This window comes from Achromobacter sp. UBA5777 (assembly GCF_002418565.1).
Classification (GTDB): domain Bacteria; phylum Pseudomonadota; class Gammaproteobacteria; order Burkholderiales; family Burkholderiaceae_B; genus Achromobacter; species Achromobacter animicus.
Map to the genome: position 1 here is coordinate 1 of NZ_DIEJ01000034.1, position 55,434 is coordinate 55,434.

General features: G+C 65.4%; 48 protein-coding genes and 6 pseudogenes (1 of these 54 only partly in view). 31 read left to right on the forward strand and 23 right to left on the reverse strand.

Annotation, left to right across the window (positions count from 1 at the left end; genetic code table 11):
- Positions 1–215 precede the first annotated feature (215 nt).
- Both B3446_RS01950 and B3446_RS01955 read right to left on the reverse strand, forming a co-directional pair.
- Positions 216–1,589, reverse strand: a complete 1,374-nt coding sequence (locus tag B3446_RS01950) for an MmgE/PrpD family protein (protein ID WP_291377060.1) — start codon at positions 1,587–1,589, stop codon at positions 216–218.
- Positions 1,590–1,605: 16 nt separating this feature from the next.
- Positions 1,606–2,766, reverse strand: coding sequence for an acyl-CoA dehydrogenase family protein (locus B3446_RS01955; RefSeq protein ID WP_105238791.1), 1,161 nt, complete (start codon positions 2,764–2,766; stop codon positions 1,606–1,608).
- Between the two features lie 232 nt (positions 2,767–2,998).
- Between B3446_RS01955 and B3446_RS01960 the strand changes: the two are divergent.
- A pseudogene (locus tag B3446_RS01960) lies at positions 2,999–4,432 on the forward strand (methyl-accepting chemotaxis protein); the annotation flags it as partial.
- Between the two features lie 150 nt (positions 4,433–4,582).
- On the opposite strand, the gene B3446_RS01965 reads toward B3446_RS01960, so the two are convergent.
- Positions 4,583–6,436 carry an EAL domain-containing protein gene (locus tag B3446_RS01965; protein ID WP_224776937.1) on the reverse strand — a complete coding sequence of 618 codons (1,854 nt, stop codon included), beginning with the start codon at positions 6,434–6,436 and terminating at the stop codon, positions 4,583–4,585.
- 202 nt (positions 6,437–6,638) lie between these two features.
- Here B3446_RS01965 and rdgB point away from each other — a divergent pair, with 202 nt between their 5' ends.
- The 5 genes from rdgB (at position 6,639) to ntrC (ending at position 12,870) form a co-directional block, all read left to right on the forward strand.
- Positions 6,639–7,262 carry an RdgB/HAM1 family non-canonical purine NTP pyrophosphatase gene (gene rdgB, locus B3446_RS01970; RefSeq protein ID WP_291377064.1) on the forward strand — a complete coding sequence of 208 codons (624 nt, stop codon included), beginning with the start codon at positions 6,639–6,641 and terminating at the stop codon, positions 7,260–7,262.
- Positions 7,263–7,297: 35 nt separating this feature from the next.
- Positions 7,298–8,518 (forward strand): radical SAM family heme chaperone HemW, encoded by a 1,221-nt coding sequence (gene hemW / locus B3446_RS01975; RefSeq protein WP_291377066.1) that lies wholly within the window; start codon positions 7,298–7,300, stop codon positions 8,516–8,518.
- A 183-nt stretch (positions 8,519–8,701) separates the two neighbouring features.
- Positions 8,702–10,114, forward strand: a complete 1,413-nt coding sequence (gene glnA / locus B3446_RS01980) for a type I glutamate--ammonia ligase (protein ID WP_056560974.1) — start codon at positions 8,702–8,704, stop codon at positions 10,112–10,114.
- Between the two features lie 186 nt (positions 10,115–10,300).
- The gene (gene glnL, locus B3446_RS01985; RefSeq protein WP_056560977.1) at positions 10,301–11,365 is read left to right on the forward strand and encodes a nitrogen regulation protein NR(II); all 1,065 of its coding nucleotides are present in this window, start codon (positions 10,301–10,303) and stop codon (positions 11,363–11,365) included.
- Entirely contained in the window at positions 11,365–12,870 is a 1,506-nt protein-coding gene (ntrC, locus tag B3446_RS01990) for a nitrogen regulation protein NR(I) (protein ID WP_291377071.1), read from the forward strand. The genes glnL and ntrC overlap by 1 nt, the downstream gene beginning before the upstream one ends.
- Positions 12,871–12,935: 65 nt before the next feature.
- Here the strand turns inward: ntrC and B3446_RS01995 are convergent, their stop codons facing one another.
- On the reverse strand, positions 12,936–13,847 hold the full coding sequence (locus tag B3446_RS01995) for a LysR family transcriptional regulator (protein ID WP_056560983.1): 912 nt from the start codon (positions 13,845–13,847) through the stop codon (positions 12,936–12,938).
- 182 nt (positions 13,848–14,029) lie between these two features.
- On the opposite strand from B3446_RS01995, the gene B3446_RS02000 reads away from it, so the two are divergent.
- The 5 genes from B3446_RS02000 (at position 14,030) to B3446_RS02020 (ending at position 18,490) form a co-directional block, all read left to right on the forward strand.
- Complete coding sequence (locus tag B3446_RS02000; protein WP_175121664.1) at positions 14,030–14,728, forward strand: pirin family protein; 699 nt, start codon at positions 14,030–14,032, stop codon at positions 14,726–14,728.
- A gap of 103 nt (positions 14,729–14,831) precedes the next feature.
- Complete coding sequence (locus tag B3446_RS02005; protein ID WP_291377074.1) at positions 14,832–15,737, forward strand: pirin family protein; 906 nt, start codon at positions 14,832–14,834, stop codon at positions 15,735–15,737.
- A gap of 99 nt (positions 15,738–15,836) precedes the next feature.
- Positions 15,837–16,433, forward strand: a complete 597-nt coding sequence (locus tag B3446_RS02010; RefSeq protein ID WP_291377076.1) for a CGNR zinc finger domain-containing protein — start codon at positions 15,837–15,839, stop codon at positions 16,431–16,433.
- A gap of 224 nt (positions 16,434–16,657) precedes the next feature.
- Positions 16,658–17,530 (forward strand): alpha/beta fold hydrolase, encoded by an 873-nt coding sequence (locus B3446_RS02015; protein ID WP_291377077.1) that lies wholly within the window; start codon positions 16,658–16,660, stop codon positions 17,528–17,530.
- 54 nt (positions 17,531–17,584) lie between these two features.
- Entirely contained in the window at positions 17,585–18,490 is a 906-nt protein-coding gene (locus B3446_RS02020; RefSeq protein WP_291377078.1) for a LysR family transcriptional regulator, read from the forward strand.
- 6 nt (positions 18,491–18,496) lie between these two features.
- Here B3446_RS02020 and B3446_RS02025 read toward each other — a convergent pair whose 3' ends face one another.
- Positions 18,497–18,961, reverse strand: coding sequence for a RidA family protein (locus B3446_RS02025; RefSeq protein ID WP_291377080.1), 465 nt, complete (start codon positions 18,959–18,961; stop codon positions 18,497–18,499).
- Between the two features lie 54 nt (positions 18,962–19,015).
- The gene (locus tag B3446_RS02030; RefSeq protein ID WP_175121658.1) at positions 19,016–19,762 is read right to left on the reverse strand and encodes an SDR family NAD(P)-dependent oxidoreductase; all 747 of its coding nucleotides are present in this window, start codon (positions 19,760–19,762) and stop codon (positions 19,016–19,018) included.
- Between the two features lie 207 nt (positions 19,763–19,969).
- Between B3446_RS02030 and B3446_RS02035 the strand changes: the two genes are divergently transcribed.
- Positions 19,970–20,947, forward strand: coding sequence for a Bug family tripartite tricarboxylate transporter substrate binding protein (locus B3446_RS02035; protein ID WP_191578685.1), 978 nt, complete (start codon positions 19,970–19,972; stop codon positions 20,945–20,947).
- 63 nt (positions 20,948–21,010) lie between these two features.
- Here B3446_RS02035 and B3446_RS02040 read toward each other — a convergent pair whose 3' ends face one another.
- The 3 genes from B3446_RS02040 to B3446_RS02050 all read right to left on the reverse strand — a co-directional run bounded on the left by B3446_RS02040 (position 21,011) and on the right by B3446_RS02050 (position 24,653).
- Complete coding sequence (locus B3446_RS02040) at positions 21,011–21,787, reverse strand: ABC transporter ATP-binding protein (RefSeq protein WP_191578686.1); 777 nt, start codon at positions 21,785–21,787, stop codon at positions 21,011–21,013.
- Positions 21,788–21,792: 5 nt separating this feature from the next.
- On the reverse strand, positions 21,793–23,463 hold the full coding sequence (locus B3446_RS02045) for an ABC transporter permease (RefSeq protein WP_291377084.1): 1,671 nt from the start codon (positions 23,461–23,463) through the stop codon (positions 21,793–21,795).
- 146 nt (positions 23,464–23,609) lie between these two features.
- A complete protein-coding gene (locus tag B3446_RS02050) occupies positions 23,610–24,653 on the reverse strand; it encodes a Fe(3+) ABC transporter substrate-binding protein (protein WP_105238804.1) in 1,044 nt (347 codons plus the stop codon).
- 348 nt (positions 24,654–25,001) lie between these two features.
- On the opposite strand from B3446_RS02050, the gene B3446_RS02055 reads away from it, so the two are divergent.
- Positions 25,002–25,778: a ferredoxin--NADP reductase gene (locus B3446_RS02055; RefSeq protein ID WP_175121654.1), complete on the forward strand. Its 777-nt coding sequence runs from the start codon at positions 25,002–25,004 to the stop codon at positions 25,776–25,778.
- A gap of 81 nt (positions 25,779–25,859) precedes the next feature.
- On the opposite strand, the gene B3446_RS02060 is transcribed toward B3446_RS02055, so the two are convergent.
- The 3 genes from B3446_RS02060 to B3446_RS02070 are packed head-to-tail and all read right to left on the reverse strand — an operon-like array spanning position 25,860 to position 28,599.
- Positions 25,860–26,822, reverse strand: a complete 963-nt coding sequence (locus tag B3446_RS02060) for a Bug family tripartite tricarboxylate transporter substrate binding protein (protein WP_279973965.1) — start codon at positions 26,820–26,822, stop codon at positions 25,860–25,862.
- A gap of 38 nt (positions 26,823–26,860) precedes the next feature.
- On the reverse strand, positions 26,861–27,244 hold the full coding sequence (locus B3446_RS02065) for an AtuA-related protein (RefSeq protein ID WP_291377086.1): 384 nt from the start codon (positions 27,242–27,244) through the stop codon (positions 26,861–26,863).
- Complete coding sequence (locus tag B3446_RS02070) at positions 27,241–28,599, reverse strand: acyclic terpene utilization AtuA family protein (RefSeq protein WP_291377087.1); 1,359 nt, start codon at positions 28,597–28,599, stop codon at positions 27,241–27,243. The genes B3446_RS02065 and B3446_RS02070 overlap by 4 nt, the downstream gene beginning before the upstream one ends.
- A gap of 96 nt (positions 28,600–28,695) precedes the next feature.
- Between B3446_RS02070 and B3446_RS02075 the strand changes: the two genes are divergently transcribed.
- From B3446_RS02075 to B3446_RS02095, 5 genes are all read left to right on the forward strand, one after another.
- Positions 28,696–29,622, forward strand: coding sequence for a LysR family transcriptional regulator (locus B3446_RS02075; RefSeq protein WP_291377089.1), 927 nt, complete (start codon positions 28,696–28,698; stop codon positions 29,620–29,622).
- A 96-nt stretch (positions 29,623–29,718) separates the two neighbouring features.
- On the forward strand, positions 29,719–30,105 hold the full coding sequence (locus B3446_RS02080; protein ID WP_056561027.1) for a Rid family detoxifying hydrolase: 387 nt from the start codon (positions 29,719–29,721) through the stop codon (positions 30,103–30,105).
- A gap of 39 nt (positions 30,106–30,144) precedes the next feature.
- A complete protein-coding gene (gene recG, locus B3446_RS02085; RefSeq protein ID WP_291377093.1) occupies positions 30,145–32,235 on the forward strand; it encodes an ATP-dependent DNA helicase RecG in 2,091 nt (696 codons plus the stop codon).
- A 79-nt stretch (positions 32,236–32,314) separates the two neighbouring features.
- Positions 32,315–33,265, forward strand: coding sequence for a LysR substrate-binding domain-containing protein (locus B3446_RS02090; protein ID WP_175121648.1), 951 nt, complete (start codon positions 32,315–32,317; stop codon positions 33,263–33,265).
- Positions 33,266–33,442: 177 nt separating this feature from the next.
- Complete coding sequence (locus tag B3446_RS02095) at positions 33,443–33,943, forward strand: Dps family protein (protein ID WP_175121647.1); 501 nt, start codon at positions 33,443–33,445, stop codon at positions 33,941–33,943.
- 102 nt (positions 33,944–34,045) lie between these two features.
- Here B3446_RS02095 and B3446_RS02100 read toward each other — a convergent pair whose 3' ends face one another.
- Positions 34,046–34,639, reverse strand: coding sequence for an RBBP9/YdeN family alpha/beta hydrolase (locus B3446_RS02100; RefSeq protein WP_191578693.1), 594 nt, complete (start codon positions 34,637–34,639; stop codon positions 34,046–34,048).
- A gap of 267 nt (positions 34,640–34,906) precedes the next feature.
- On the opposite strand from B3446_RS02100, the gene B3446_RS02105 reads away from it, so the two are divergent.
- On the forward strand, positions 34,907–36,034 hold the full coding sequence (locus tag B3446_RS02105; RefSeq protein WP_291377096.1) for a branched-chain amino acid ABC transporter substrate-binding protein: 1,128 nt from the start codon (positions 34,907–34,909) through the stop codon (positions 36,032–36,034).
- Positions 36,035–36,217: 183 nt separating this feature from the next.
- Here the strand turns inward: B3446_RS02105 and B3446_RS02110 are convergent, their stop codons facing one another.
- The 4 genes from B3446_RS02110 to ugpB form a co-directional block, all read right to left on the reverse strand.
- Complete coding sequence (locus tag B3446_RS02110; protein ID WP_175121632.1) at positions 36,218–37,306, reverse strand: sn-glycerol-3-phosphate import ATP-binding protein UgpC; 1,089 nt, start codon at positions 37,304–37,306, stop codon at positions 36,218–36,220.
- Between the two features lie 49 nt (positions 37,307–37,355).
- The gene (gene ugpE, locus B3446_RS02115) at positions 37,356–38,207 is read right to left on the reverse strand and encodes a sn-glycerol-3-phosphate ABC transporter permease UgpE (protein WP_175121631.1); all 852 of its coding nucleotides are present in this window, start codon (positions 38,205–38,207) and stop codon (positions 37,356–37,358) included.
- Positions 38,208–38,228: 21 nt separating this feature from the next.
- The gene (gene ugpA / locus B3446_RS02120) at positions 38,229–39,110 is read right to left on the reverse strand and encodes a sn-glycerol-3-phosphate ABC transporter permease UgpA (RefSeq protein WP_175185333.1); all 882 of its coding nucleotides are present in this window, start codon (positions 39,108–39,110) and stop codon (positions 38,229–38,231) included.
- Between the two features lie 225 nt (positions 39,111–39,335).
- Positions 39,336–40,649: a sn-glycerol-3-phosphate ABC transporter substrate-binding protein UgpB gene (ugpB, locus tag B3446_RS02125; RefSeq protein ID WP_175121629.1), complete on the reverse strand. Its 1,314-nt coding sequence runs from the start codon at positions 40,647–40,649 to the stop codon at positions 39,336–39,338.
- 192 nt (positions 40,650–40,841) lie between these two features.
- Between ugpB and B3446_RS02130 the strand changes: the two genes are divergently transcribed.
- From B3446_RS02130 to B3446_RS02160, 7 genes are all read left to right on the forward strand, one after another.
- Entirely contained in the window at positions 40,842–41,174 is a 333-nt protein-coding gene (locus B3446_RS02130; protein WP_291377102.1) for a hypothetical protein, read from the forward strand.
- Entirely contained in the window at positions 41,171–41,725 is a 555-nt protein-coding gene (locus tag B3446_RS02135; RefSeq protein ID WP_191578695.1) for a queuosine precursor transporter, read from the forward strand. The genes B3446_RS02130 and B3446_RS02135 overlap by 4 nt, the downstream gene beginning before the upstream one ends.
- A 471-nt stretch (positions 41,726–42,196) precedes the next feature.
- Positions 42,197–43,312, forward strand: a complete 1,116-nt coding sequence (locus B3446_RS02140) for a high-affinity branched-chain amino acid ABC transporter substrate-binding protein (protein WP_105238831.1) — start codon at positions 42,197–42,199, stop codon at positions 43,310–43,312.
- Positions 43,313–43,503: 191 nt separating this feature from the next.
- A complete protein-coding gene (gene livH / locus B3446_RS02145) occupies positions 43,504–44,430 on the forward strand; it encodes a high-affinity branched-chain amino acid ABC transporter permease LivH (RefSeq protein WP_175121627.1) in 927 nt (308 codons plus the stop codon).
- Positions 44,430–45,665 (forward strand): high-affinity branched-chain amino acid ABC transporter permease LivM, encoded by a 1,236-nt coding sequence (locus tag B3446_RS02150; protein ID WP_175185331.1) that lies wholly within the window; start codon positions 44,430–44,432, stop codon positions 45,663–45,665. Before livH ends, B3446_RS02150 begins: the two co-directional genes overlap by 1 nt.
- Positions 45,662–46,429 carry a high-affinity branched-chain amino acid ABC transporter ATP-binding protein LivG gene (gene livG / locus B3446_RS02155; RefSeq protein ID WP_175121625.1) on the forward strand — a complete coding sequence of 256 codons (768 nt, stop codon included), beginning with the start codon at positions 45,662–45,664 and terminating at the stop codon, positions 46,427–46,429. The genes B3446_RS02150 and livG overlap by 4 nt, the downstream gene beginning before the upstream one ends.
- Positions 46,429–47,130: an ABC transporter ATP-binding protein gene (locus B3446_RS02160; protein ID WP_175122001.1), complete on the forward strand. Its 702-nt coding sequence runs from the start codon at positions 46,429–46,431 to the stop codon at positions 47,128–47,130. The genes livG and B3446_RS02160 overlap by 1 nt, the downstream gene beginning before the upstream one ends.
- A 49-nt stretch (positions 47,131–47,179) precedes the next feature.
- Here B3446_RS02160 and B3446_RS02165 read toward each other — a convergent pair.
- The 3 genes and pseudogenes from B3446_RS02165 to B3446_RS02175 form a co-directional block, all read right to left on the reverse strand.
- Positions 47,180–47,870, reverse strand: a pseudogene (locus B3446_RS02165) (aspartate/glutamate racemase family protein).
- A gap of 70 nt (positions 47,871–47,940) precedes the next feature.
- The gene (locus B3446_RS02170; RefSeq protein WP_291377106.1) at positions 47,941–49,392 is read right to left on the reverse strand and encodes an N-acyl-D-amino-acid deacylase family protein; all 1,452 of its coding nucleotides are present in this window, start codon (positions 49,390–49,392) and stop codon (positions 47,941–47,943) included.
- Between the two features lie 9 nt (positions 49,393–49,401).
- A pseudogene (locus tag B3446_RS02175) lies at positions 49,402–50,239 on the reverse strand (Bug family tripartite tricarboxylate transporter substrate binding protein).
- 155 nt (positions 50,240–50,394) lie between these two features.
- Between B3446_RS02175 and B3446_RS28530 the strand changes: the two are divergent.
- Both B3446_RS28530 and B3446_RS28535 read left to right on the forward strand, forming a co-directional pair.
- Positions 50,395–50,790: pseudogene (locus B3446_RS28530) on the forward strand (LysR family transcriptional regulator); the annotation flags it as partial.
- Positions 50,791–50,872: 82 nt separating this feature from the next.
- On the forward strand, positions 50,873–51,262 hold the full coding sequence (locus B3446_RS28535; protein WP_414632399.1) for a LysR substrate-binding domain-containing protein: 390 nt from the start codon (positions 50,873–50,875) through the stop codon (positions 51,260–51,262).
- 33 nt (positions 51,263–51,295) lie between these two features.
- On the opposite strand, the pseudogene B3446_RS02185 reads toward B3446_RS28535, so the two are convergent.
- A pseudogene (locus B3446_RS02185) lies at positions 51,296–51,836 on the reverse strand (glutathione binding-like protein).
- 150 nt (positions 51,837–51,986) lie between these two features.
- Here B3446_RS02185 and B3446_RS02190 point away from each other — a divergent pair.
- Both B3446_RS02190 and B3446_RS02195 read left to right on the forward strand, forming a co-directional pair.
- Positions 51,987–53,150, forward strand: coding sequence for a PQQ-dependent sugar dehydrogenase (locus B3446_RS02190; protein WP_291377108.1), 1,164 nt, complete (start codon positions 51,987–51,989; stop codon positions 53,148–53,150).
- A gap of 5 nt (positions 53,151–53,155) precedes the next feature.
- The gene (locus B3446_RS02195) at positions 53,156–53,794 is read left to right on the forward strand and encodes a glutathione S-transferase family protein (protein WP_175121618.1); all 639 of its coding nucleotides are present in this window, start codon (positions 53,156–53,158) and stop codon (positions 53,792–53,794) included.
- A gap of 11 nt (positions 53,795–53,805) precedes the next feature.
- Here the strand turns inward: B3446_RS02195 and B3446_RS02200 are convergent.
- Positions 53,806–54,679: pseudogene (locus tag B3446_RS02200) on the reverse strand (DMT family transporter).
- Between the two features lie 73 nt (positions 54,680–54,752).
- A complete protein-coding gene (locus B3446_RS02205) occupies positions 54,753–55,130 on the reverse strand; it encodes a DUF423 domain-containing protein (protein ID WP_175121616.1) in 378 nt (125 codons plus the stop codon).
- Between the two features lie 242 nt (positions 55,131–55,372).
- On the opposite strand from B3446_RS02205, the gene parS reads away from it, so the two are divergent.
- Positions 55,373–55,434 carry the beginning of a type II toxin-antitoxin system Xre/ParS family antitoxin gene (gene parS, locus B3446_RS02210; protein ID WP_191578705.1) on the forward strand. The gene runs 409 nt beyond the window's last position, so the window shows 62 of its 471 coding nt (coding positions 1–62); the start codon lies at positions 55,373–55,375; its stop codon lies off the right edge, out of view.

Consider the following 55,434-nt stretch of genomic DNA (forward strand, 5'->3'; position numbering starts at 1 on the left):
TAACGAGCGACCATAATGTCTTGTGAGATAACCGCCAGCTGACGGATTTGCCTGTAGGGTGTCAGACACCTGCAGAGGGTGAGACACCTGCAGCAACTGACAGATGTGCCCGCAGGGTGTCAGACACCTGCCGCGGACACTTGCAGCGTAGCCACAACGCAAAAAAAGCCGCAGATGCGGCTTTTTTTTGTGCCCGAGTTTCAGGCATTCGCGCGTTACTTCGGCAGCAGCGCCTCCACCTTGCCCACTTTTTCAAGCCCCCAGATCGTCGCGATCAAGCCGCGCAGCTCTTGTTCCGACGCCGCATCGGCGTACCTGCCCAGGCTGAGCGTCTTGTCCTCGATCTCGGGGCGGCTGAGCGTGTTGCCCGGGTCGCCCTTTGGTTCGTCCACACGACCATGCAGCACGCGGCCGTCCCGGGTGTACACCGTGACCTTGCCGATCCAGCGTTGCGGATAGGCGCCGTCGACTTCCGCATCGAGCGCCATTTCCACCTTGCCGCGGAAGGCGGCGACGCCCGGGTCGTCGAGGCCCGCGTCAAATTCCGCCAGACCGGCGCGGCCCTGTCGCGCGATCAGCGCCAGCACCGTGCCCATCGAAAACTTGGACTGGTGCACGGTCTGCGGATTCACAACCGGGCCAAGCACGTCGATGGCGCCCTGATGGACGTGTGCCACGACGCGCTCGACGTCGTCTTCGGTCAGGTGGTTGTCGCGCAGCGCCTGCTGCAGCGCGTCGGCGGCCGGATGCGTGTGGCGGCACGAGGCATGGAACTTGAACGAGGTTTCGGCCAGCGCCCAGCGCTGTCCCAGGCGGTCGCACAGGCGGCTGGGGTCGGCGTCGGTGGACATGCCGGCCGCCATGCCCTGCGGGCCTTCCAGGATGTGGCGCGCGCCGGTGAACCCTTCGCGCGCCAGGTAGGCCGCGGTGATGCCGTCGGCGGCCGCCTTGGCGGTGTGCAACTGCTTGGAGTCGGCGGCGTCGCGCAGGAATTCCCACAGCCCCGCCGCTTGCGTGCCGGCCGAACCCAGCGCGTGCAGCATCTGTTCAGGCGACAGGCCCAACAGCCGGCCGGTGGTGACCGCGGCGGCCAGCGTGCCCGCCGTGCCGGTCGTGTGAAAGATCTTGTAGTGCGAGCGGCCCAGGAACTCGCCAACGCGAATGCCGACCTCGTAGCCGGCCACGGCGGCGGTGAGCAGATCGCGGCCCGAGGAACCCAGCGCCTGCGCCACGGCCAGGGCAGGGGGAAATACCACGGCCGCCGGGTGAAAGACGGAGCCGTTGTGCACGTCGTCCTGTTCCACCACGTGCGCGGCGGCCGCATTGACCATGGCGGCAAAGAGCGGCGTCGTGCGGCGGCGGGTGATGAGGACTTCACTGGGACCATCCGCCGGCCCCATCGCGGCGGCATAGCGGTCGATCGCCTGGACCGCGCGGGCCGATGCGCCGGCCAGGATGGAGGCCAGGCAGTCGAGCAGCAGGTCTTCGGCGCGGCGCAGCACCGGGGCGGGAATGTCTTCGTAGCGCAGGTTGGCGGCAAAGGCCGCGAGTTCGGCGCTCAGGTGCGGGGTGTCTTTGTCTGCGGTCATGTCGGAAGATGGCGTGTCAGAAGGAGCGGGGCAGGCCCAGGATGTGTTCGGCGACGTACGACAGGATCAGGTTGGTGGAAATGGGCGCCACTTGATAAAGGCGCGTCTCGCGGAACTTGCGTTCGACGTCGTATTCATTGGCAAAGCCAAAGCCGCCATGGAACTGCAGGCAGGCGTTGGCGGCTTCCCAGGATGCGTCCGCCGCCAGCAGCTTGGCCATGTTGGCCTGGGCCCCGCAGGGCTCGTGGGCATCGAAGAGCCGGCAGGCCTCGTAGCGCATCAGGCTGGCCGCTTCGACGTTGATGTGCGCGCGCGCAATGGGGAACTGCACGCCCTGGTTCTGGCCGATGGGGCGGCCGAACACCACGCGTTCCTTGGCGTAGGCGGTGACCTTGTCGACAAACCAGTAGCCGTCGCCGATGCACTCGGCGGCAATCAGCGTGCGCTCGGCGTTCAGGCCATCCAGGATGTACTTGAAACCCTTGCCTTCTTCGCCGATCAGGTTTTCTTCAGGGATTTCCAGGTTGTCGAAGAAGAGCTCGTTGGTCTCGTGGTTGACCATGTTGGGGATCGGGCGGATCGACATGCCGTGCTTGACCGCGTGGTGCAGGTCGACCAGGAAGATCGACATGCCCTCGGACTTGCGCGTGACCTGATCGAGCGGCGTGGTGCGCGCCAGCAGAATCATCAGGTCCGAATGCTGCACACGAGAGATCCAGACTTTCTGCCCATTGATGACATAGCGGTCGCCGCGCTTGACGGCGGTGGTCTTGATCTTGGTGGTGTCGGTGCCGGTGGTGGGTTCGGTGACGCCCATCGACTGCAGGCGGAGTTCACCGGCGGCGATGCGGGGCAGGTATTCGCGCTTCTGGGCTTCGGAGCCGTGGCGCAGCAGCGTGCCCATGTTGTACATCTGGCCGTGGCAGGCGCCGGAGTTGCCGCCGCTGCGGTTGATTTCTTCCATGATGACCGAGGCTTCGGTCAGCCCCAGGCCCGAGCCGCCGTATTCCTGCGGGATCAGCGCCGCCAGCCAGCCGGCTTCGGTGAGGGCGCGGACGAAGTCCTCGGGGTAGCCGCGCTCTTCGTCGACCTTGCGGAAATATTCGGAGGGGAATTGCGCGCAGAGGTCGCGCACGGCTTCGCGGATGTCCTGGTAGGCGTGGGAGGCTTGGTGCATGTGGCTGACTGTTCTATGTGAAGGAATGGTTCGGTACAGGATCGAATGTGCCGCAAGGGCGGGCAGGTGCCAATTCACAAATCATTAATACGGGGTTCCTGAACGCAAAAGCGCGCGTTCATGACCGCTGTGCGTCATGTTTCCGCCAAGGTTGTGTCAAGAAATTGCCAAACTGCATCTCCATAATCCGTGGCACTGCCGCGATGGCGGCCAAGGCTATACACGGATGGATATGCGGAAAAATCTGAGAGTCACGACGGCGCTATCGGCCATTCTTGCGTTGTTCGTCGTGCTGTTCGCTGTCGCTGCGGCGGCGGGTATCACGGTCTTGCGCGACAACCGCGCCGATATCGAGGCCCTGGGCCGGGGCAGCATCGAAAGGGCGAGTGATCTGGCGGATATGACCAGCCGGCTGTTTCAGGCGCGCGCGGCGCTGACGGATGCCAAGACGGCGATGGAAGGCGGGCTGGAAGACGCGCGCAACGCGTCGCTGGCCCAGGCCGATGGGCTGCTCAAGCAGGCCGCCGCCAGTCTGGCGCGCCTGCGTGCCAACCCCGACGACAGCGCCCAGGGCGCGCCGCTGTTCGGCCAGGTGCTGACGGCCTATGCCGCCTTTGCGGACCAGACGCTTGCGCCGATGAGCAAGGCGATCCAGGGCTGGAACGGCATCGAGGTCAACCGGCTGACGGACAAGGCGCTGCCCGCCAGTGGCGCGGGCTATGTGAAGCAGGTCGAGGCCTACCAAGCCTACGCCCGCGAACACGGGCAGGAGGCGGTGGCCGGCGCAAGCCGCACCCTGGAGCGCGTGATCGTGGTGGCGGCCGCCGTGCTGGGTTTCGTCCTGGTGCTGGCGATCCTGATCCGGCTGGGATTCCGCCGCAGCATCGTGCGGCCCCTGAACGAGGCGGGGGCGCACTTTGACCGCATCGCGGACGGCGATCTGACTGGCGCGATCACGCAGCGCGGCGACAACGAGATCGGCGTGTTGTATTCGGCGATGCGCCGCATGCAGACGGGCCTGTCGACCGCGGTCGCGTCGGTGCGCCTGGGCGTCGAAGAGATCCATACCGGCGCCGGCGAAATCGCGGCCGGCGGCGCGGACATGTCGGACCGTGCGGCCCGGCAGGCCGGTTCGCTGCAGGAAGCGTCGGCCAACATGACGCAGCTGGCGCACACCGTGCAAATGACCGCAGGCAACGCGGACCTGGCCAGCCGGCAAGCGGTCAGCGCTACGCAGTTGGCGCAGCGCGGGGGGCAGGCCGTCGACGAAGTGGTGCACAGCATGCAAGGCATCGCCGACAGCGCGCGGCGCATCGGCGAGATCGTGGGCGTGGTGGACAGCATTGCGTTCCAGACCAACATCCTGGCGCTCAACGCGGCCGTGGAAGCGGCGCGCGCGGGCGAGCAGGGCAAGGGCTTTGCCGTGGTGGCGGGGGAAGTGCGGTCGCTCGCGCAGCGCAGCGCCCAGGCGGCGCGCGAGATCAAGGGCCTGATCGAAGACTCGGCCGCGCGCGTGGATGCCGGCGTACGTCATGTGAACCTGGCGGGCGACACCATGCGCGATGTGGTCGCTTCCGTGGACCGTGTGACGCAGATCGTGGCCGAGATTTCCAGCGCCACCGCCGAGCAGGCGTCCGGTATTGCGTCGGTCAACGATGCGGTGGCCGATATCGAGCGGTCCACGCAGGAAACGGCCGCCATGGTCGAAGAGACGGCGGCGGCTGCGGCCGCGCTGGAAGCCCAGGCGCAGGGGCTGCGCCGGGCGGTGGCCAAATTTCAGATTGCAGAGGGCGCGCAGGCGGCGGCGCGCGAAGCCTCAGCCGGTGAGCTGCGGCAGGTCGGCGCCGGTGTAGCGCTCGGCCACGAGCGACAGATTGCCGTGCTTGACCTTGTGCTTGACATGGGCAGCCGCCGAGGCGATGTCCTCAGGGCGGATGCGCTCGCATAACGAGGGCGTGACGGTCAGGGCGCCCACGCCCAGCGTCACGAACGGAAAGAAGCGCGGCACGCCGTAACGGTCCTCGGCCTCGATGCCACCGTTGCGGCGGCCCTGTTCGTCGTACAGGGCCATGGCGCCCTCGTTGAATTCGGCAATGATGCGCTCGATACGCGTCATCCAGTCCGGACTACGCAGCAGCACCACGAAGTCGTCGCCGCCCACATGCCCCACGAAATCGCGCTGCGGGTCGCAATGGCGCTTGATGACGTCGGCGGTCAGCATGATCATGTCGTCGCCGCGCCAGTAGCCGTAGACGTCGTTGAAGGGCTTGAAGTTGTTCAGGTCGCCGTAGCAGATCGTGAAGTCCGCGGCGTCTTCCAGCAGCGTGGCAATGTGCCGGCTGATGGGGATATTGCCGGGCAGGGACGTCAGCGGGTTGGCGTAGCGCGCCGCCTCGATACGCATCTCGGTCACCGAGCGCACCAGAGTTTCGCCAGTGGCCAGACCGTCATAGCGGCCGTCGCGCGTGATGATCAGCCCGTCCATCAGGTAGCGCTGGTCTTCGGAAATCAACACGTGGCTCAGCTGGTCGATCGACACGTTCACGTCCACCAGCACCGGCTCGGCGTTCATGAAGGTCGAGCAGGCGTCGCGGCCGAAGAGCTCGCGCGTGTAGCGCTGCGCGTAGTGTTCGGAGAAGTCCCGCCGGTTGATGATGCCGACCGGCCGGTTGTCGGCGTCGACCACCGCCACGGCGTGCAGGTTCTTGTGCTCGATGAAGAGGCGATGCACGTCATCGTTGGTGTGCTTGGTCAGGAGCGCAGCCGGGGCCTCCACCCGCAGACTGACGGCCGTGCCGCCGGCGGCGCGCTGCGACACCGGCGCCGACGTGCGCGAGCGCAGCGAGTCGCGCAGGGGCGGCGTCAGTTCGGTCAGCAGGGTTTCGTCGGGCATGCCCAGGAACCAGCCCTGCGCGTAGCGGATGTCCAGCTCGCGCACGACGGCAAGGTCCTCGGCGGTTTCGATGCCTTCGGCGATGACCGACGTGCCCAGGTGCTGCGCCACCTTCAGGATGGCGCGCACCATGTTCTGCTTGCGCTCGTCGTGGCCGATGCCGTCAAAGAAATAGCGGTCGATCTTGACCAGCTCGGGCTGGGTTTCAGCCCAAAGCTGCAGGTTGGAGTTGCCGACGCCATAGTCGTCGAGCGCGATGCGCATGCCGGCCTCGCGCAGGCAGGCAAACGCGTTGTGCAGTTCGCCCATGCGGTCCGACAGCGGATCCTGCTCGGTCAGTTCGACGACGATGCTGGCCGGTTCCAGCGCGCAGTCCTTAAGCAGCCGCCCGGGCATGTCGTGGCCCCAGAGGGTCCAGTAATGGAGCAGGGCGGAGCCGGACAGGTTCAGGAACAGCTTGCCGGCGGCGTCGTTCTGTTCAAATCCGCGTGCGCCCGCGCGGAAGCTGGCCAGTTCAAGCTGCGGGTGCAGCCCTTGGCGGCGCGCTTCGGCGAACAGGGCGTCGGGAAAGTGCAGGGGGGTATCGGCGGGGCCGCGGATCAGGCTTTCGTGGCCGTAGATGCGGCTGTGCGACAGGTCGACCACTGGCTGGAAGCGCGGCCGCAATAATCTTTCGCGCAGAATGCCAGCCAGGCTGGCGTGGGCGGGCGCTCCGCCCGGGAGATTGAGCGGAGCACGGGCCGCGGCGGGCCGTGGCAAAGCGTGAATGGAGTTCATCGCCGGGGCATTGAAATACGATCAGTGACAAGATCGGTCATATTGACAACAAAATATGTCTGCGTTGTTGCGCCATGTCGTGACGTGCAATCTTCAGTCGCTGTTACATCCATGTCAACAACGAATTCTCACGTTCGTGGTGCCCATGCCAATATCGTGGGATGCCGACCCGCTGTCGGCCCAGCCCTATACAATCCGGCCTATGACTTCCCCCAAGATTCCCGACTCCCTGCGCCGTGTCGTCCTGGCGTCCAAGAACGCCGGCAAGCTGCGCGAGTTTTCCGCCTTGTTCGCGCCGCTGGGCATCGAACTGGTGCCGCAGGGCGACCTCGGCGTGCCGGAAGCCGAAGAGCCGCACGTCACGTTCGTGGAAAACGCGCTGGCCAAGGCGCGTCATGCCAGCCGCCTGACCGGGCTGCCCGCGCTGGCGGACGACTCGGGCCTGTGCGTGGCCGCGCTGGACGGCGCGCCGGGCGTGTATTCAGCGCGCTATGCCAAGATGCACGGCGGCGAAAAGTCGGATGCGGCCAACAACGCATTGCTCGTGCGCAACCTGGCGTCCGTCGCCGACCGTAGCGCCTGGTATGTCGCTGTTCTGGCGCTGGTGCGTTCCGAGAACGACCCGCGTCCGCTGATCGGCGAAGGCCTGTGGCATGGCGAGATCATCGACGTGCCCGAAGGCGCCAACGGCTTTGGCTACGATCCGCACTTCTACCTGCCCGACATGGCGCTGACCGCTGCGTCGCTGGATCCCGATGAAAAGAATCGGGTCAGCCATCGCGCCCGGGCGCTGCGCGAGCTGCTCAGCAAGCTGAGCCACGCTTGACCACGGCGCCGCCAAGGCGCCAGGAATTTTTTCGCATGTCCATCACCATTCCCATCCGCAACGATATGGGCGCGACCAAGTCGCGCCTCGTTGTTCCCGCAGGCGCCACGCTGACCAGCCTGCCGCCGCTGTCGGTCTACGTCCACGTGCCATGGTGCGTGCGCAAGTGCCCGTACTGCGATTTCAACTCGCATGCCGCGCCGGGTGAAATTCCCGAACGCGCCTATCTGGATGCGCTGCGCAGCGACCTCGAGCAGTCACTGCCGTCCATCTGGGGCAGGCAGGTGATTTCCGTCTTTATCGGTGGCGGCACGCCCAGCCTGTTGTCGGCGGCCGGCCTGGACGAGCTGCTGGCAATGCTGCGGGCGTACCTGAACCTGTGGCCGGACGCCGAAATCACGATGGAGGCGAACCCCGGCACGGCCGAGGCGGGGCGCTTTCGTGACTATGCGGCCAGCGGCGTCACGCGGTTTTCGCTGGGCATCCAGAGCTTTGACGATGCGCAGTTGAAGAAATTGGGCCGCATCCACGATGCCAACCAGGCGCGCGCGGCCATCGAAATGGCGCAGCAGGCGGCGGCCCGGGTCAATCTGGACATGATGTTCGCTTTGCCCGGCCAGACGCTGGAGGCCTGTTCGGCCGATCTGCGGCAGGCGATTTCGTTCGGCACCGAGCACCTGTCGCTGTATCACCTGACGATGGAGCCGAACACGGTCTTCGCGAAGTTTCCGCCCGAAGACCTGCCGGACGACGACACGAGCGCCGCCATGCAGGACGCGGTGGAAGCCGAGCTGGCGGCGGCGGGACTGGCGCGCTACGAGGTATCGGCCTACGCCAAACCGGGCGCCCGCTGCCGCCACAACATGAATTACTGGAAGTTCGGAGACTACCTGGGCATCGGCCCCGGCGCGCACGGCAAGCTCTCGTTTCATGACCGCATCGTGCGCGAAGCGCGGCTGCGCAGTCCGGATTCGTGGATGCAGGCCGCCATGGCGCGCGACGGCAGCCATCTGGCCGAGAGCCGGCAGGTCGGGCCGGACGAACTGCCGTTCGAGTTCATGCTCAACGCCCTTCGCCTGAAGGAAGGCGTGGCGGCCACGGCGTTCAATGAACGCACCGGTTTGTCGCTTGCCGTCATTGCGCACCAATTGGAGGCAGCCTCGAAACGGGGCCTGCTCGACGCCGATCCCACGCGCCTGCGCGCGACGCCCCTGGGCTGGCGCTTCCTCAATGACCTTCAGGAAATGTTCCTGTAAGGTGCAAGCACCAAGATGGGGCGATCACGCCCCATCTTTTGCACCACGATGGTGCTACATTGCCCCAAGACTGACGTGCCTCCCCCCGGGAATACCGGGGCGAAACCTGGCACGCTTATTGCTTCCCTCTTTTATGCCAGTCGACGGGCAAAGCCCTCGACCTTTTTATCTAATGGAGATGACATGGCAAGCCCGAAAGACGTCCTGAAACAGATCGCCGATAACGAAGTGAAATTCGTGGATTTCCGCTTTACCGATACGGTTGGCCGTGAGCACCACGTTTCCGTGCCCACCACCGCTATCGATGAAGACAAGCTGGAAAGCGGGCAGGCTTTCGACGGTTCGTCGATCCCGGGCTGGAAGGGCATCGAAGCTTCCGACATGCTCCTCATCCCCGACTGCGCCACCGCCAACCTGGATCCGTTCCGCGAAGAGCCGACCCTGATCCTGTCGTGCGACGTGGTCGAACCGTCGGACCTGAAGGGCTATGACCGTGACCCGCGCTCGCTGGCCAAGCGCGCTGAAGCCTACCTGAAGTCCTCCGGCCTGGGCGACACCGCCTACTTCGGTCCGGAACCCGAATTCTTCGTGTTCGACGGCGTGACCTGGAACACCGACATGTCGGGCACGTTCGTCAAGATCAAGTCCGAGGAAGCCCCGTGGTCCACGGGCCTGGAATTCGAAGGCGGCAACACCGGCCACCGTCCGGGTGTGAAGGGCGGCTACTTCCCCGTTCCGCCGGTCGATTCGTTCCAGGACATGCGTTCGGAAATGTGCCTGCTGATGGAACAGATGGGCGTGCCGGTTGAAGTGCACCACCACGAAGTGGCTGCCCCGGGCCAGCTCGAAATCGGCACCAAGTTCAGCACCCTGGTGCAGCGTGCCGACTGGACCCAGATCGTCAAGTACGTCGTGCACAACGTGGCCCATGCCTACGGCAAGACCGCCACGTTCATGCCCAAGCCCATCGTTGGCGACAACGGCTCCGGCATGCACGTCCACCAGTCCATCTGGAAGGACGGCCAGAACCTGTTCGCGGGCAACGGCTACGCCGGCCTGTCCGAATTCGCCCTGTACTACATCGGCGGCATCATCAAGCACGCCAAGGCCCTGAACGCCATCACCAACCCGGGCACGAACTCGTACAAGCGCCTGGTCCCGCACTTCGAAGCGCCCGTGAAGCTGGCCTACTCGGCCCGCAACCGTTCGGCTTCGATCCGCATTCCGTACGTCGGCAACCCGAAGGGCCGCCGCGTCGAAGCGCGCTTCCCGGACCCCCTGGCCAACCCGTACCTGGCTTTCTCGGCTCTGATGATGGCCGGCCTGGACGGCGTCCAGAACAAGATCCACCCGGGCGATCCGGCCGACAAGAACCTGTACGACCTGCCGCCGGAAGAAGACGCGAAGATCCCGACCGTCTGCGCCTCGCTGGAAGAAGCGCTGGAATCCCTGGACAAGGACCGCGAGTTCCTGACCCGTGGCGGCGTGTTCAGCAACGACATGCTCAACGCCTACATCGACCTGAAGATGGCCGATGTGACGCGTCTGCGCATGACGACGCACCCGGTCGAATTCGACATGTACTACAGCCTCTGATGGTTTGAGGCCGTGGCTGGGGGGAGCGCGATGAGGTAGGCAGAAGCACGGCTTACACCGCGCGCACCACCAGGTAGCCGCCCGACGAATTGCCCGCCCGGCCCCGCGCCGGCGGGCAGGGCGCCGGGTTGGCGCGCCCGTCGCGGACGCGTTCCGCTTTCCCCTGTCCATTCGGGTACGTTGAAAATGAATGTTGAAGCTCTCGATCTGCTAGCCACGTCAGTCTTCCTGGTCAACGAGCGCGGCCACATCGAATACGCCAACGCCGCCGCCGAGGATCTGTTCGGCCGCTCGCGCAAGCAACTGGGCGGGCATTCCGCCGCCACCCTGTTCGACAACCCCGAGAACATCCAGTCATCCATCGACCGCGCCGCGGGCGGCAGGTACGCCGACGTGAGGCAACTGGCCTCGTTGCGCCGCGCCGCCGAATCCGTTGAAGTCGCCGTGACCACCGTGGGACTGACCGGCCAGCGTTGGCCGGTGCTGATCGAGACCCGCGAAATCGAGCAACGCGTGCTGGCCGACCGCAACCACCGCCTGGTGGACGAGATCGAAGCCCACCGCGAACTGCTGCGCAACCTGGCGCATGAAGTCAAGAATCCCCTGGGCGGATTGCGCGGCGCCGCGCAACTGCTGGAAGCCGAGCTGCCCAGCGCAGCCCTGGCCGAATACACCCAGGTCATCATTTCCGAAGCCGACCGCCTGCAGGCGCTGGTGGACCGCCTGAGCGGCCCGCAACGTGTGCCGCTCAATGCGCGGCCGGTGAACATCCATGAAATCTGCGAGCGCGTCTGCGCGCTGATCCAAGCCGAGTTCCGCAACGACGTCACGATCCAGCGCGACTACGACGCCTCGGTGCCGGACCTGAAGGGCGACGCCGCCCGCCTGATGCAGGCCGTGCTCAACGTGGCGCGCAACGCCGCGCAGGAACTGGTGGCGCGCCCGCAAGGCCCGCAGACCGAACCCGGCGTGGTGACGCTGCGCACCCGCGTGGCGCGGCAGGTCATGCTGGCGCACCGGCAGCACCGCCTGGCGCTCGTGCTGTCCATCATCGACAACGGTCCGGGCGTGCCGGACCACATCCGTGACCGCATCTTCCACCCGCTGGTCACGGCCAGGGCTGGCGGTACCGGCCTGGGCTTGAGCCTGGCGCAGGACTTCGTGCAACAGCACGGCGGCATCATCGAATTTGAATCCCGACCGGGGCGCACCGAGTTTCGCCTGGTCCTCCCGATGGAGCCCGCAAACTGATGAAACCCGTATGGATCGTCGACGACGACCAGGCCATCCGCTGGGTCCTCGAAAAGGCCCTGGCCCGCGCTGGCGTCCCCACCCGCAGCTTTTCCCAATCGGCCGACGTGCTCGAGGCGCTTTCGCGTGAAACGCCCCTGGCGCTGGTGTCGGATATCCGCATGCCCGGCGGCAACGGCCTCGAGCTGTTGCGCCAACTGAAAGAGCGGCATCCCGGTCTGCCGGTCATCGTGATGACCGCGTTTGCCGATCTGGACAGCACCGTTTCCGCCTTCCAGGGCGGCGCGTTCGATTACCTGGCCAAGCCGTTCGACGTGAACGAGGCCGTCGCGCTGATCCAGCGCGCCATGCAGGAATCGAGCCAACCCGAAAGCCCGGACGGGCAGGGCGAAGCCGCGCAGAACAACGAGCGCTGGATGATGACGCAATCGTCGTCCACCGCGATGCAGGAAGTCTTTCGCGCGATCGGCCGGCTGGCGCAGTCCAAGGTCACCGTCCTGATCACTGGCGAGTCCGGCACCGGCAAGGAACTGGTGGCCCGCGCGCTGCACGGCCACGGCGTGCGCGCCAGCGGACCGTTCGTGGCGCTGAACGCGGCGGCCATCCCGCGCGACTTGCTGGAGGCCGAACTGTTCGGCCACGAGCGCGGCGCGTTCACCGGCGCCAACAATCTGCGCCGCGGCCGCTTCGAAGAGGCGCACGGCGGCACGTTGTTCCTGGACGAAATCGGCGACATGCCGATCGAGCTGCAGACGCGACTGCTACGCGTGCTGGCCGAGGGCAGCTTTTACCGCGTCGGCGGTGCGCAGCCCGTGCGCGTGGACGTGCGCATCGTGGCCGCCACGCACCAGCCGCTGGAGCAGCGGGTCGAGCAAGGCCTCTTCCGCGAAGACCTGTTTCACCGCCTGAACGTCATCCGCCTGCGGCTGCCGCCGCTGCGAGAGCGGGTCGAAGACATCCCCGCGCTGGCCCAGCACTTCCTGACCGCCAGCGCCCGCACGCTGGGCGTGCCCGTCAAGCGGCTGACGCCCGAGGCGCTGGCCGTGCTGACCAAGTTCGACTTCCCGGGCAACGTGCGCCAGCTTGAGAACTTCTGCCACTGGCTGACGGTGATGGCGCCGGGCCAGACGGTGGATCGTATTGACCTGCCGCCTGAAATCCGGGCCATGGAACATCAGCCGCAGCACGCATCCGCGCCCATGCGGCCCGCTACGCCGACGGCTGGCGTGGGTACGGTGGTGCAGTCGGGCGCCTACGCCGCGGAACCGGCTGAGGACGGCGCGCCGCGCAATTGGCAGGATTCGCTGCTGCGCGATGCGCAGTACCGGTTGGAACGCGGCGAGCCCGCAGTCATGGCGACACTCACGCGCCAGTTCGAGAAGATCCTGCTGCAAAGCGCGCTGGATGCCAGCCGGGGCCGCCGCGTGGAAGCCGCCTCGCGCCTGGGGATCGGCCGCAACACCATCACGCGCAAGCTGCGCGAGCTGGGTATCGAAGACGAGTAGCCAATCCGGCACCGGCCCCGCAGTGGGCCGGTTTCCGACCCGAGCGCATGTGAGCTTGGTCCGGCCTACATGCCGAGCAGGCTTTCGCAAAGGCGCGGCGACTTCAGTTTCTGCAGCCACCACTTCATGGCCTCGCCGGGCGGCTCCGCCCGCCACGCGTACGCCACGTGTTCCGTCAGGGACATGCCTTCATCCGTTTCGCATACCACCAGCAAGCCTTGCGCAAGGTAGGGCGCGGCCAGCGTCAGCGGCAGATAGCCGCAGCCCAGGCCGCGCACCTGCGCGTCGATCTTGGCCTGCATCGACGGCATCACCAACGTCGGCTGCTCCGACAAGATGCCGCGCGACTGCACGGGCAGGTTGCGCGAGGTATCGGCAATCACCACGGCGCAGTAGCGCGTGATGTCCGCCCGGCTGAGCGGCTGCGGCAGTGAGGCTAGCGGGTGATTCGCCGCCACGCAGAATCCAAATTGCATCACGCCGATCGCTTGTGAACGATACGGGCCGGTGGGTTCGCCCGCCGCGCCCGCGCCGATCACCAGGTCGGCGCGGCCGGAGGTCAGGGCGTCCCAGTTGCCGCTCAGCACTTCGGTGCTAAAGCGCAGCGTCGTGGCGCTGCCCACCGCATGGAATTCGTCGATCAGGTCGTAGATGGGCCGCCACGGAATCACGGCACTGACGGCGATGCGCAGTTGCACTTCCCATCCCGTGGCAATGCGCTTGACCCTGCTGGCCAGCTCGTCCAGCGACTGCAACAGATGCCGCCCATCCTTGAGCAGCGCCTCGCCGGCGGGGGTCAGCAGCGCGCGGTGCCCCGAGCGGTCGAACAGCAGCACGTCCAGCCCGTCTTCGAGCTTGCGGATGGAATAGGTGACGGCGGAAGGCACCTTGCCCAATTCGCGGGCCGCCTTGGCAAAGCTGCCGTGACGTGCGATCGCGTCGACGAGGACAAGAAGTTCAGGGGTGATGGGCTGCATGTCAGGGCGTGAAAGGCGGGTATTCAAATAATTTGAACGAAGTCATCAAAATATAGCGCCAAAACCAAGCGGCGGGGCGCGCAGAATACCACTCATGCCGGGGATGCAGACAAACGGCGAGGCAGAAAGCCAAGCCAGGAAGCACCCCCTAATCATTCATATTATTGAAACAGGAGTTCAAGATGCTTACGATTCGCCGCGCTGCAGAACGGGGTCATGCCAACCACGGATGGCTCGATTCGTTCCACACCTTCTCCTTCGCCAACTATTACGACCCGGCTCACATGGGCTTCGGCGCGCTGCGTGTGATCAATGACGACCGCATCGCAGCCGGCCGCGGCTTCGGTACGCACGGCCACCGGGACATGGAGATCATCACCTACGTGCTGGACGGCGCCATCGCCCACAAGGACAGCATGGGCAGCGGCTCGGAAATCCAGCCGGGCAACGTTCAGCGCATGAGCGCCGGTCGCGGTGTGATGCACTCCGAGTTCAACCCCCGGCCCGATGCCGAAACGCACATGCTGCAGATCTGGATCGAGCCGAACGTGACCGGCATCGCGCCGGAATACGAAGAGCGCGCCTTCAGCGATGAGCAAAAGCGCGGCCGTCTGCAAGCCCTGGTGACGGGCGACGGCGCTGACGGGTCGATGACGATCCATCAGGACGCCCGTCTGTACGCCGGTCTGTTCGACGGCGACGAGTCGGCCTCGCTGCCGCTGGCTGCCGGCCGCCGCGCCTGGGTCCACGTGGCCCGCGGCAGCGTGACGGTCAACGGCGCCGCGCTGAATGCCGGCGACGCCGTGGCGATCACCGACGCCGCCAGCGTCGAGGTGTCGGGCGGCAAGGACGCCGAAGTGCTGGTCTTCGACCTGGCCTGACGCCAACCGCCGGGCGGATCCTGGAATCCGCCCGGTTTCACACAATACCGGCCGCGAGGCCATTAAGATGGCCCCAGGCCTACCCATTGCGGAGCATTGCACCATGTCGACCCTGTCCCAAGCCGGCGAAAGCCAGATCGAAACCGTTGTGGTGCCGCGCACCAGCGACTTGGGCGGGTTTTCCGTCCGCCGCGCCATCCCTTCCATGCAGCGCCGAAGCGTGGGTCCGTTCGTCTTCCTGGACCAGATGGGACCGGCGGACTTCGACGTCGGCGCCGGCATCGACGTGCGTCCCCATCCGCACATCGGCCTCTCCACTGTGACGTACCTGTACGAAGGCTCGATGGTCCACCGCGACGGCGCGGGCCACACGCAGACCATTCTGCCGGGCGAAGTGAACTGGATGACCGCCGGTCGCGGCATCGTCCATTCCGAACGTTCCTCGCCGGAAAGCCGGCTTGCGCCGCAGCGGCTCTGTGGACTGCAGATCTGGGTCGGGCTGCCCAAGGCGCACGAGGAGACCGATCCTGGGTTCACGCACTATGGGCTGGATGCGCAACCGGTGATCGAAGGCGAGGGCGTGCGCGCCCAGGTCGTGGCCGGTTCGCTGTTCGGCAAGACTTCCTCGGTCAAGACGCTGTCGCCGCTGTTCTATGGCGACCTGCAATTGCAGGCGGGCGCGACCACCGTGCTACCGGCGGAACACGAAGAGCGCGCCGCCTATCTGGCGCAGGGCGAGGTCGAAATCGACGGCCAGACGTATGAAAGCGGGCGCCTGGTCGTGTTCGCCCCGGGCAAGCCGGTGCAGATCCGCGCCAAGACGGCCGCACGTTTCGCGGTGCTGGGCGGCGAGCCGCTCGACGGCCCGCGCTTCGTGTGGTGGAACTTCGTGTCCAGCAGCAAGGACCGCATCGAGCAGGCCAAGCAGGATTGGCAGCGCACGCGGTTCGATCAGATCGTGCCCGGCGATGAGACCGAGTACATCCCGCTGCCGGAAGCCCGCGCCTGAGCGGGCGGGATGATGCGTGATGGGACGCGTCATCCCGCCCCATGATCGTGTAACTTTTATTGTTTGTTTTTGAGGGTTACACTGGCGCCGGAGATCACCATGAACACCAGCCACGCACCCGAATTCCGACAGCTGGGCGACCACGTCGCCCTGGATCTGATCAACACCGTCGAGCAGAGCAGCGCCGGCCCGGTCGACCGATGGCAGTCGGACGCGGATGTGGCGGGTTGGCTGGCGCTGGCGGGATTCGCCGCCGAGCAGGGCCCCGCGCCAGCCGGTCTGCTGGAAAGCGCGCGCGGGCTGCGCGAAACCGTCCGGGAGTTGGTCGCCCAGCGCAAGGCGCACGCGCCGCTGGCGCTTGCCGCGTTAAATCGCGTCCTGGCGGCGGGGGGCAGTCACCTGGAGCTCACGCCGGCAGACGATGGCAGCCTGGTGATGTCGCGCCGTTATCCCTCGCAAACCGCGGCGCAGTGGTTGCTGCCGGTGGCCGAGGCGGCGGCCGACCTGCTCGCGCATGGCGATTTTGGACTGGTGCGCAAATGCGAAAGCGATGCGTGCTCGCTGTGGTTCTACGACAGGACGCGGTCGCACAAGCGGCGGTGGTGCAGCATGGCGCTGTGCGGCAACCGGCACAAGGTGGCGGCGTTCCGGCAGCGCGAGGCCGCGGACGCCAGCACCAAGGCGAAAACACAATGATCGATGGTTCCCAGCCTGGCTCATGCCGGGCTTTTTCATAGGTGGCGTCGGGTTCATCTGGGAGTCGGGCGGCCCGCATCGGCACATAGCGGCTACGCATCGCACGCCGATTTTGATGTCGAGTAACCAGTAAAGCCGCTGTTGACAGGTTACGCAAAATGCGTAGACTGTGCCGTGAAGCTTCGAAATCCTATCGTCATTCCTGCCGAATCCCGGAGATCCTCATGACCGCCCAGCCCGACAACACCGTCCATTACCGCCATGCGCAAGCCGATGGCATGCGCTTCTTCTATCGCGAAGCCGGCGACCCGCAGGCTCCCGTGCTTTTGCTGCTGCACGGCTTTCCCACGTCGTCGCATCAGTTCCGCAACGTCATCCCGCAACTTGCCCAGCACTTTCGCGTCATCGCGCCGGATCTGCCCGGATTCGGCTTCACAGAAGTCCCGGCCGAGCGCGAATACCGCTACACCTTCGACAACCTGGCCAAGTCGCTGGAAGCGTTTGTCGACGAACTGGGGCTGACCCGCTACGCGATGTATTTCTTTGACTACGGCGCGCCGACGGGCTTGCGGCTGGCGGTGGCGCACCCCGAACGGGTGACCGGCCTGGTTTCCCAGAACGGCAACGCGTATCTCGACGGCCTGGGCGACGCGTGGGCGCCCATCCGCGCCTACTGGAACGACCCGTCGCCCGCAAACCGCCAGACCATTCACGATGCCATCCTGAACTTCGAAGGCACCAAGTGGCAGTACGTGCACGGCGTGGCCGACCCGGACAGCGTCGCGCCTGAAGGCTATACGCTGGACGCGGCCCTCATGGAACGGCCAGGCAACAAGGATATCCAGCTCGATCTGTTCCTGGACTATGCGAACAACCTGACGCAATACCCGGCATTCCAGGCGTTCTTCCGTCAGGCCCAGGTGCCCACGCTGGCGATCTGGGGCCGCAACGATCCCTTCTTCATTCCGCCGGGCGCTGAGGCCTATCGCCGCGACAACCCGGATGCCGTGGTCGAACTGCTGGACACCGGCCACTTCGCGCTCGAAACTCACGGCCAGTACATCGCCCAGCGCATCATCGATGTGTTGGGGCGCTGACCGGCCAGGGCGGCCTGATGGTTTCCCGGACCGGATTTCACGGCAGGAGCCCGCATGACGCGCCACTTTGACGACCTGCAGCTGGGCAGCATCGAGATGTTCTGCCTGGCGGCGGAACTCAGCAGTTTCACGGCCGCCGCCAACGCCGCGGGCGTCACTCCAGCGGCCGTCAGTCGCAGCGTCTCGCGGCTGGAGGCGCGGCTGGGCATTCGGCTGTTCGTGCGCAGCACTCGGCATATCCGGCTTAGCGACGAGGGCCGTGCCTACTTTGAGCAGGTGCGCCCCGCCATTGCGCAACTGGTCGACGCCGAACGCCAGGTGGGCGGGCAGGGCGCCGCCGGTCGGCTGCGCATCAGCCTGCCGACGCCCTATGCGCATTACCGCGTCCTGCCGCTGCTGCCCGCATTTCGCGACAAGTATCCCAACGTGGACGTGCACGTGCATATCAGCAACCGCAATGTCGATTTCGCCGATGACGGTTATGACCTGTCGGTGCGCGGGCGCGCGCCCGACGACTCGGCGCTGATCGCGCGCAAGCTGGAGGACGCCGAGCTGGTGGTGGTGGGTGCGCCGGATTACTTGCGCCGGCGTGGCACGCCGCGAGCGCTGGACGATCTGGCCGCGCACGACTGCATCCAGTTCGACCGGCCCAGCAGCGGGCGGCGCATTCCGTGGACATTTCAGGTGGAGGGCGAAGCGGTCGATATCGTGACCGACGGCGCCTATGGCACGGGCGAGGATGTGCTGGGCGGCGTGACACTGGCCCGAGCTGGCGCGGGCCTGTTCCAGACGTATCGCTTCGTGGTCGAAGACGACCTGCGCGCGGGCAGGCTGACCGAGGTGATGCAGCAACACGGCGGCAGCACCCGGCCGTTCGTGTTGCTGTACCCGCATGCCCGGCACGTATCGCGCCGGGTGCGGGCGTTCGTCGATTTCCTGGTCGACAAGCTGGCGGACTGAGCGGGGTCAGGCGCCTTTCAACTGGGCGATCACCACCAGGATCACTGCCGCGTTGCCTGGCTGCTGCGCAACCGAATTGGCGGTGCGCGCGTGGCCAGCCTTCTCGCCCAGCACCCGGGCAAACAGGCCGGATGCGCCATCCAGCACGGCGGGCTGATCCAGAAAGCGCGGTGCGCTGGCGACATAACCCTCGACGCGGACAAGGTGGTCCAGCCGGTCGAAGCTGCCGGTGTGTTGGCGGATCTGCGCCAGCACGTTCAGCGCGGCGAGTTCCGCGGCCTGACGGCCCTGGTCGACGGTAAGCTCCGCGCCGACGCGGCCCTGCCACACCACGCGCCCATCGCGCAGCGGCAATTGGCCCGAGATGAACAGCAGGTCGCCCGCCTGGCTGACGGCGGTGTATTGGCCCAGCGGCTGGGGTGCGGGCGGAAGGGTCAGGCCAAGTTCGGCCAGTCTGGCTTCAATGGACATGGTGGGTCTCTCGTTGTGAGGACGCCCGCCGCGGGGCGGGCGTTCGTGATGATGCTACCAATGACCCGCAGCGGCGCCGCCATCGACCGGAAGGATCGCGCCGGTGGTGTAGGCGGAATCGGTCAGATAGGTGACCGCCCCGACAATGTCGTCCACCTTGCCCATGCGGCCGGCCGGCTGCAACGAATTCAGGAAGCCGAACGTGGCCGGATCGTGCATCGGCGTCTCGATGATGCCGGGCGCCACCGCGTTGACGCGGATGTTCCGGTCCGACAGTTCGATCGCCAACGCCCGCGTGGCGTGGTTCAGGCCGCCCTTGATCAGCACCGGCAGTAGTGCCGGGACGCGGCTGCTGGGCTGCATGGCGATGCTGGCCGTGATGTTGACGATGTGGCCGTCGCGGTATTCCGACATGTGTGCGGCCGCCTGCTGGGTGATGTGGAAGAAGCCCTTCAGGTTCGTGTCGATGATGCGGTCCAGATCTTCATCGGTGTAGTCGCCCAGGGGCTTGGGAATGAAGATCCCCGCGTTGTTGACCAGCACGTCGATGCGGCCGAACCGCTCGGTGGCCTGGCGCACGATATCGCGGGCGGTGCTGGCCAGGGCGATGTCGCCGGCCACGGCCAGGAAGCGGTCGGGCAAGCCCAGGCCTTCCTTAGCCAGCCGCTCGGCGGCCGCGTTCAGGCCTTCCTGGCTGCGGGCGTTGCCCACCACGTTGTCGCCGCGGCGCAGGTATTCCTGCGCCAGGGCAAATCCGATTCCGCTGGACGCGCCCGTGATCACTACAGTCTTGTTCGACATTTCAATACTCCGGTTTGGCATTTGAGGGTGCCTGCGCGCTCAGACAGTGAGACGAACTATAGGAGCGGGCGCGCGGGCGATAAACGCCCGCGGCGGAACATGAATTGATACCTGGCGGAACAAGCCGGAGGGATCGCGCTGTGCGACGCCGCTGTCCGGGGATAAGATGCGCTACCCGTGCATAACGACAAACGGGAGGGAGACATCATGCATCGCTACACCCACAATGCGCTGCGCGGCTTGGCCGCGCTGGCGTTGATCCAAGGTGCCGTGCCCGCGCACGCCGCCGGCTATCCGGCCAAGCCCATCACCTTCATCGTGCCGTACACCGCGGGCGGCACGACCGATCTGGTCGCGCGCACGGCGGGCCAGAAAGTGGCCGAAAAGCTCGGGCAGCCGGTCATCGTCGAGAACCGTCCCGGCGCGGGCGGCAACATCGGCATGGACGCCGTCGCCAAGGCCGCGCCGGACGGCTACGTCATCGGCTTCGGCGCGATATCCACGAACGCGCTCAATCCGTTCGTGTACCCGAAAATGCCGTTCGATCCGACCAAGGATTTCACGGGCATCAGCATGCTGGGGGCGTCTTCCGTGGTGCTGGAGGTGGGCCCGTCGGTGAAGGTGGACAGTGTCAAGGACCTGGTCGCGTATGCCAAGGCGAATCCCAATACGTCGTACGGCACGCCCGGCACGGGCACGTCCATGCACCTGGCGGGGGTGATGTTCGACCAGTTGACCGGGGCCGGCATGCAGCACGTGCCCTACAAGGGCAGCGCCCAGGCGTTGAACGATCTGCTGGGCGGACACTTGCCGGTCATGTTTGACAACCTGCCCGCGTCGCTGCCGCACATCAATGCGGGCAAGGTCCGCGCGCTGGCGGTCACCGGCAGCAAGCGCGCGCCGGCGTTACCCGACGTGCCGACGCTGGCCGAATTGGGCTATTCGGGCGCGGTCGTGGATCCGTGGTTCGCGGTCTATGGGCCCGCCGGCATGTCGCCCGACGTGACGCGCGTGCTGAGCGATGCCTTCCAGGCGGCGCTTGCGATGCCGGACGTCAAGGATAAGCTCGAGAAGGCCGGCTTCATGCCCTATGGCTCGACGCCGCAGGAAGTCGAGCGGCTGACCCAAAGCCAGCACGAGGCCTTCAAGGCCTTATCGCAGAAGGTGAAGCTGTCGGCGGATTGATGAGTAGGGCGGGGCATGCGGGACGCGGGGGCACCGAGGTCCGCGCGGGTCTCGCAGGTCCCGTTACCGGCCGCGCGCCAGCGCCTGTTCGCGCTGTTCTTCAAGCGCCTCGCGGCGGATGAAGTCGCGCACGAAGGTGTCGGCCGGGTTGTGGTGCAGGTTGTAGGGCGTATCCCATTGCGCGATGCGGCCCTTGGCCATCACCCCGATGCGGTCGGCAATCGCGAACGCTTCGGCCTGGTTGTGCGTGACCAGGATCGCAGTGTGGCCCGTGGTCTTCAGGATCTCGCGCACCTCGAAGGCCAACCGCTCGCGCGTGTCCACATCCAGGTTCGAAAACGGTTCGTCCAGCAGCAGCAGGTCGGGCGAGGGCGCAAGCGCGCGCGCAAGGGCCACGCGTTGCTGCTGGCCGCCGGAGATCTCATGCGGATAGCTGTTGGCAGCGTGTGCCAGGCCGACGAGTTCCAGCATCTCTTCGACACGGCGAGCGCGGTCCGGACGCGGCAGCTTGCGCAGGCCGAACGCCACGTTGAGCGCCACGGTCAGGTGCGGAAACAGCGCGTAGTCCTGGAACATCATGCCCACGCGGCGCAGCTCGGGTGCGACCTGTTCGGTGGGCGACGAGATCACCGTGCCGTCCAGCAGGATGCGGCCGGCGCGCACCGGCTCGAAGCCGGCAATGGCGCGCAGCACGGTGGTCTTGCCGCAGCCGGACTCGCCCAGCAGGCAGCCGATGTGGCCGGCGGGCAGGCCCAGCGACAGGTCCTGCACGATGGGCTTCAAGCCAGCGGGCGTGTCGTAGGCCAGGGAGAGGTGGTCGATTTCTAGCAGATCGGGCACGATGATCAATGTCCCATTTTCAGATTGGTGCGCGCCAGCAGAATGACCGGCAGCAGGCCGGCCAGCACGATGGCCAGCGCGGCCACGGCGCCTTCTTCGTACGTGCCGCGCGCGGCTTCCGCGTAAAGCCACGTGGCCAGGGTGTCGAAATTCATGGGGCGCAGCAGCAGGGTCGCAGGCAGTTCCTTCATGGCGTCCACGAACACCAGCAGCGCGCTCGCGGCCAGCGCGGGCCGCAGTAATGGCAGGTGGACGCGGCGCAAGGTGCCGCCCGACGTCTCGCCCAGCAGGCGCGACGCTTGTTCCAGAGACGGCGGGATGCGTGCCAGCCCGGCTTCCAGCGCCCCGGTGGAAATCGCCAGGAAGCGGATCGCATAGGCGCACACCAGCGCGCCCATCGAGCCCATCAGGAATAGGCCCGTGCCGCCGAACACGCGCGCGACCGCGCTGTCGATCCACACGAACGGGGTCAGCAGGCCGATGGCCAGCACCGTGCCGGGCACCGCGTAGCCCAGGCTGGCGATGCGCGCGCAGGCGCGGCCCGGGTTGAAGCCGGCGCTTTCGCGCAGGGTGCGGCCCGCCCATGCAACGATCAGCCCGCAGAGCAAGGTGACCACGGTGGCGCTGGACGCGACGATCAGGGTGTTGCTCAGGCCGCCGATCAATTGGTCCGACACGCCGCCCACCAGGTGAAGCCGCTTATAGGTTTCAACGACCAGATACAGCGCTGGCGCGACAAACCCGATCAGGACGGGAATCCAGCCCAGCACGGCCGCGACGGCAGCCGCCGCGCCACGCAGCCGGCGCGGCTGCATCGGGCGCATGCGCTGCGTGTTGGCGTAGCGCTGCCGCTTGCGGCCGTGGCGCTCCAGCAGGATCAGCCCGATGACGATCGCGAGCATGGTCAGCGCAATCTGCGCGGCGCCAGCAAGGTCTGAACGGGTGACCCAGGTGGTGTAGACGGAGACGGTCAGCGTTTGCACGCCGAGGAATTCGGAGGCCCCGATGTCGTTCAGGGTTTCCAGCAGCGCCAGGCTCACGCCCACCACGATCGCGGGACGAGCCAGGGGCAGGGCGACACGGCAGAACACCGTCACGCGGCCCGCGCCCAGCGTGCGGGCAGCTTCGAGCAGGCTGGCGGCCTGCGTCATGAACATGACGCGGGTGCTCAGGTAGACATAGGGGTACAGCACGAAGCCCAGGACAAAGATCGCGCCGTAGATGGAGCGCAGGTCGGGCAGGCGGAATTGGCGCGGGCTGTCGAAGCCCAGCATGGCGCGGATCGCCGACTGAATGGGCCCGATGGGGTGCAGCAGGTCCAGGTAGGCAAACGCAATGATGTAGGTGGGCACCGCCAGCGGCAGCAGGAGCGCCCAGGTCAGGACCCGACGCGTGGGAAACTCGTACGCGGTCACCAGCCATGCGGCGCCGGTGCCAAGCAAGGTCACGACGATGCCCACACCGGCCAGCAGCATGACGGTGTTCGCGAAGGCCTGCGGCAGCACATAGCTGGCCAGATGCTGCCAGTGTTCCAGGCTGCCGCCCATCGCCCAGCAGCCGAGCGTCAGTACCGGCGCCAGCACCGCCAGCGCGATCAGGGTAGCGCCAACCAGCCAGCCGGTTCCGCGTTCAGACCAGCGCAGCCGCAGCGGCGTGGGCAAGGATTGTGTGTGCATGCTTCAAAGTCGGTTGCATCAATGGCAAGGCCTGTTCCCCCGGAAAAGCGGGAACAGGCCCTACGCTTTGCGCCCGGTGCAGGGCGCTCGCGTGTCACTGCGTCACGGTCACGCCATGCCCGCGGGCACGACGGTCCGGCAGCTTATCAGTTGTCGAAGCCAACCTTGTCGACCAGCTCGCTGGCTTGCTTGCGATGCTTGGCGATCTCGGTCAAGGGCAGGGGATCGACCTTCAGTTCGCCGAAGCTTGCGATCACCGGGTCCAGCTTCACGCCCTTGCGGACGGGGTATTCGTAGTTGGCCTGCGCGTACAGGGCTTGGGCCGGTTCCGACACCAGGAAGTCCAGCAGCTTGACCGCGTTGGCCTTGTTGGGGGCGTGCGCCGCGACGGCCGCGCCGCTGACGTTCACGTGCGTGCCGCCGCTCTTGGCATTGGCGAAGGTCGGACGGATGACCTTGATGGCATCGCCCCACTTGCGCGCGTCGGTGCCGGGCTCGGCGTTCTTCATGTGGCCGACATAGTAGGCGTTGGCCAGGCCGATGTCGCAGATGCCGCCCAGAATGTCGCGCGCCACGTCGCGGTCGCCGCCGGCCGCCTTGCGGGCCAGGTTGGCCTTGACGCCGCGCAGCCATTTTTCAGTGGCTTCGGCGCCGTCATGGGCGATCATGGAAGCGACCAGCGCGGTGTTGTAGGGGTGCTGGCCGGAACGGATGCAGACCTTGCCCTTCCATTTGGGATCGGCCAAATCTTCGTAGCGGAAGGATTCCAGCTTCAGGTCCTTTTCGACATACAGCACGCGGTCGCGCAGCGACAGGGCATACCATTTGCCATCGGCGCCGCGCAGGTTGGCGGGAATGACCGAATTCAGCGTGTCGGACTTGACCGACTGCGTCACGCCGCCGTCCACCAAATCCAGCAGGTTGCCGATATCCACCGTCATTAGTACGTCGGCGGGCGACTTGGCGCCTTCGGCCTTGACGCGTTCCAGCAGGCCGTCCTTGACGAAGACGGTGTTGACCTTGATGCCGCTTTCCTTGGTGAAGGCATCCAGCAGCGGCTGGATCAGCTTGGGTTCCCGGGTGGTGTACAGGCTGACTTCCTCGGCGGCGTTGGCCGACACGGTGAAGGCAGCGGCGCCGGCGAGCGCCAGCGCGCGCAGCAGGGAATTCAATTGGGGACGCTTGATCATGAAGGAACTCCAGCTAGGGCCGAAACGAGTGTTGCCGCACGGCCTCGCCTACTTTGAAGGCGCGCCATTGCGAAAAACGGTCTGCTAACGAAAATGATTATCAAGTGAGAACGCGACAATAACAGGAAGCATTGCGCCGTTCAACTAGCAGTAAGCGTTGGGTTCAAGACGTTGATCGCCGTCAAACTGGAATAAGGGTATTACGGAATAATGAGAGCAGTTATCATCAAGACCCTGTAGAATAGGGACAACCCTAATGCCGACCGCGGCCTTTTTTTTGCGGTTCGGAATGACCTCGCGGCACAGCCGGGCTTCGCCCGACCACGATCCGCCCTTACTGAATACGACATGGCTGCTTTCAACACTGAGCGCGTACTTAGCGTGCACCACTGGAACGACACCCTGTTTTCCTTCACCACGACGCGTGATTCGGCCTTGCGGTTCCACAACGGCCACTTCGTGATGATCGGCCTCGAAGTTGAAGGCAAGCCGCTGCTGCGGGCCTACAGCATCGCCAGCGCCAACTACGAAGAAAACCTCGAATTCCTCAGCATCAAGGTGCAGAACGGCCCGCTCACGTCGCGCCTGCAGCACTTGAAAGAAGGCGACACCATCCTCGTCAGCCGCAAGCCGGTCGGCACCCTGGTCGTCGACGACCTCAAGCCCGGCAAGCATCTGTTCCTGTTCGGCACCGGCACCGGCCTTGCGCCTTTCATGAGCATCATCAAGGACCCGGACGTCTACGAACGCTTCGACAAGGTCATCCTGGTGCACGGCGTGCGGTGGGTCAGCGAGCTGGCCTACGCCAACTACATCGAAAACGAACTGCCGAACAACGAATTCTTCGGCGACATCGTGCGCGACAAGCTGGTCTACTACCCGACCGTGACGCGCGAGCCTTTCCGCAATCAAGGCCGCATCACCGAACTGCTCGAAAACGGCAAGCTGTGCGCCGACATCGGCATACCGCAAATCAACCCGGAAACCGATCGCGCCATGATCTGCGGCAGCCCGCACATGCTGGCTGACATCAGTGCCATGCTCGACAGCCGCGGTTTCGCCGTGTCGCCGGGCGTGGGCCAGCCGGGCGACTACGTCGTCGAGCGCGCCTTCGTGGACAAATAAGCCAAGCTGTTCCGGCCTTCTAGTTAAAAAAAACCCATCGCAAGCGCGATGGGTTTTTTGCTTTGGCACGCCTGGTGTGAATCACTCCGGTTGAATGCCTGCCTTCTTGATGATGTCGCCCCACTTCTTCGATTCCGCCTGCTGGAACTTTGCCAGCTCGTCAGGTGTCGACGACGCTGCGTCCGTGCCGGTTTGCGCGTAGAACTGCTGAGCGGGCTTGGCCTTGGTGGCGTTGACCAGCAATTCGTTCAGGCGCTTGACCACGTCGGGCGGTGTGCCGGCCGGCGCATAGGCGGCAAACCAGTAGCCCATCTCGTAGCCGGGCACGCCAGCCTCGGAAATGGTCGGCACGTCGGGCGCCAGCGGCGAGCGCGCCTGGCCCGTGACGCCCAGCGCGCGCAGCTTGCCGGACTTCACCTGCGGCAAGCCCGTGGCGGTGTCGGTGATCATCATGTCGATCTGGCCGCCCAGCAGGTCGGTGACGGCGAGCGGGTTGCTCTTGTAGGGCACGTGCAGCAGTTGCACGTTGGCCATCTGCTGCAGCAGTTCACCGGCGATGCGGCTGCTGGAACTGCCGCTGCCAAAGCTCAGCTTGCCCGGCGACTGCTTGGCCTGGGCCAGGAAGTCGCCCACCGTCTTGGCGGGCGAACTGGGATTGACGACCATGATCTGCCCGCCCTTGCCCAGCAGCGTGAGAGGCGCGAAATCTTTGACGGGATCGTAGGTCAGCGATTTGTACAGGTGCTCGTTGGCCGCATGCGTGGTGTTGGTGGTGATCAGCACCGTGTAGCCGTCGGGCGTTGCGCGCGCGCCGGCTGCCGCGCCGATCATCGCACTGGCGCCGGGCTTGTTCTCGATGACGACGGCTTGGCCGGTCTGTTCGGTGACGCCCTGGCCGATGGCGCGGCCGATCTGATCGGTGGCGCTGCCGGCAGCGAACGGCACGATGAAGGTGATGGGCTTGGTCGGGAATTGCGCCATGGCCGAAAGGGGCAGGGCGGCGGCCAACAGCAGGGCCAGCCGGCCCTTGGTAGCGATGCGCATGTGTGTCTCCTGTGGTGTTTTTTTATCGGAACTGAAAATCAGGCGGCCGCGGGACGGTCGCCGGGTATGTCTGGCAGACGGCTCGCCAGCCCTTCGCTGACCTCCACCGTCATGTCCAGCAATCTGAAAGACAGGCTCTTGCCGTGCGTGTCGAGATTCAGCGCGTCGTTGACGCCGCCGTCCAGTACGCCCTCCAGCACGAAATTCATTGCGTGCAGCATCGGCAGCGCATAGCGTGTCACACGCTTCGGATGGCGGTACGCGAACCACGCTGCGACACGCGCTTCGGTCACTTGCGCGGCCAGCACGTCGTAGCATTCGGGATCCCAGGCGATGAGGCTCAGGTTGGAGATATCTCCCTTGTCCCCGGAGCGGCTGTGGGCCAGCCGATACAGCGGCACGGCAAGCAAAGTCTGGTTCATGGCGCGATCTCCTCCAGGAAGTTCCAGCCGCTCTTTACGGCTTCGCGGGGAATGGTGCAGGACATCATGTTCAGGCGGGGGCGCAGCGCAGTGCGCACGCCGCCGCCGCCGGCCGGGCCGCAAGTGTAGAGCGCGGTCACTTCGCGCAACACGCGTTCGGCCTGGACGCGATCGGCGTTTTCGGTGGCCAGGCGCAGCCGCACGTCGCGGGCTTGGCTGTTAGGCAGCGCGCGGCGCATCTCGCCCGCGTCATCGCCCAGGATGCTGATCGCGCCGATCAGGTCTGCGCGCATCTTGTAGTCGGCGCCCAGGCGCTTTTGGACGATATCTGCCGCGAGCCGTGCTCGGGCTTCGGCCTGCACACCGGCGTATGAAATCTCCGCTTCAGCGAGCCAGCCGCCGCGATAGCAGACGTTCACCTTCAGTTCGTCGGGCCGGGCGTGACCCGTAATGCCATGGACCGCAACCCGGTTGCCACCCAGTTCGACGACACGCGCCTGGCTCAGGTCCGCAACCACGTCGGGGGTCAGATACCGCGCCGGATCGTGGACTTCGTACAGCAATTGTTCTTTCACAGTGCGCGCGTCTACGGCGCCGCCGGTGCCATCGGCCTTGCCGATCACGAATTCGCCGTCGGCCTGGATTTCGGCGATGGGAAAGCCTGCCGCATGGACGTCCGGCACTTCCTTCAACCCCGGCACGCAGAAATAGCCACCGGTCACCTGCAGCCCGCATTCGAGCATGTGGCCGGCCATGGTGGCACGTCCCAGACGCGGCCAGTCGGCGGGATCCCAGCCGAAGTGCGCCAGCGCCGGCCCCAGCGTCAGCGACGGATCGGCCACGCGGCCGGCAACGACGATCTGCGCGCCGGCGGCCAGCGCCTCGGCGATTTCGGTGGCGCCCAGATAGGCAGTGGCGCTCACGATGTCCAGGCCGTCCAGCGCGGCGCCCAGTCGATTCGCTAGCAGGCCGCGATGCTCGGCGCCGTTCAGCGCGTCGCCATGCACGACAGCGATGCGCGGAGCCGGCAAGCCTTGTTCACGCGCCAGTTCAGCAATACGGCGCGCGGCGGCCGGCGGATTGGCCGCGCCGAAATTGCTGACGATGTTGATGCCGTGGCGCAGGCAGTCGCCCAGGATCGGACCGACCAGTTCGTCCAGCAGGGGTTCATAGCCGCGGTTCGGATCGTCGTTGCGCGCAAGTTGCGCCAGCGCCAGTGTCCGCTCAGCCAGCGTCTCGAAGATCAGTGTGCCGCCGCCTTGGGCGGCCAGGGTGCGGACCACGGCCGCGGCGCCGTCGGTGCGATCGCCGGAGAATCCGGAGGCGCAGCCGATGAGCAAGGGAGATTGAGACATGAGCAGTCCAGGCGCGTTCGAGGGGTTGGGACGACTATAGGCAAGGCACGATCATCCGTAAAATAGAAAAATCGGATTGATTAATACAAGAAAGCCATGAATCTATCGTCCCGCCAACTGCGTGCCTTCGTGGCGCTTGCCGATGAAAGGCACTTCACACGCGCCGCGCAGCGCTGCCACCTGACACAGCCGGCATTCAGCGCGTTGATCCGTTCGCTGGAAGACAGTGCTGGCGTGCGGCTCTTCGATCGCAGCACGCGGCATGTCGAGCTGACTGCCGAAGGCCGCGTGTTGGACGCGACCGCGCGGCGCCTGTTGGCGGACATGGATCTTGCAATGGGTGATTTGCGGGATATGGCGGACCGCCGGCGGGGCAGGGTGACGCTGGCCGCGCTGCCGTCGCTTGCGGCGGGCTGGCTGCCGAATCTGCTGGCGCGCTTCCGGCAAGATCATCCTGGGATCGTGCTGGACTTGCGGGACGCCTTGCTCGATCCGTGCCTGGACATGGTGCAGAGCGGGGTGGCCGATTTTGCCGTGGCCTCGAGGCGGCCTGACATGACCGACTTGGATAGCGAATTCCTGCATGCCGATCGCTACTTTCTGGTGTGCCGCGTGGACCATCCTTTAGCGGACCAGCCGCGCGTGCGGCTGCGCGACGTGCTGCGGCATCCGATCATCCAGCTTGCGCGCGGCAGCAGTGTGCGCAAACATCTGGACGAAGCGCTGGGCGCCGAGGCGCCGCTGCCGGTTTTCGAGGTCGAGCATCTGGCGACCGTCACGGGTCTTGTACGCGCGGGTCTTGGCGTGTCGGTCGTGCCCGCGATGACGCTTTTTCACTTCCGCAGCGCCGATCTGCGCGTCGTCCCTTTGGCGGGTCGCGCCTTGACCCGGCCGCTGTATCTGGTGCGCCGTAAAGGACGCAGCCTGTCCGTGGCCGCGCAGGCGCTGGCCGAACTGCTGATTGCGCATCGAGGCGATATCGGCGGGGCAGGGCATCCGCCGGCTGCGCAGGATCAGTCCTAAACCCTCTTTACGGCGAACCGCTACTTTCGCAAAAGTCTATTGCTGGATAAACTCCGATAGTTGTAGCTTCTATCCGTCACCAGAAGGATTCCGCCCATGAGCAAGCAAATCATTCATACCGATACCGCGCCCGCCGCCGTCGGCCCTTACTCGCAAGCGGTTGCCGTCAGCGGCACCAAGACTGTCTATCTCTCGGGCCAGATCGGCCTGGAGCCTGGCACCGGCGACCTGGTCTCTGAAAACTTCGACGCGCAGGTGCGTCAGGCGTTTGCCAACATGCAGGAAGTCATCAAGGCTGCAGGCGGCACGCTGGAAAACGTGGTCAAGCTCACGCTGTTCCTGACCGACCTGGGCAAGTTCACCGCGGCCAACGCCATCATGGCCGAGATCATCCCCCAGCCGTTCCCGGCGCGCTCCACGATCGGTGTGGCCAGCCTGCCGAAGGGGGCCCAGTTCGAAGTCGAAGCCATCATGGTCCTGTAAGGCGCACCCGGACGTTTCATTTCAGGGGTTCGTTCCTACATGCCGGCCGCAGCCGTGGCCTCCAAGCGTACCGGCGCCGACAAGAACGGCGCCGGCAAACCGATGACGGATACGGAGCGCAAGCTTCGTAACCTGGGTTTGGTGCTGCCCGAGGACTTCGTGCTGCATCTGCCGCTGCGCTACGAAGACGAAACACGCGTCATCCCGATCAGCTCGCTGCGCCCCGGCTTTGCCGGCCAGGTCGAAGGCGAGATCACCAAATCCGAAGTCCTGTACCGGCCGCGCCGCCAGCTCACCGCCACGTTGGCGGACGACAGCGGCGAACTGCAATTGCGCTGGCTGAACTTCTACCCCAGCCAGCAGAAACAAGTGACCGTGGGCAAGCGCCTGCGCGCCCGCGGCGAAGTGCGCGGCGGACTGTTCGGCCGCGAGATGGTGCATCCGCGGCTGACCAATGCGGATTCGCCGCTGCCGACTGCTCTCACCCCCGTTTATCCCACTACCGAAGGGCTGCCTCAGCCGGCCTTGCGGCGCGCCATTGCACAGGCGCTGAACACTGCTGACCTATCCGACACGCTGCCCGACGAGGCTCGCGCGCGCTACGACCTGCCGCCGTTCGAGCCCGCCATTCGCGCGCTGCACACGCCCGCGCAGGGCGAATCCGAACAGGCCTTGATGGATCGCGTGCATCCCGCATGGCGCCGCATCAAATTCGACGAGCTGCTTGCGCAGCAGCTCTCGCTCGCCGCCGCGCGTGCGGCACGCCGCATCAAGGAAGCCGAATCGCTGCCGGTGCAGAACGGCGCAGGCGGGCTGGTCGCACGGCTGTACGAAACACTGCCGTTCAAGCTGACTGGCGCGCAGCAGCGCGTCGTGGAGGAAATCTCGGCGGATCTGGCCAAGCCGTATCCCATGCACCGGCTGTTGCAGGGCGACGTGGGCAGCGGCAAGACCGTCGTGGCGGCCATCGCGGCGGCGCAGGCCATCGCGGGCGGGGCGCAGGTGGCGCTGATGGCGCCCACGGAAATCCTGGCCGAGCAGCACTTTCGCAAGCTGGTGTCCTGGCTTTCCCCCCTGGGCGTGAACGTCGCGTGGTTGAGCGGCAGCCTGACCGCGAAGGCGCGGCGCGAAGCCGCGGCCGCCGCTGCCGATGGCAGCGTGCAGCTTGTGGTCGGCACGCAGGCGCTGATCCAGGATCACGTCGAGTTCCACCGGCTGGGCCTGTCTATCGTCGACGAACAACATCGCTTTGGCGTCGGCCAGCGCCTTGCGCTGACGCGCAAGGGCGAAACCGTGCGCGGCCGCATCGTGCCGCATCAGCTCAACATGAGCGCCACGCCCATTCCGCGCACGCTCGCCATGACTTTTTTCGCCGATCTGGACGTATCGGTGATCGACGAACTGCCGCCCGGACGCAGCCCCGTGGTGACCAAGCTGGTCTCCGACGCGCGGCGCGAAGAGGTCATCGCCCATATCGCGCAGGCCGCGCGCGGCGGCCAGCAGGCTTATTGGGTCTGTCCGCTGGTTGAGGAAAGCGAAGCCCTCGAATTGCAAACCGCCGTCGACACCTACGAAGGCATGCGGACCGATCTGCCGGACCTGCGGATCGGATTGGTGCACGGCCGCCTGCCGCAGGCCGAGAAGGCCTCCGTGATGCAGGCCTTCCGCGACGGCGAAATCGACCTGCTCGTCGCCACGACCGTCATTGAAGTTGGCGTGGACGTGCCGAACGCGTCGCTGATGGTGATTGAACACGCCGAGCGCTTCGGCCTTGCCCAGCTTCACCAGTTGCGCGGGCGCGTGGGGCGGGGCACGGCCGAGTCCGTTTGCGTGCTGCTCTACCAGACGCCGCTTTCGCAGGTTGCGCGTGAACGGCTGCGCGCCATGTTCGAAACGTCCGACGGCTTCGAGATCGCCCGGCGCGACCTGGAACAGCGCGGCCCCGGCGAATTCCTGGGCACACGTCAGTCGGGCATGGCGCTCCTGCGCTTTGCCGACCTGGAGACCGACGCCGCGATCGCCGAGGACGCGCGCGACGCTGCCGTGTGGTTGCGCGCCGAACATCCCGCCGTCGTCGAGGCCCATCTGGCCCGCTGGATGCGTGGCCGCGAAGACTTCCTGCGCACCTGACATGCGGCCCATCCACTCTCTTGAATCCTCAAGCGCCGGCCACCGGGCCGGCGCGTAACCCCGGGGGGCGTAGTCCACCATGACTCTCACCGAACTCAAGTACATCGTCGCCGTCGCCCGCGAGCGGCACTTTGGCCGCGCGGCCGAGGCCTGTTTCGTCAGCCAGCCGACGCTGTCCGTGGCCATCCGCAAGCTGGAGGACGAACTGGGCGTGACCCTGTTCGAACGCGGCGGCTCCGAAGTCGGGGTGACGCCCATCGGCCAGCGCATCGTCGCGCAGGCGCAGAAGGTGCTCGAGGAAAGCGCCAGCATCAAGGAGATCGCCCGGCAGGGCCACGATCCGCTGGCCGGCCCGCTACGCGTTGGCGTCATCCACACGATCGGCCCATACTTGCTGCCCAAGCTGGTGCCCGTGCAGATCGGCCGCACGCCCCAGATGCCGCTGCTGCTGCAGGAAAACTTCACCGTCCGTCTCGTTGAACTGCTCCGCCAAGGCGAGATCGACTGCGCCATCATGGCTTTGCCGCTGCCCGAAGCCGGCCTGGTTATGCAGCCGCTCTACGACGAGCCCTTCGTGGTGGCGGTGCCCAACGACCATGAACTGGCCCAGCGCAAGTCCATCGACGCCCAGGACCTAAAACAGCAGACCATGCTGCTGCTGGGCAGTGGCCATTGCTTCCGCGATCAGGTGCTTGAAGTCTGTCCTGAGCTGTCGCGCTTTTCGGCCGCCAGCGATGGCATCCAGCGCACCTTCGAAGGCTCCTCGCTCGAAACCATCCGCCACATGGTCGCGGCCGGCATCGGCGTCACCGTGCTTCCGGTCACCGCCGTCCCTGAGAACCCGCCCTCCAACAGTCTGTTGCGCTATCTGCCGTTCGAAGGCCATGTGCCCGAGCGCCGCGTCGTCCTTGCATGGCGGCGCAGCTTTCCGCGCCTGGCGGCAATCGAAGCGCTGGCGCAGGCCGTCTATGAATGTGAGCTGCCGGGCGTGAAGATGCTGGCCGGCGAAGCGGCGGCCGTGCAGGATTGAACGCTAAACCGCGGCCAATGGCCGGCGCGGTTTTGCGTGGGCGTCCTTGCGTAAGGCGCGCCCTTTGAACCGCGTCAATTGGTCGCAGCCCATCGTGAGAACAGCGCCTCCACAACGCCTGTTCTGTCGTGTTTGCAGTGGTATTCTTATTTCCGCCTTTTTCCATAGGAGCTAGCAATGGCCAAGTCCACCAAGAAGACCTCGAGCGTTCCGCGCATCAACATCGGTATTTCGGACAAGGACCGCGCCGCGGTTACCGGCGAACTGTCCAAGTTGCTGGCCGACTCGTACACGCTGTACCTGATGACGCACAACTTCCACTGGAACGTCACGGGGCCCATGTTCAACACGCTGCATCAGATGTTCATGACGCAGTACACCGAAGAATGGAACGCGCTGGACAGCATCGCCGAGCGTATCCGCGCGCTGGGCCACTATGCCCCGGGCACGTATCGCGAATACGCCAAGCTGTCGTCCATCTCTGAACCGGAAACCGTGCCGGACGCGCTGGAAATGGTGCGCCTGCTGGTGGACGGCAACGAATCGGTCGCCAAGACCGCGCGCGCTGCTTTCGAAAAAGCCGACGCCGCCAACGACCAGCCCACGGCCGACCTGCTGACTCAGCGTCTGGACGTGCATGAAAAGAACGCGTGGATGCTGCGCAGCCTGCTGCAGTAAACAGTACGGCCCGCTCTCTTCAGGGAAGGCGGCCGATTCCACAGGCTCAAATTGAATGGCCGTCCGGATGGGCGGCCATTTTTTTTACGGCGGGAACGTCGCCTACAAGTCGTACACCGGAACCGGCGGAATGCGTTTGGCCGGCGGCGGAATTCGCCACGAAGCTCGGCGGCGCAGCGCGCCCAGCAGTTTGAGCCCCTGCGGCCAGTCGTCCAGGCCGCTTTCCGCGTTGATATGGCCTGCGCCGGGCAGGACGACGACACGGCTTCCCCAGTCCGCCGCGAAGATGCGCGCGCGTTCCAGCGCGCAATAGGGATCGTTGTCGCTGGCAACCACCACGCTCTGGAAGGGCAGCGGCTGGCGCGCAATTGGCGCGAAGCCGCGCAGGCAATCGGGCATGTCGGCGCGTTCGACGTCGGCGGGCGCGACCAGCAGCGCGCCGGCGACCTTGGCGCGCAAGGGCACGGGCAGGGCGGCGCTGATCAGGCAGCCGAGGCTGTGCGCGACGAGCAGGACCGGGCTGCGGGCTTCATCGACCTCGGCGGTCAGACGGGATATCCAATCGGCCGCGCGGGGATTTTCCCAGTCGTGCTGCTCGATGCGCCGGGCGTTGGGCAACAGGGCCTGCCACCGGGACTGCCAGTGGTCGGGGCCGGAGTTTTTCCAGCCCGGGACGATTATCGGTTGGAGTCTCATGCGGCACATGATGCCGCCGCCGTTTAGTAACTCAAACGAATTAATGGTCTTTTGCATATACGGCGTTCGGAATAAGGCCGGCGGTGCGAATCATGCCGCGGTGCAATAAAAAAACCCCGGAAAACCCTGCGCCAACCGGCCCAAAAGCCGCGAAATTTCAGTGTATGCTTGCCGGGCAAATGCACCGCCAACGGGCATGACATCTACGTTTCCGGCCGTCAGCCCGTTGATGGATCAACGATTAAAAGTCATTCGAGGAGTCCACTCATGAAGCCAGTTTTCCGTCTGACCCCGGTTATCGCAGCGCTGGGCGTCGCCGCTGGTTTGACGTTTGGCGCGGCCGCGCACGCGCAGACCATCAAGATCGGCGTCGTCGGCCCCACCACCGGCGCGGTCACGCAGTATGGCGATATGGTCCGTGAAGGGGTCGATACCGCAGTTGAGCGCATCAACGCCGCCGGCGGCATCAATGGCAAGAAGCTGGAAACCGTGGTCATCGACGACGGCTGCGAACCCAAGCAGGGTCCCAACGCCGCCAACCGCGTCGTCAACAGCAAGATCGGTTTTGTCGTGGGCCACGTGTGCTCGGGCGCCACCATCGCCGCGGCCGACATCTACAACAACGAAGGCGTGGTCATGGTCACCCCGTCGGCCACGTCGCCGGCGCTGACCGACGGCAAGAACTACGAGTTCATCTTCCGCACCATCGGCCGTGACGACCAGCAAGGTCCCGCCGCCGCCAAGTTCATCCTCGACAGGATCAAGCCGAAGAAGGTCGCCGTGCTGCACGACAAGCAGTCGTACGGCCAGGGCATCGCCACTGCGGTCAAGAACGACCTGGAAAAGGGCGGCGTGGCCGTCGCCGTGTTCGAAGGCATCAATGCCGGCGACAGCGACTATTCGGCAGTCATCACCAAGCTCAAGAGCCAGGGCGTGGATTTCGTCTACTACGGCGGCTACCACCCCGAAATGGGCCTGCTGCTGCGCCAGGCGGCCGAGCAGGGCGTGAAGGCCAAGTGGATGGGTCCGGAAGGCACGGGCAACCCGGACATCAACGCCATCGCGGGCGACGCCGTCGAAGGCATGCTGCTGACGCTGCCGGCCGACTTCACGCAGAACGCCGCCAATGCCGACATCGTCAAGGCGTTCGAAGCCAAGAAGCGCAACCCCAGCGGCGCGTTCCAGATGACCGCCTACGCCGCCACGCAAGTCATCGCGGACGGCATCAAAGGCGCGGGCTCGGACGATCCCACCAAGGTCGCCAAGTACCTGCACGCCAATTCCTTCGACACGCCGATCGGCAAGGTGTCATGGAACAAGCAGGGTGACCTGACGAACTTCCAGTTCGACGTGTTCACCTGGCACAAGGACGGCTCCAAGACCGTCTACAAGTAAATCGCCGGACGGCGGGCCGATTCCGGCTCGCTTCACGCGAACGAACGGCGGCGCGGGTCGGGTGCAGTGCACCCGGCCACACGCATCAGGCGCTGCAAAAGAGAACCGGGCCGCAAGCGATCAGCTTGTGGCCCGGTTTGTTTTTGCAGGGCGCAGGGCAGGGGGGGCTGACGCCCCGCCGCTTTACAGGCCCTGGACGCGGCGGCCGGTGTCGGCCTCGAACCAGTGCAGGGGATGGCGGCCGTCCGGGCCCACGTTGACCTGCATGCCGACCTTGGCGGACGACTCGGAAAGCTGGCGCGTCGTGCAGCGCACGACCAGCGTGCTCTTGCCGCAGCGGGCGTGCACGAGTTGCTCGGAACCCAACGTCTCGACCATTTCGACTTCGGCGGGAATGCCCTGGGTGTTCAGCAGCATGTGCTCGGGGCGCATGCCCATGATGATCTTGCGGCCGCGGACCTGCGAGGGAACCTGCAGCGGCGAGATCTCAAGCTGGTTGCCGTCGGCGGTCTGCACCGTGCCGTCGCCAGCCACCTGGACCTCCATCAGGTTCATCGGGGGCGAGCCGATGAAGCCGGCAACGAACGTCGAGGCGGGCTTTTCAAACACTTCCATCGGAGTGCCGATCTGCTCCGGAACGCCCTGATACATGACGATCATGCGGTGGGCCAGCGTCATGGCCTCGACCTGATCGTGCGTCACGTACAGGCTGGTAGTGCCCAGGCGGCGATGCAGCTTCATGATTTCCAGACGCATCGCCACGCGCAGCTTGGCGTCCAGGTTGGACAGCGGCTCGTCGAACAGGAACACCTTGGGTTCACGCACAATGGCGCGGCCCATCGCGACGCGCTGGCGCTGGCCGCCCGAAAGCGCGCGCGGACGGCGGTCCAGCAGGTGACCCAGTTCCAGGATCTGCGCGGCGATGTCGACGCGCTTCTTGATCTCGTCCTTGGAGAATTTGCGGATCTTCAAGCCATAGGCCATGTTCTCGAACACGGTCATGTGCGGGTAGAGCGCGTAGTTCTGGAACACCATGGCGATGTCGCGCTCGGCGGGTTCCAGGTTGTTGACGACCTTGTCGTCGATGACGATGTCGCCGCTGGTCACGGTTTCCAGGCCGGCGACCATGCGCATCAGCGTGGATTTGCCGCAGCCCGACGGGCCGACGATGACGATGAATTCACCGTCCTTGACGTCCATGTCGATGCCATGGATGACCGGCACGTTGCCGGCATAGGTTTTCTTGACGTTGCGGAAGCTGAGAGTAGCCATGAGATATTCGTGTTCGAAGTCGTTTTCGGTAGGCGAGGGATGGGCGCGATCACTTTTCAGTGTCGACCAGACCCTTGACGAACCATTTCTGCATCAGGATGACGACCAGCGCCGGCGGGATCATCGCGAGCATGGCGGTGGCCATGGTGATGTTCCATTCGGTCACGCTGTCGCCGCCGCTGATCATCCGCTTGATGCCGATGACGACGGGGTACATGTCTTCCTGCGTGGTGACCAGCAGGGGCCACAGGTATTGGTTCCAGCCGTAGATGAACTGGATCACGAACAGCGCGGCGATGCTGGTCTTGGACAAGGGCAGCAGCACATCAAAGAAGAAGCGCACAGGACCGGCGCCGTCGATGCGTGCAGCCTCGATCAGTTCGTCCGGCACCGTCAGGAAGAACTGGCGGAACAGGAACGTGGCCGTGGCGGAAGCGATCAGCGGCAAAGTCAGGCCCGCATAGCTGTTGAGCAGGCCCAGATCGGCCACGACCTTGTAGGTGGGGGCGATGCGGACTTCGACCGGCAGCATGAGCGTGACGAAGATCATCCAGAAAAAGAACATGCGGCCCGGAAAGCGGAAGTACACGACCGCAAAAGCCGACAGCAGCGAGATCGCGATCTTGCCGATCGAGATCGCCAGCGCCATGATCAGGCTCACGTACATCATGCGGCCGACGGGCGCGCCCGACGAGCCGCCTGACGAACCGCCAAAAAGCGCCTGCATGTAGTTGTCCACGAAATGCGGACCGGGAATCAGGGACATCGGCGCCTGAGCCACTTCCTGCGCGGTCTGGGTGGACGCGACGAAAGTGACGTAAAGCGGAAATGCCACCATCGCCACGCCGCAAAGCAGAATGACGTGGGCCAGAATATCCAGCCAGGGACGGCGTTCAACCATTGTTATCAGCCTCGGACAAAATCAATACTGCACTTTGCGGTCGACGTACCGGAACTGTACGACCGTCAAGGCAACCACAATGAACATCAGGACGACGGACTGGGCGGCGGACGAACCGAGGTCCAGACCGCGGAAGCCGTCGCTGTACACCTTGTAGACCAGGATCGAGGTCGCCGTGCCCGGGCCGCCTTGCGTCGTCGTGTCGATCACGGCAAACGTGTCAAAGAAGGCGTAGATGATGTTGACCACCAGCAGGAAGAACGTGGTGGGCGACAGCAGCGGGAAGACGATGGTCCAGAAGCGGCGCGCGGGGCTGGCGCCGTCGATCGCGGCGGCTTCGATGAGCGAACGCGGAATCGATTGCAGACCGGCCAGGAAGAACAGGAAGTTGTAGGACACCTGCTTCCAGACGGCCGCGATGATCACCAGGGTCATCGCCTGATTGCCGTCCAGGCGGGGGTTCCAGTCCACGCCCGACTTGCGCAAGGCAACGGCCAGGATGCCGACCGACGGCGAGAACAGGAACAGCCACAGCACGCCGACGACGGCGGGCGCCACGGCATACGGCCAGATGAGCAGGGTCTTGTAGAGCCCGGCGCCGCGGATCACGCGGTCGGCCATCACGGCCAGCACCAGCGACACGCCAAGGCCAACACCGGCCACCAGCACCGAAAACACGGCGGTGACGCGGAAGGAATCCAGGTAGCTCTGTTGCGAGAACAGATCCATGAAGTTGTCCAGGCCGACGAACTGCGAGGACAGACCGAAGGGATCTTCCAGGCGCATGGACTGCCACATGGCTTGTCCGGCGGGCAGGAAGAAGAACACCACGGTAATGATCAGCTGCGGCAGGAGCAGCAGATAGGGCAAGGTCTTGTGCCCGAATACAACGCGTTTTTCCATAGGGGGAACCCAAGGTACAGAAAAGCGGCGGTTGAAATAACCGCCGCCTGAAACCGCCAGCGCGCATGTCGCGTGTGGCGCCCGGAGCCCGAAAGCACCGGCACTCATAAAAAGCACGATAGGCTTAAAGCCCCTGAAAAACCAGGGCTTTAAGCCTCGTATGTCCTTGTCGCAACATGGAAAATTCCGATTGACAAGGCAGTGGTCAGGTCGCGCGAAAGGGCGTTACTTTACACTCTTCTCGAACTTTTCCAGCAGCTCGTTGCCGCGCTTGACGATGTTCTCGGCGCCGTCCTTGGGAGCAACCTTGCCCGAGACGATGCGTTCGATTTCAGCGTCCTCGATCTCGCGGATCTGGGGCAGGAAGCCAAGGCGCAGGCCGCGCGATTGGGCGGTGGTTTCGACGTTGAGTTGCTTGACGCCGACTTCGGTGCCCGGGTTCTTGTCGTAGAAGCCTTCCTTCTTGGTCAGCTCGTAGGCGGCCTTGGTGACGGGCACGTAGCCGGTCTGCTGGTGCCAGCGGGCGGCGATTTCGGGGCTGGCCAGGAACTTGAAGAACGCGGTCACGCCCTTGTAGGTTTCGGGCTTCTTGTTGGCAAAGACCCACAGCGAGGCGCCGCCGATGATGGTGTTCTGCGGCGCGCCTTGCACGTCGGCGTAGTAGGGCAGCGTCGAGGTGCCGAATTCGAACTTGGCGTTCTTGGCGATGTTGGCGCGCAGGCCGGACGAACCGGTGATCATGGCGCACTTGCCGCTGATGAACAGCGAGTTCGGCTCGTCGCCGCGGCCGCCGTACATGAAGATGCCTTCCTTGCCGAGCTTGGCCAGGTTTTCCAGGTGACGCACGTGCAGCGGGGTGTTGATGGCGATGCGCGCATCCAGGCCGCCGAAACCGTTGTCCTTGGTGGCGTACGGCACGTTGTGCCAGGCCGAGAAGGTCTCGAGCTGGGTCCACGACGGCCACGACGTGGTGTAGCCGCATTCCTGGCCAGCGGCCTTCAGCTTCTGGCCGGCGGCGGCCAGTTCTTCCCAGGTCTTGGGAGGATTGTCGGCGTCCAGGCCAGCCTTCTTGAAGGCGTCCTTGTTGTAGTAGAAGACGACGGTCGAGCTGTTGAACGGCATCGACACCAGCTTGCCGTCGGCCGACGAGTAGTAACCGGCCACGGCGCCAATGAATTCCTTGGGATCGATCGGGTTGCCGGCTTCTTCGGACATCTGTTGCACCGGCTTGATGGCGCCCTTGGCGTACATCATGGTGGCGGTGCCGACTTCGAAGACCTGCAGGATGTCCGGCGCGTTGCCGGCGCGGAACGCGGCGATGCCGGCGTTCATGGATTCACCGTAGTTGCCCTTGTAGATGGCCTTGACCTGGTAGTCGGGGTTCTGCTTGTTGAATTCCTCGACCAGGCCATTGACGCGGTCGCCCAGGGCGCCTTCCATCGAATGCCAGAACTGGATCTCGGTGGCTGCTTGCGCGGAAGCGCCGGCGAAAGCCGTCATGATGGCGGCAAAGGTCAGTGCAATACGATGGGATCGCATAAAGGGTTCTCCAGTTGGGCGTGTTGCGCACGGGTTGTCCGGGCGCATGAAACACGACACCTTATGAATTGTTTGTGACAAAACCGTGACTTTCACATCACTACAAACGCCTGTCAAATTGCGCGTTTCAGGCGCGAACGAACATTTGTCCCCCGTTTAGCGCAGGGAGTGCAGCGATTACAATCGCGGCCTATGGAAAACGAACTTTCGATTGCGTTCATCGGCCGTACCCGCGCCATGGCTGCGCGCGCCTCGCGCGCGGGTGCCAAAGTATGCGCCGTCAGTGGCGTTCATGTCATTGACATAAACGAGGAAGATGCCCGCGCCGCGCGGGCCGGCGAGACGAGTGCCGAGGGGGACTCGGGCGAGGTCCGGACGCTGGTCGGCCGCCTGTTCGCGGCCGAGACACGGAACATGCAAGGTGTTGTGGCTTGGACACGTCAGTGGCGCTGCGGCAACGCGCGGTTGACGCGCAGCGCGTCCGATGCCTGGGCGCGCGGTTGGGCCGGGGCGGGCGTCAAATGAAGCCGTCCGCCGCACGCTTTCCTGCGATGACCCGCCTGCAATTCGGCATATCGGTGCTGTGCATGCTGGCCGTCGTGGTCGGCTCCAACATCTTGGTCCAGGTGCCGCTCAATGACTGGCTGACATGGGGCGGGCTGTCCTATCCGGTGGCGTTTCTGGTCACCGACGTGCTCAACCGCCGTTTCGGCCCGGCCGCCGCCCGGCGTGTGGTGTGGTTTGGCTTTGCCGCCGCCTTGGCCGTGTCGGTATGGGTGGCGTCGCCGCGGATCGCGCTCGCTTCGGGTTTGGCTTATATCTGCGCGCAGCTCGTCGACATCCAGGTGTTCGACCGCCTGCGCGACCAGCGCTGGTGGCGGGCGCCGCTGTTGTCCGGCGTGCTGGGCGCCATATTGGATACGGCGGTGTTCTTCAGTGTGGCATTCGCCGCCAGCGGTGCGCCTTGGGTGACGTGGATGCTGGGCGACCTGGCGATCAAGCTGGTCGTCAATATCAGCATGCTGGCGCCGTTCCGTGCCCTGATGTGGAATCTGGCAAAGCCCGCGAACGCCTAGACGAAATCCAACCCGCCTGCGCGGCGCAATGCATGCGCGCGTCCGATGCTGATTTCAGCCGGACGCGCGTTTTTCATTAATGTGCCGGACATTATCTGAGCGGCATTTGGGCAGCATCCAGTAAGTCCGGCGTAAGCACTGTATTTAAATGCGAGCTTAAACGCCGTATTAATGCCTTTTCATATAAATGGACCAACCACAAATCCCAGGGAAGCGCCAGCAGGCAACACAGTCGAAATTGCGATTTATCCAACGAATTCACGGCACTACGCGCACTATCCGTCACGAATAAAAGCCTTGCGTGAAATATTGGGGATTACACGCAGTGACAGTATGACGGCTTGCTTTCAGAATACCGCCCACACCGTGTTTTTGCCCAAGAAGCCGGCGACGGGCAATGCGGACGTAGGGGTACTCTCCCGATAAACCGTGTTGGACAGAGCCGCTCAAAACCTCGCTGGAGAACTCCGCATGAAGTTTCTGAATCGCCTTACCCCGGTAGCCATGGCGCTTGGGGCACTTGCCTTGGCTGGCGCCGCGCACGCCGCCGACACGATCAAGATCGGCATTCCCCAGCCCATGACCGGTCCCAACACCCAATACGGCGACCAGATCCAGGCCGGCGCACTGACCGCCATCGAGACCATCAACGCCAAGGGCGGCGTCAAGGGCAAGAAGCTCGAGCCGATCCTGATCGACGACGGCTGCGAACCCAAACAGGCCGTGCCCGCCGCCAACCGCGTGGTCAACTCCGGCGCCAAGTTCGCCGTGGCCCATGCGTGCTCGGGCGTCACGGTCGCCGCCGTGAAGGTCTACGAGGAAGAGGGCATCGTCGGCATTACCCCGGGCGCCACGTCGCCGCTGGTCACCGACACGATCAAGCCGCACTTCTTCTTCCGCACGATCGGCCGCGACGACCAGCAGGGTCCGTACGCCGCCGGCTACATCGCCAAGACCTTGAAGCCGCAGAAGGTTGCCGTGCTGCACGATAAGCAGACCTACGGCTCGGGCGTGGCCACGCAGGTCAAGGACGCGCTGGCCAAGGAAAAGGTCAACGTCGCGCTGTTTGAAGGCATCAACGTCGGCGACAGCGACTACTCGGCCATCATCACCAAGCTGAAGTCCTCGGGCGTGGACCTGGTCTACTTCGGCGGCTATCACCCCGAGCTGGGCCTGCTGCTGCGCCAGGCGCGTGAACAGGGCCTGAAGGTCCAGTTCATGGGTCCGGAAGGCACGGCCAACCAGGATCTGGTGGCGATCGCCGGTCCGGCCATCGACGGCCTGCTGGTCACGCTGCCCGCCGACTTCACCAAGCTGCCGGGCAACGAAAGCATCGTCAAGGCCTTCAAGGACGCCAAGCGCGATCCGGACGGCGCCTTCCAGATGCCGGCCTACGCCGCGGTCCAGATCCTGGCGGACAGCATCAACGCGGTCGGCGAAGATCCGGCCAAGGTCGCTGACTACATGCACAAGACCACGTTCAACACGGGCATCGGCAAGGTCGAATACGATGCCAAGGGCGATCTGAAGGACTTTGAGTTCGCCGTCTATAAGTGGGACAAGGACGGAAAGAAGACCCAGCTGTAAACTCGCGATCCCGCCGGCGTGTTGCCGGCGTGTAGGGCCTGCTGTCTCCGTCTTGCCGTAATCCGCGTAGCGATGCGCCAAAAGCGCTGTGCGGCCGGCAAGGCGGCGCCGGCAGGCCCTTATAAAATACGCCCAGGTTTCCGGCTCCGGGTCTCACTACCGGAGCCGGAACTATTTGGAGCAATGGAATCATGTCCGACCTCATACCCCAACTTACCCAGCAATTCTTCAACGGATTGTCCCTGGGAGCGATCTATGCGCTGATTGCCATCGGCTACACAATGGTCTACGGCATCATCGGTATGATCAATTTCGCCCACGGCGAAATCTATATGATCGGCGCCTATGTGGGCCTGGTCACCTTGACGGCGATTGGCACCAACAGCGGATTGCCGACCCCGTTCATCATCGCGGCCATGCTGCTCGTGGCCATCACGGTAACCGGCATCTACGGTTTTTCGGTCGAACGCGTGGCGTATCGGCCGGTGCGCGGCAGCCCCCGTCTGGTGGCGCTGATCTCCGCCATCGGTATGTCCATCTTCCTGCAGAACTGGGTGGCCCTCGGTCAGGGCGCGCGCGACATGGCCGTGCCCTCGCTGGTGTCTGGCGCCATGCAGTTCCACATGGGCTCGGACTTCGATGTGACGGTGCCGTACTCGCGCCTCATGATCATCGTGGTGACGGTGGTGCTGATGATCGCGCTGACGCTGTTCATCAAGTATTCCCGCATGGGCCGCGCATCGCGCGCCTGCTCGCAGGACATGCACATGGCCAACCTGCTGGGCATCGACACCAACCGCGTGATCTCGTTCACGTTCGTGATGGGTGCGATCCTGGCGGCGGTCGGTGGCGTGCTGATCGCCATCACCATCGGCAAACTCAATCCCTTCATCGGCTTCCTGGCCGGCATCAAGGCCTTCACGGCCGCGGTGCTGGGCGGCATCGGCAGCATCCCCGGCGCCATGCTGGGCGGTGTGTTGCTGGGCCTGGCCGAAACCTTTGCGGCTGCCTACATATCGTCGCAGTACAAGGACATCGTGGCGTTCTCGCTGCTGGTCCTGATTCTGCTGTTCCGTCCCACCGGGCTGCTGGGCAAACCTGAGGTGGAAAAAGTCTGATGTCGACCAACAATCTCAAAAACGCCACGATGGCGGCCGTGCTGACGGCGGTCATCGTCACCCCGGTCTTCGGTCTGCAGCTCATCCGCCAGGGCGCGCGCACGTCGATGGAGTCGAACTGGTCGCTGGTGGCGCTGGCCGCGGCGGTGGTGTTCGTGTTCCAGCTGCTGCGGCCGTGGCTTGCCATGCCGTTCAAAAAGTTGAAGACCAGCTTGCCGACGCTGTCATCGGCGCCGGCCCGCAACCACAAGCCGCTTATGTTCTTGCTGCTTGCCATTGCGGTGATCTGGCCGTTCTTCGCGGGCCGCAGTTCGGTGGACATCGCCACGCTGGTGCTGATCTACGTGATGCTGGGCCTGGGCCTGAACATCGTGGTCGGCTTTGCCGGGCTGCTGGATCTGGGCTTCGTGGGCTTTTACGCCGTCGGCGCCTATACCTACGCGTTGCTCTATCACTGGGGCGGCTGGAGCTTCTGGGAAGCGCTGCCGTTTGCCGGCGCGATGTCGGCGCTGTTCGGCTTCGTGCTGGGCTTTCCGGTGCTGCGGCTGCGCGGCGACTACCTGGCCATCGTGACGCTGGGCTTCGGTGAAATCATCCGCCTGCTGCTAATCAACCTGAACCAGGTCACCGGCGGTCCGGACGGCATTTCCGGGATTCCCAAGCCCACGTTCTTCGGCCTGGAAATGACGCGCCGTCCCAGCACCGAGGGCGGCACGACGTTCCATGAGTTCTTCGGGCTGACGTTCCAGAACCAGGACATGGTGATCTACCTGTACATGATGGCGCTGCTGCTTGCGCTGGTGACGCTGTTCGTGTCCACGCGCCTGATCCGCATGCCGGTCGGCCGCGCCTGGGAGGCGCTGCGCGAAGACGAGATCGCCTGCCGTTCGCTGGGCCTGAATCCCACCCGCATCAAGCTGTCCGCGTTCACGCTGGGCGCCATGTTTGCCGGCTTTGGCGGCGCGTTCTTCGCGGCGCGCCAGGGCATGGTGAATCCGGAGTCCTTCACGTTCATCGAGTCCGCGCTGATCCTGGCCATCGTGGTGCTGGGCGGCATGGGTTCGCAAGTCGGTGTGATCCTCGCTGCCATCCTGCTGACCGTGCTGCCCGAACTGGCGCGCGAGTTCGCCGAGTACCGGATGCTGATGTTCGGTCTGGTGATGGTATTGATGATGATGTGGCGTCCGCAGGGGTTGTTGCCCATGAAGCGTCCCCACGTGGAGCTGGCTAAATGAGCGAGGCATTGCTGAAAGTTTCCGGCCTGACCATGCGGTTCGGCGGCCTCCTGGCCGTCGACAGCGTGGGTTTCGAGGTCATGTCCGACGAGGTCTTTGCCATCATCGGCCCAAACGGGGCGGGCAAGACCACCGTGTTCAACTGCGTGGGCGGCTTTTACGCGCCGACCGCCGGCGAGATCATCATGGACGGCAAGCCCATCACGGGTCTTGCCAGCCACAAGGTGGCGCGCCATGGGCTCGTGCGCACGTTCCAGAACGTGCGCCTGTTCAAGCAGCTGACGGTGCTGGAAAACCTGCTGGTCGCGCAGCATACGCAGGTGGAATCCCGCCTGCTTCCCGGCCTGCTCAAGACCCGTGGCTACCGCCAATCTGAATCCGAAGCGCTGTCGCGCGCGGCGCAGTGGCTGGATTTCATGGGCCTGCGCGAGTTCGCCAATCGGGAAGCCGGCAATCTGGCCTATGGCCACCAGCGGCGCCTGGAGATCGCGCGCTGCATGATCACCAAGCCGCGCCTGCTGATGCTGGACGAGCCCGCAGCCGGCCTGAATCCTCAGGAAAAGCGCGATCTGCAATCGCTCATCGACCAGCTTCGCCGCGAATTCGGCGTGGCCGTGCTGCTGATCGAGCACGACATGAGCCTGATCATGGGCATTTCGGACCGCATTCTGGTCATGGAACACGGCAAGCCCATCACGACCGGCACCCCCGAGCAGGTGCGCAACGACGAGCGCGTCATCAAGGCGTACCTGGGGGAGGAATGATGCTGAAGCTGGAAAACATACACACGTACTATGGCGCCATCCAGGCGTTGAACGGCGTGTCGGTGGACGTCAACCAGGGCGAGATCGTCACGCTGATCGGCGCCAACGGCGCGGGCAAGACGACGCTGCTGATGACCGTTTGCGGCAACCCCCGGGCGCGCGAAGGCAAGATCACGTTCGAAGGCGAGGACATCACGAACAAGGACACGCACCACATCATGCGCAGTGGCATCGCCATTTCGCCTGAAGGGCGGCGCGTGTTCAAGGACCTGACGGTCGCCGAGAACCTGATGATGGGCGGCTTCTTTTCGAAGCGCGACGAGATCGAGGCGGGCATCGACCACGTCTACGGGCTGTTTCCGCGCTTGAAGGAACGCGCCAGCCAGCGCGCCGGCCTGATGTCGGGCGGCGAACAGCAGATGCTGGCTATCGGCCGCGCGCTGATGACCCGGCCGCGCCTCTTGCTGCTGGACGAACCGACGCTGGGCCTGGCCCCGCTGGTGATCGCCCAGATCTTCGACATCATCCGCGAGATCCGGGAGCAGGGCGTGACCGTGTTCCTGGTCGAGCAGAATGCCAACAAGGCGCTGGGCGTGGCGGACCGCGGTTACGTGCTGGAAAACGGCCGCGTGGTCCTGCAGGACACCGGCGCCAATCTGCTGGTCAACGACAAGGTCCGCAAGGCGTACCTGGGCGGTTGACCTCTTCCCCGCGAAGGAAGTGGGCGCATCGAAAGATGCGCCCTTTTTTTTAAGCGGCGATGCGTTCGGCCGGCTGGTCGGCCTGGTAGTGCGCGATGGCGGCGCGGGCGAGGGCGTCGATGGAGTCGGTGAGCGTCACGCCCAGGCTGGGGCGCAGGGCGTGCGGCACGGCCAGGGGCAGTTCCGTGCAGCCCAGCACCACGGCGTCGGCGCCGCGGGCCTTCAGGCGCGTGATGCATTCGGCGGCGGGCGCGAAGGCGTCTTCGAGCTGGTTGCCCTTGACCGCACGGATCGAGCCCATGCAGAAGCGTTCGACTTCGTCGTCGTCAGGCACGATGCACTCGTAGCCCTGGGCTTCGAGGNNGACGCTGGTAAAGGCCGAGCTTGAGTGTCGCGGCGGTGCCCATCAGGCCGATGCGGCCGCTGGGCAGGCCAAGGCGGCGCAGGTCTTCGATGACCGCTTCGATGATGTGCAGCACCGGCAGACGCGTGGACGCGGCGATATCGTCGAACCACAGGTGGGCGGTGTTGCACGGAATGGCGATGAGCTGGGCGCCGGCCTGTTCCAGGAAGCGCACGCCATCGACCATGTGGGGCAGGGGATTCTCGCCGCCGGCCATGTAGGCGCTGGAGCGGTCGGGAATGCGGGGATCGTTGCGCAGCAGGGTGGGGATGTGTTGCTGGTCAACCGTGGCGGGCGTCAGCGCCGCCAGGCGGAGGGCAAAGGCCGCGCCGGCCATGGGACCCATTCCGCCCAATACACCCAGGTAGCAGCCCTGGGAAAACGTCTTCACTTTAAGTACTCCGTGCTCATGCATCACCGGGCGTCAGGACCTGGCCCGGGCGTTCGGTGCCCGTCCGTTCCCCGTCCCAGACCTGCCTGCCGTTGACCCACACGGCGTGGATGCCCCGGCTTGCCTGAATGGGCGCTGAAAAAGTGGCCACGTCGGTGACGGTGGCGGGATCGAACAGCACCAGGTCAGCATGATACCCCTCCCGGAGCTGGCCGCGCCCGGCGACGCCGTACTGGGCGGCGGCCAATCCGGTCATCTTGTGGATGGCGGCTTCGAGCGACAGCAGGTTCTGCTCGCGCACCATGGTGCGCAGCACGTTGGTGAACGTGCCCCATTGGCGGGGGTGCGGATGGGGGTCGAAAGGCAGGCCGTCCGAGCCGACCATGGTCAGCGGGTGGGCGAAGATGCGCTTGACGTCCGCCGGGTCCATCAGGAAATAGATAGCGCCGGCCGGGGCCAGCCGGGCGACCGCGGCTTCGTCGTCCAGGCCCAGCTCGGCCATGACGTCACTGAAGTCGCGGCCCGTGGCCTCGGGGTAGCCCGTGGACCAGGTGATCATCGTGCGGCTGGCGAGCCGCGCGCGGTCCAGCCGCAGCATGGTCGAGGTGGCGGGATAGGGATGGCAGTCCAGGCAGACGGGCTGCGCGGCCGCGGCGCGGCTGATGAGGTCCAGCGTTTCGCGGGTGCGGCCGTGATTGCGTTCGCCCGCCAGCTTGTGATGCGAGAAGACCACGCGGGAATCGGTTTCGCGGCCGATGAGCAGCGCCTCTTCCATGGCAGGCACGATGTGGTCGGCCTCGTCGCGCAGGTGCGTGGCGTAGATGCCGGCGCGGCCGCGCAGCGGCTGGCACACGTCGATGATCTCGTCCGTGGGCGCGGCGCTGGCCGGCGGATAGAAGGTGCCGGTCGATACGCCGAACGCGCCGGCGTCCAGGGCCTCCTGCATCAGTTCGCGCATGGCGGCCCGTTCCGCGTCGTTGGCCGCGCGCGAGGTGTCGTCCATGACGGCGACGCGCAAGGTGGTGTGGCCCACCAGCGGAATCACGTTGACGGCGGCGGGCGTGTCGCGCAGGGCGTCCATCCAGGCGCGGAAGGAGCCAAAGCGGAACAGCGCCGGCGGACCCAGCAGGTCGAGCGGCTGCGGGATCTGCCTGCGCGCGAGCGGCGCCAGGCTGATCCCGCAGTTGCCGGTGACGACGGTGGTGATGCCTTGCGACACCTTGGGCAGCATGTCGGGATGCGCCAGCAGGTAGCCGTCGTCGTGGGTGTGCGAGTCGATGAAGCCCGGCGCCAGGACCTGGCCCCGGCCGTCGATGACCGGCACGCCGGCGGGATGGGCAAAGCTGCCCACCGCCGCGATGCGTCCGCGGCGCACGGCCAGGTCGCCCTGGGTGGCGGGCCCGCCCGAGCCGTCGATAAGCGTTGCGCCCGCGACGATGAAGTCAGCCTGCATGGTGTCTGCCGTCATGAAGCGTGCTCAGTCGAGTTTTTCGATGCCGGCGTTGTCGATGATCTGCTGCCACTTGGCGGTTTCGCGATCGATCAGCTTTTTGAAGTCGGCGGGGGAGCCGGTGGCCGGTTCGGCGCCCAGCGTTGCCAGGCCCTGGCGCACTTCCNNCCAGCGTGGGCACGTCGGGCATCAGCGCCAGGCGCTTCAGGCTGCTGACGCCGATGGCGCGGACCTTGCCGCTCTTGACCAGCGGCGCGGCCTCGGAGGTGTTGACGAACAGGTAGTCCAGGCGGCCGCCCAGCAGATCCTGGATGGCGGCGGGGCCGCCGTTGTAGGGGATGAACATCACGTCCAGCTTGGCCATGCTCTTGAAGAGTTCGCCGCCCATGTGGCCGGTGGTGCCGACGCCCGACGCGCCGTACGACAAGCGGCCCGGCTCCTTGCGGGCTCGGTCGATCAGTTCCTGCACGCTGGTGACGGGCGAGTCGGCCGGGACGATCAGGGCGTTGTACAGGTCGAACATGTGCGCGACGGGCGTCAGGTCCTTGTCCACGTCGTACGGCAGGCGCTTGAACAGCGAGCGGTTCACCGCCAGCGTGTTGATGTTGCCGTAGCCGACCGTGTAGCCATCCGGCGCTGCGCGCTTGATGAGCGCGATGCCGATGTTGCCGGCGGCGCCCGGGCGGTTTTCGATGACCATCGTGGCGCCGGTGTCGCGGGCGATCTGCGTGGTGATCAGGCGCGACAGCACGTCGGGCGAGCCGCCGGCGGCGGACGGGACCACGAAAGTGACGGGCTTGTCGGGATAGCCGGCGNNATTTCCCCTGGTTTTGTTTTGTGGAGCGGGCAGATTACACCCGGCCATGCGGCACTGCGTCATCGAAAAATGTCTCAAACCTATAATCCCTCGTTATTGGAAAAGGGGAAGAAATGGAAGCCGATGCGTATGCCGACGAGGCCGGGCCGAGCGCCGGGCGGCCGCTGAACCTGCGCCAGATCGAGGTGTTCCGCGCCATCATGATGGCCGGCTCGATCAGCGGGGCGGGGCGCATGCTGCACGTGTCGCAGCCGGCGGTGAGCCGGGTGCTTGCCCTGACGGAAAGCCGTCTGGGCTATCGGCTGTTCGAGCGCGTCAAGAGCCGGCTGTCCCCTACGGCCGAGGCGCGGCGTCTGTATGCCGAGGTCGAGCAGGTATACGGCGGCATACAGCGCGTGAACGACCTCGCCGCCAGTTTGGGGCAATCCGGCGCGGGCATGCTGAAGATCGTGGCAAGCGCCAGTTTCGGGCAGCGCCTGATCCCCATGGCGCTCGAGCGGTTTCGCGGTCGCAATGCGGGCGCGCGCGTCGATTACCGCAGCGTGACGTTCGACGAACTGGCGGCGTACTTTCTGTCGGGCCAGGCGGACATCGGCATTTCCATGCAGCCGCCGGATCATCCGAACCTGACGTCGGTCCGGCTGGCGCGGGTGCCGGTGGTTTGCGTGCTGCCGCCCGGGCATCCGCTTACCAGCCACGACGCGGTGCGGCCGGAAGACTTTTCGTCGGCGGCGTGGATCGGCTATCCGCGCGATACGCCCCTGGGCCGCGCGTTGCAGCCGTTCTTTGGCGAAGGCCCCCACTGNNGCGGCGGCGATCGAGGTGCATTCGCCCGTGACCGCCTGTTCGTTCGTGCAACAGGGACTGGGGCCAGCGCTGGTGGATGCCTGGTGCGTCACGCCGGACCAGGCCGCGCACATGGCGCTGCGTCCGATCACGCCCGAGGCCAGCGTGGAGATCTGGGCGACACATTCCAATCTGAGCGCGCCGCCCCTGCTGGCGCGGCGCTTTCTGGCCGCCGTCAAGAAGATCCTTGAGAGCGAGGCGCTGCCCGGCGTGACGCCGGAATAGGGCTTCCGGGCGTCAGCCGGGCAGCGCAGACCCTTACAGCCCCTCGGCCTGCATCGCGGCCTTGACGCCGGCGTTGGCCTGCATGCGCTCGAAGAACGCGGACAGGTTGGAAAGGCCGGTCAGGTCCACTTCCTTGGCGTGCGCCCAGCGCAGCACGACGAACAGGTAGGCGTCGGCAACCGAAGGCGCGTCGCCTGCCAGATAGGACTTGCCCGCCAGCTGCGCGTCCAGTTGCGCGAACAGCTTGGTCAGCAGCGCCGAGGCTGACGTGGCCAGTTCCTTCTGCGCGCCTTCGTCCTTCAGGNNCTTCGGCGCGCGAGCGCGCGGAGCCGTCGCCCAGCAGCGTGCTTTCGGGCGCCTGTTCGGCCAGGTATTCCAGGATGGATACGTTCTGCGTCAGGGTCCAGTCGCCATCGGTCAGCGCCGGCACGGCGCCCATCGGATTGATCCGTAGAAACTCGGGCTCCTTGAGCGCCTCGCGGCTGAGCTTGTGCGTTTCATACGGCTTGCCGATCCACTCGAGCACGATATGGGAAGCGAGCGAGCACGCGCCGGGCATGTAGTACAGTTTCATCTGTCGGAGACTCCTGGAAGGAAGAACGGGAGAGCTCCCGTCCGTGGGCGCTATGGTACGCCAACCGGGTATGCCATTCGCGAGTGGTCCCGCGTCTCTCTGTCATGCCTTCCGCGCCTGCTTTTCAATCTGTCGCCGCCGGAGATGTCCATGCAGTCACGCACCGCCGCGAGCACGCGCGCGATTCCCTTTCTCTTGTCCTTGACCCTGGCCTGCGCCGCTGCGCCCGCACTTGCGCAAGCCTCGCAGGAACCGCCCTCGGCGCCTGCGCGCGTGATGCCCGTTGTCGGCGGCCTGGATCATCCCTGGTCCATGGCGTTCCTGCCCGACGGCGGCATCCTGATCACCGAACGTCCCGGGAATCTGCGGCTGTTGCGTACGCCCGGCGGGTTGTCCAAGCCGCTGACCGGCGTGCCCAAGGTGGCCGCGCGCGGCCAGGGCGGTCTGCTCGACGTGGCGCTGTCGCCAAACTTTGCGACCGACCGCTACGTGTATCTGTCGTATGCGGAGTCGGACGGCGACAAGAGCGGCACGGCCGTGGGACGCGGCCGGCTGGCCGACGATGCCAGCGGACTCGAAAACTTCAAGGTCATCTTCCGCCAGGAACCCAAGCTGTCGTCCGGGCTGCATTTCGGCTCGCGCCTGGTGTTTGACGGCAAGGGTTACCTCTACATTGCGCTGGGCGAGAACAACCAGCGGCCAACCGCGCAGGATCTGGACAAGCTGCAGGGCAAGGTCGTGCGGCTCAAGGCCGACGGCGCGCTGCCTGACGACAACCCCTTCGTGGGCAAGCAGGGCGCGCGGCCCGAGATCTGGTCGTACGGCCATCGCAATCCGCAAGGCATGGCGCTCAATCCCTGGACCGGCGAGCTCTGGGAAAACGAACACGGGCCGCGCGGCGGCGACGAGATCAACGTGGTGCAGCCGGGCAAGAACTATGGCTGGCCGCTGGCGACCTACGGCATCAACTATTCGGGTCTGAAGATTCCGGAAGCCAAGGGCGAGACGCTGCCGGGCATGGAGCCGCCGGTCTACTGGTGGCCGAAATCGCCCGCCATCAGCGGCATGGCGTTCTATGACGCCGACCGCTTTCCGGCCTGGCGCAATTCTCTCTTCATCGGCGCGCTGGGTAACCAGAACCTGATCCGCCTGACCGTCGACGGCAAAAACGTGGTCGAGAAGGAAAGGCTGCTGGTCGACCGCAAGCGCCGGATCCGCGACGTGCGGCAGGGGCCGGACGGTTATGTGTATGTGCTGACGGACGCTTCCCCGGGCGAACTGCTGCGGGTGGCGCCGGCCGAAACAGGAGGGTGACCGTCATGAAGACCTATGAGCTCATCGGGTCCGCGGGGTGCGGCTCCGCCATCGTCGAGATGGCGCTGGTGCTGGCCAATGTGCCGCACGTCCTGACGGACGTGCCGTACCTGAAGCCCGGTCCCGAGCGGGACCGGCTGCTGCATCTGAATCCGCTGGGGCAGGTGCCCACGCTGATCCTGCCCGACGGCGAGGTCATGACCGAGAGCGCGGCGATGATCCTGCATCTGAACGATCTGGCGCCGCAGGCCGGTCTTGCCCCCGCACCGGACAAGCCGGAACGGGCGCGCTTTCTGAACCTGCTGGTGCGGGTCGTGGCGGCGGTCTACCCGACCTTCACGTACGGCGACGATCCCGCGCAGTGGACGACGCCAGGCGATGCGGTGGACCTGCTGCGCGAACGGGTCCACACGCGCCGCGCCGAGTTGTGGCAGGAGCTGGAACGCCAGGCCGGCGCGCCGCACATGCTGGGGCGGCGTTTTTCAGCGCTGGACCTGTATGTGACGGTCATGACGCATTGGCGTCCCGGCCCGTCGTGGTTCAGCGCGATGTGTCCGGCATTGACCGCTGTCGCCCGCGAAGCAGCGTTGGAACCGAACGTGGCCCGTGTGTTGCGGCGGCACTTTCCGCCGCCCACCGAATAACGCGGGCAGCTTCAGGTGGCGGCACGCCGGCGCGATTTGCCGCGCGCTTCGCGCACGGCGATGTACACGCCGCTGCCGGCAATGAACACGGCGCCCAGGTACGCATAGGCGTCGGGCGCCTCGCGCCAGAAGATCCATCCCAGGATCGTGGCCCAGACCAGACCCGTGTAGTCGAAAGGCGCCACTACAGACGCGGGCCCGATGCGGAATCCCTGCGTGATGAGCGCCAGGCCCAACGTGCTGAACAGCGCCACGCCGCCAAAATAGGGCAGGTCTTCCATGGCCGGCGCGCGCCACACCCACGGCAATCCGATCGCGCTGCACACCAGTTGCCCCAACACGATGTAGAAAGTGGTGGTCAGCATGCCTTCTGCCCGGTTGATGCCGCGCGCGGTGATCATCATGACCGCGTAGAGCAGGGCGGTGGTCAGCGGCAGCAGGGTGGCGGCNNACGCCGGCAAAGCCCGCCAGCACCGCCAGCCAGCGCTTGCCGTCCACGCGTTCCTTGAGGATCAGCACCGACAGCGCCGTGACGAACAGCGGCGCGGCGAACGCGATGGCGGTGGCCTCGGCCAGCGGCAGCGCCTGCAATCCCAGATAGAAGCAACAGGCCGAGACCACGTTGATGGCGCCGCGCGTCAGGTGCAGGCCGGGATGCGTCGTGCGCAACACGCGGCGTCCGCCCAGCCACAGGGCCAGCGCGGTCACGAAGGGCAGCGCGATCAGCGCGCGCAGAAAGAGGATCTGCAGCGGGTTGTAGCTGGCGCCCAGCCATTTGGCGTTGGCGTCGCTGAGCGTCAGAAAGAAGATGCCGCCCGCCACGCAGGCGATGCCTGCGGCGGCGGAATGTTCACGGACGGCGGGTAATGCGGTGCTTGGGGACATCTGAAACCTGCAAGGGTGGCGGTTCCTGCCGCCGGAGGGTGAAGAACGGATGGGTAAAGAACGGGAAGGGCTTTCAGCTCTGCGCGCGGTAGGCGGCAATGGCGACCATCGCCCAGGCGGCCAGGAAGGCCGTTCCGCCGAACGGCGTCACCGCGCCGAGCCAACGGGTGCCGGTCAGCGTCAGCAGGTACAGGCTGCCCGAAAACAGCACGATGCCGACGAACATGACGACGCCAGCGGCCGACAGCAGCGGCGACCCGAAGCGGGCGCCCAGCAACGCGATGATGAAGATGCCCAGCGCGTGGACCAGGTGGTACATGACGCCGGTCTGCCAGACGGCCAGCAGTTCTGGCGTCAGGATGCGCTTGAGGCCGTGCGCGCCGAACGCCCCGGCGCCCACTGCCACCATGAGATTGATCGCCGCGAGTATCGTGAGCTGCCGGTCCGTCATTGCGTGTCCTTGAGAGAAATGCGAGGGGGGGTTTTGCCGCCGCCTATGATAGGCCCAAATATGGTGCACGACGGGACCGCGGACGGGGGCAAAGCACTGCATGCGGCCGGCACGCCGTACGCCACCTTGCAGGCCGATTTCCAAATGGGATATTATAAATTCAATTTGGTAATTCAGCCGCAGTGCACGCTTGGCCGGTTCCTCCGGCTTTCGCTTCGTCCACGCGGCGTCCGGAGCAGATCATGACCATCGCGCTGACCGACAAATCGCCCGCCAAGCGCGGCGCCTCCACCAAGCGCCCGCC

What these genes read in the sequence shown, in the direction of transcription:
- B3446_RS01950 (WP_291377060.1), bottom strand. Translation starts at nt 1,589, where the DNA reads ATGACCGCAGACAAAGACACCCCGCACCTGAGCGCCGAACTCGCGGCC.
- B3446_RS01955 (WP_105238791.1), bottom strand. Translation starts at nt 2,766, where the DNA reads ATGCACCAAGCCTCCCACGCCTACCAGGACATCCGCGAAGCCGTGCGC.
- B3446_RS01965 (WP_224776937.1), bottom strand. Translation starts at nt 6,436, where the DNA reads ATGAACTCCATTCACGCTTTGCCACGGCCCGCCGCGGCCCGTGCTCCG.
- rdgB (WP_291377064.1), top strand. Translation starts at nt 6,639, where the DNA reads ATGACTTCCCCCAAGATTCCCGACTCCCTGCGCCGTGTCGTCCTGGCG.
- hemW (WP_291377066.1), top strand. Translation starts at nt 7,298, where the DNA reads ATGTCCATCACCATTCCCATCCGCAACGATATGGGCGCGACCAAGTCG.
- glnA (WP_056560974.1), top strand. Translation starts at nt 8,702, where the DNA reads ATGGCAAGCCCGAAAGACGTCCTGAAACAGATCGCCGATAACGAAGTG.
- glnL (WP_056560977.1), top strand. Translation starts at nt 10,301, where the DNA reads ATGAATGTTGAAGCTCTCGATCTGCTAGCCACGTCAGTCTTCCTGGTC.
- ntrC (WP_291377071.1), top strand. Translation starts at nt 11,365, where the DNA reads ATGAAACCCGTATGGATCGTCGACGACGACCAGGCCATCCGCTGGGTC.
- B3446_RS01995 (WP_056560983.1), bottom strand. Translation starts at nt 13,847, where the DNA reads ATGCAGCCCATCACCCCTGAACTTCTTGTCCTCGTCGACGCGATCGCA.
- B3446_RS02000 (WP_175121664.1), top strand. Translation starts at nt 14,030, where the DNA reads ATGCTTACGATTCGCCGCGCTGCAGAACGGGGTCATGCCAACCACGGA.
- B3446_RS02005 (WP_291377074.1), top strand. Translation starts at nt 14,832, where the DNA reads ATGTCGACCCTGTCCCAAGCCGGCGAAAGCCAGATCGAAACCGTTGTG.
- B3446_RS02010 (WP_291377076.1), top strand. Translation starts at nt 15,837, where the DNA reads ATGAACACCAGCCACGCACCCGAATTCCGACAGCTGGGCGACCACGTC.
- B3446_RS02015 (WP_291377077.1), top strand. Translation starts at nt 16,658, where the DNA reads ATGACCGCCCAGCCCGACAACACCGTCCATTACCGCCATGCGCAAGCC.
- B3446_RS02020 (WP_291377078.1), top strand. Translation starts at nt 17,585, where the DNA reads ATGACGCGCCACTTTGACGACCTGCAGCTGGGCAGCATCGAGATGTTC.
- B3446_RS02025 (WP_291377080.1), bottom strand. Translation starts at nt 18,961, where the DNA reads ATGTCCATTGAAGCCAGACTGGCCGAACTTGGCCTGACCCTTCCGCCC.
- B3446_RS02030 (WP_175121658.1), bottom strand. Translation starts at nt 19,762, where the DNA reads ATGTCGAACAAGACTGTAGTGATCACGGGCGCGTCCAGCGGAATCGGA.
- B3446_RS02035 (WP_191578685.1), top strand. Translation starts at nt 19,970, where the DNA reads ATGCATCGCTACACCCACAATGCGCTGCGCGGCTTGGCCGCGCTGGCG.
- B3446_RS02045 (WP_291377084.1), bottom strand. Translation starts at nt 23,463, where the DNA reads ATGCACACACAATCCTTGCCCACGCCGCTGCGGCTGCGCTGGTCTGAA.
- B3446_RS02050 (WP_105238804.1), bottom strand. Translation starts at nt 24,653, where the DNA reads ATGATCAAGCGTCCCCAATTGAATTCCCTGCTGCGCGCGCTGGCGCTC.
- B3446_RS02055 (WP_175121654.1), top strand. Translation starts at nt 25,002, where the DNA reads ATGGCTGCTTTCAACACTGAGCGCGTACTTAGCGTGCACCACTGGAAC.
- B3446_RS02060 (WP_279973965.1), bottom strand. Translation starts at nt 26,822, where the DNA reads ATGCGCATCGCTACCAAGGGCCGGCTGGCCCTGCTGTTGGCCGCCGCC.
- B3446_RS02065 (WP_291377086.1), bottom strand. Translation starts at nt 27,244, where the DNA reads ATGAACCAGACTTTGCTTGCCGTGCCGCTGTATCGGCTGGCCCACAGC.
- B3446_RS02070 (WP_291377087.1), bottom strand. Translation starts at nt 28,599, where the DNA reads ATGTCTCAATCTCCCTTGCTCATCGGCTGCGCCTCCGGATTCTCCGGC.
- B3446_RS02075 (WP_291377089.1), top strand. Translation starts at nt 28,696, where the DNA reads ATGAATCTATCGTCCCGCCAACTGCGTGCCTTCGTGGCGCTTGCCGAT.
- B3446_RS02080 (WP_056561027.1), top strand. Translation starts at nt 29,719, where the DNA reads ATGAGCAAGCAAATCATTCATACCGATACCGCGCCCGCCGCCGTCGGC.
- recG (WP_291377093.1), top strand. Translation starts at nt 30,145, where the DNA reads ATGCCGGCCGCAGCCGTGGCCTCCAAGCGTACCGGCGCCGACAAGAAC.
- B3446_RS02090 (WP_175121648.1), top strand. Translation starts at nt 32,315, where the DNA reads ATGACTCTCACCGAACTCAAGTACATCGTCGCCGTCGCCCGCGAGCGG.
- B3446_RS02095 (WP_175121647.1), top strand. Translation starts at nt 33,443, where the DNA reads ATGGCCAAGTCCACCAAGAAGACCTCGAGCGTTCCGCGCATCAACATC.
- B3446_RS02100 (WP_191578693.1), bottom strand. Translation starts at nt 34,639, where the DNA reads ATGAGACTCCAACCGATAATCGTCCCGGGCTGGAAAAACTCCGGCCCC.
- B3446_RS02105 (WP_291377096.1), top strand. Translation starts at nt 34,907, where the DNA reads ATGAAGCCAGTTTTCCGTCTGACCCCGGTTATCGCAGCGCTGGGCGTC.
- B3446_RS02110 (WP_175121632.1), bottom strand. Translation starts at nt 37,306, where the DNA reads ATGGCTACTCTCAGCTTCCGCAACGTCAAGAAAACCTATGCCGGCAAC.
- ugpE (WP_175121631.1), bottom strand. Translation starts at nt 38,207, where the DNA reads ATGGTTGAACGCCGTCCCTGGCTGGATATTCTGGCCCACGTCATTCTG.
- ugpA (WP_175185333.1), bottom strand. Translation starts at nt 39,110, where the DNA reads ATGGAAAAACGCGTTGTATTCGGGCACAAGACCTTGCCCTATCTGCTG.
- ugpB (WP_175121629.1), bottom strand. Translation starts at nt 40,649, where the DNA reads ATGCGATCCCATCGTATTGCACTGACCTTTGCCGCCATCATGACGGCT.
- B3446_RS02130 (WP_291377102.1), top strand. Translation starts at nt 40,842, where the DNA reads ATGGAAAACGAACTTTCGATTGCGTTCATCGGCCGTACCCGCGCCATG.
- B3446_RS02135 (WP_191578695.1), top strand. Translation starts at nt 41,171, where the DNA reads ATGAAGCCGTCCGCCGCACGCTTTCCTGCGATGACCCGCCTGCAATTC.
- B3446_RS02140 (WP_105238831.1), top strand. Translation starts at nt 42,197, where the DNA reads ATGAAGTTTCTGAATCGCCTTACCCCGGTAGCCATGGCGCTTGGGGCA.
- livH (WP_175121627.1), top strand. Translation starts at nt 43,504, where the DNA reads ATGTCCGACCTCATACCCCAACTTACCCAGCAATTCTTCAACGGATTG.
- B3446_RS02150 (WP_175185331.1), top strand. Translation starts at nt 44,430, where the DNA reads ATGTCGACCAACAATCTCAAAAACGCCACGATGGCGGCCGTGCTGACG.
- livG (WP_175121625.1), top strand. Translation starts at nt 45,662, where the DNA reads ATGAGCGAGGCATTGCTGAAAGTTTCCGGCCTGACCATGCGGTTCGGC.
- B3446_RS02160 (WP_175122001.1), top strand. Translation starts at nt 46,429, where the DNA reads ATGCTGAAGCTGGAAAACATACACACGTACTATGGCGCCATCCAGGCG.
- B3446_RS02170 (WP_291377106.1), bottom strand. Translation starts at nt 49,392, where the DNA reads ATGACGGCAGACACCATGCAGGCTGACTTCATCGTCGCGGGCGCAACG.
- B3446_RS02190 (WP_291377108.1), top strand. Translation starts at nt 51,987, where the DNA reads ATGCAGTCACGCACCGCCGCGAGCACGCGCGCGATTCCCTTTCTCTTG.
- B3446_RS02195 (WP_175121618.1), top strand. Translation starts at nt 53,156, where the DNA reads ATGAAGACCTATGAGCTCATCGGGTCCGCGGGGTGCGGCTCCGCCATC.
- B3446_RS02205 (WP_175121616.1), bottom strand. Translation starts at nt 55,130, where the DNA reads ATGACGGACCGGCAGCTCACGATACTCGCGGCGATCAATCTCATGGTG.